We start from the raw sequence: 45,502 nt of genomic DNA, 5'->3' as shown, positions 1-45,502 counted from the left end.
ATCGTGCGCACCGGGCCGGGGTAGCGCTGCAGCACCTCGGCGGCGTTCATGGTGGGTGTCGCGCCTGGGCTCACGCTCAGTCCTTGGGCGTCCAGCCCGCGGGCAGCGGCCCGGTGTAGCGCAGCTCGCGCGTGGCCTGGTAGGACAGCGCGAAGCCGATCGGCTGCGCCAGTTCTTCGACCAGGTGGCCGATCAGCCCGGCGGTGCGCGCGAGGATGGGCACGCCCTTCAGCGCCTCGAGCGGGAAGCCGACGTCCAGCAGCACCGCGGGAATCGCCGCCGAGACGTTCAGCCGCAGCTCGCGGCCGGTGATGCCCGGCAGCACCCGCTCGACGGCCTCGGCGATGGCGACGAAGCGCCCCGGCGTGCCGGCCTCGGCGGCCACCTCGAACAGCCGCGCCACGCGTGGATCACGCGCCTTGTGCAGCGGGTGGCCGTAGCCGGGAATCGCCTGGCCGGCGGCGCGCAGTTCGCGCACCCCCTCTTCGGCTGCCACATCAAGCGCGAGTTCACGCTCGCTCGCCAGCGCATCGATGCGCGCGAACAGCCGCCCTGCCGTCTCCGACGCGCCGAGGATCACCGAGCCGCAGCCCAGGATGCCGGCGGCCACCGCACCCTGCAGTGCGTCCGGCGCAGCGGCCAGGGTCATGCGGCTGGCCTGCACGCTGGGCACCAGGCCATGCTCGGCGATGGCCACCAGCGTGGCATCGAGCACGCGGCTGGCCATCGCGCTCGGCCGCTGGCCGGTGACGAGCAGGAAGAAGTAGTCGACGAAGCCCAGCTTGCCGATCAGGTCGCGGCAGAGGTCTTCGCCGCGCACGACGATGGTCTCGTCGTCCGATGTGCAGATGGCCGATGCGGGCACCGTTGTCTTGCCGATCTTCATGGCGTCAAGCCCTCAGGCCGCCCTGGCGAGGTGGAAGTCATAACGCGCGGTGTGGTAGGCACGGTCCATCACGCGCCCGTCCGGCGCGGTGCCCGGCGGGTGCTTCTCCCAGGGCACGACCAGGCTGTTGCGAACGCCGAACACGACGTCGGAATCGAGGAACGGGCTGTCCGACGGAAACAGGTGCGTGGTCACCGGCACGTAGCACTCGGCGTAGACCATCGCGTGGATGTGCCCGGGCCGGTTCGGGTGCCGGCCCATCTTGTTGATCATGTCGCCGACCGGGCCGTCCATCGGGATCGGGTAGTAGGTCGGCTTGATCGACCAGAAGCGGTAGCGGCCCTGGTCGTCGGTGTGGAAGCGTGCGCGCAGCCGCATGCCCACCTCGCCTCCCCTCTGCATGTCGTACACCCCCTCGCCGTCACCGGACCAGACGTCGAGGCAGGCGTTCGCGATCGCTTGGCCATGCGTGTCGCTGACGGTGCCGCTGTAGTAGGCCGGCTCGCCGGGCAGGCCTTGGCCGATGTCGCTGCCCGCCGACAGCACCGGCGAGCCTTCCCAGTAGAACGGGCCTTGCACCGTGGCCTCGGTCGGCATCTCGCGCAAGGCCGGGTCGGCCAGCGCCTGCTTCGATCGCCGTGCCTGCTCGAGCCCGACGACCAGCATCGACACGCCCAGCGTGTCCGACAGCAGGATGCATTCCTGCCGCTGCGCGCTGCAGGTCTGGCCGACGCGCGTGATGAACTGGATGGCGGCCATCCATTCTTCGGGCTTCAGGTCCACCTCCTTCACCAGCGCATGCAGATGGCGCACGACGGCGGACATGATCTCCTTGTAGCGCGCGTCGGCGTTGCCTTCGAATGTGCGCAGCACGGCGGCAGTGAGCTCATCGATCTGGGGTTCGGTGGACGGGGCCATGGTGAGTTCGCTCAGTTCGGATTGAACAGGTCCTGCGGGATGCCGGCGGCGCTGAAGATGTAGTCGCGGGAGGCTTCGAGCTGCTGGCGCAGGCTCGTGAGATCGGCGTCGAGCAGGCGGCCCTTCCACTTGCGCACCTTGCCGGCGACGATCACCGTCTCGACGTTGCCGCGGTCCATCAGCGATACCACCGCGCCGGGCACGTGGTTCAACGGCGCCACGTTGATCGCCTGCGCGTCGAGGATCAGGATGTCGGCTTCCTTGCCCGGCGTCAGCGAGCCGACCTTGCCGTCCAGCCGCAGGTGCTTGGCGCCGTTCATCGTGGCGTAGCGCAGCACGTCGCGCGTGTTCAGCAGCCGTGGTGTGCCGGCCGGCGGCGTCGGCCACCAGTTGTCGCTGGCGAAGCCGGGGTCCAGGATCATCTGGTTCACGACCATGCGCTGCATCGTCATCATCGAGCGCATTTGCGTGAAGAAATCGGCCGTCATGGTGCACTCGACATCGGTGCTCAGCGACGGCTCGATCCCCAGGCTCTGCATCTTCAGGATGGGCGGCGTACCGTGGCGCATGTTCATCTCGATCGGCACCGCCAGCGAGATGCCGGCGCCGACGTCCTTCACGCGCTGCCAGGCCAGGTCGGACATGCCGGTGAAGTGCACGAACAGGTTGTCCGGGCCGATGCCGATGTCCTTGTTGACGCCGCCCTTGCCTTGCGCCAGCAAGTCCATGATGGGCCGGATGCCGAACGGCGACAGGATGTGCGCCACCACCTGCAGGCCGAGCTGGCGGCCCAGCGTCCAGGCCTGGGTGTAGGTCGGTGCGCCGAGGTAGACCTCGCCGCCCATGGTCATGCTCACCAGCTGGTCGGACGAGGAGAACCATTTCTGCTTCAGCCGCGTCGCGTCCTGCGGGTAGGCGTAGGCCGGGCCCGGTGTGCCGCCGGCGCCTTCGAAATAGCCCAGCGCCGCGCGGCGGCCGGTGTCGAACAGCGCCTGCGCCACCGCGTCCGAATGCTCGGGCGTGTGGTGGATCTGCGAGATGTCGTGCACCGTCGTCACGCCATGGTCGAGCTGGCTCAGGCCCCCGAACAACTCGTTGATGTAGACGTCCTGCGGCCGGTACACCGGCGCGAAGCGCGACAGGATGTACTCGAAGTAGGTCTGGTTGCCGCTGGGCGTGTTCGAGCCGTCGTTGATCAGGATGCCGTCGGCCAGCCAGGCGCGCAGCGCGGTCTCGAACTGGTGGTGGTGGGTGTCGATGAAGCCCGGCATCACGATGCGCCCGCGCGCGTCGATCACCGGGATGCCGGGCGCCGCGAGGCCGGGCCCGACGGCGAGGATCTTCTTGCCTTCGACCAGCACGTCGGCGCTGACGAAGTCGCCGACCGTCGGGTCCATCGACATCACCGCGCCGCCCTTGATCAGGTAGCGCACGCCGCGGCGGCCGCTGCCCTCGGGCGCGCGTGGCTCGGCGGCGGCCAGCGCCGGGCGCGGCGCGAACAGCGCCAGCCCGCCGGCGCCGGCCATCGTCGCCGCGGCGGCAGTGGCCTTCAGGAAACCGCGCCGGGCATTCCAATGCGGTTGCGGGCGGCCTTCATCGCAGAGTCTGCACATGTCCGTTGTCTCCTGGATCGTCGTGGTGGTGTCCCGCCGCGGTGGACCCGGCGGGTGGGGCTGCGCCTTCGCGCACTTGAAGGTCACCGCCGGCACCGATGGCCGCGGCCGGGAAGCCGGCCTTCTGCGGCCACAGATTGGCGAAGACGTGGACCGCGACGCTGGCGTACAGGCCGGCGCGCGTGAACGGCTCGCCGGCGAGCCAGGCGTGAGCGGCGTCGCGGCTGTCGAAGTCGATCGCCAGCAGGCTGCCGATCATCGTCACGCCGTCGTCGCGGGTCAGCGGGCCGGCAAACGCGATGCGGTCGCCCACCTGCGCGAGATAGGCCTTGTGTGCGCTCCGCACGCTCTGGCGCAAGGCGGCGCCGTCGGGCCGGTCCATCAACATGAAGGCATAGATCACGTCAGCAGCTCCAGGTGCATGGCGAGACTCCCGGAATAACGGTAGATCGCTCCGCAGCCAGCATCGAAGACTTCGTTCCGAGCGGGAATGGGCACTCAGCCGTAGCGGCGGCGCAGCAGCTTCGCTGCATCGACCATCGCGGCCAGCTTGCCCGCAGCAGTGGCGCGCGGGATGTACTTCATGCCGCAGTCCGGCGCCAGGATCACGTTCTCCGGCGCGATGTAGGGCAGCGCACGCTCGATGCGCGCGACGATGGTGGCGACCGATTCGACCTGCGGGTCCGACAGGTCCAGGCAGCCGACCATCACCTTCTTGCCGGCCAGCGGCACGAGTGCGCTGCAATCCAGCTGCGACTGCGCGGTCTCGATCGAGACCTGCCGGCAGCTGCACTGCGCCAGCTCGGGCAGGAAGGAATAACCGCTGGGACGCTCGTGGATGATGGCCGCGTAGCCGAAGCAGATGTGCACCGCCGTCGTGCCGCTGATGCCTTCGAGCGCGCGGTTCAGCGCCGCCAGGCCATAGCGGCGCGCTTTCTCGGGCCGCGCCTGCATGTAGGGCTCGTCGATTTGCACCACGTCGGCGCCGGCGGCGAAGAGGTCGCGGATCTCGGCGTTGACGGCGGCGGCGTAGTCCATCGCCGCTTCTTCCTCGCTGTCATAGAAATCGTTCTGCGCCTGCTGCAGCATCGTGAACGGTCCCGGCACGGTGATCTTCACCTGGCGCTGGGTGTGCGCGCGCAGGAACTTCAGGTCGTCGACCTCCACCGCATGGCGGCGGCTGATGCGGCCGACGATGCGCGGCACCGGGTTCGGGTGGCCAGAACGATCCAGCGCGCTGCCGGGCTTGTCGAGGTCGACGCCGTCCAGCGCGGTGGCGAAGCGGTTCGAATAACTCTCGCGCCGGATCTCGCCGTCGCTGACGATGTCCAGCCCCGCCTCTTCCTGCGCGCGGATGGCGATCAGCGTTGCGTCGTCCTGCGCCTGCTCCAGGTACTGCGGCGGAATGCGCCACAGTTCGCGGGCGCGCACCCGCGGCGGAAAGCGGCCGGCGAGCTTTTCGCGGTCGATCAGCCAGTCGGGCTGCGGGAAGCTGCCGACGATGGTGGTGGGGAACAGCATGGCGGATCCTCCTGCTCAGGACATCAACTGCCGAGATAGGCGCGGCGGATCTCGTCGCGCTGCATCAGCGCGTCGGGCGTGCCCTCGGCGACCATGCGGCCTTGTTCGAGCACGTAGGCGCGGTGGGCCACGCGCAGCGCCATCGCGACGTTCTGCTCGACCAGCAGCACCGCCGTGCCCTCGGCGTTGACGCGCTGGATGGCCGAGAACATCTCGCTGACGATCAGCGGCGACAGGCCGAGCGAGGGCTCGTCCAGCAGCAGCAGCCGCGGGCAGGCCATCAGCGCGCGGCCGATGGCCAGCATCTGCTGCTGGCCGCCGGACAGCTCCGCCGCGGCCTGGCCGAGCTTGGCCTGCAGCGCCGGGAACAGCGCGAGCACCGAGGCCATCGACTTCGCACGATAGGCTTTCGCCGCCGGCAGCAGGCTGCCGATCTCCAGGTTCTCGCGCACGCTCATGCCGCCGAACAGCCGCCGGCCCTCGGGCACGATCGCGATGCCGGCCTCGCAGAAGCGGTGCGGCGGCAGCGCGGTGATGTCGCGGCCTTCGAAATCGATGCGGCCGCCGCGGCTGCGCAGCATGCCGGCCAGCGCATGGATCAGCGTCGTCTTGCCGGCGCCGTTGGGGCCGACGACGCACAGCAGCTCCCGCGGGCGCAGCACGAAGCTCACGCCCCACAGCGCCGGCGCCGGGCCGTAGGCCACCTGCAGGTCGTGCACCTCAAGCATGGTTGCGCTCCGGGGGCTCGGCAGCGGGTGGCTGCGGCGTGGGCGGCTGCGGCGTGCCGAGGTAGGCCAGCATCACCTCGGGCCGCTGCATCACCTCGGCGGCCGGGCCGACGGCCAGCAGCTCGCCGTGGTCGAAGACGATCACACGGTCGGTCAGCGCCATCACCGCGCGCATCACGTGCTCGACGAAGATCACCGTCGCGCCCTGGTCGCGAATGCGCCGCACCAGCGCCACCGCATCGTCGATCTCGCTGGGCGTCAGGCCGCACAGCACTTCGTCCAGCATCACCAGCCGCGGCCGCGAGGCCAGCGCGCGGGCAAGTTCGAGGAACTTGCGCTGGTGCAGGTTCAGCGCGTCCGGTTGGGCATGGGCCTTGTCCTGCAGGCCGGCAAAGGCCAGCCAGCTCATTGCCTGCGCACGCGCCGCCGCCGGCGTGGCCAGGCCGCCGCCGAACATCGCCGCCAGCGCGACGTTGTCCAGCACCGTCTGGTGCGCGAAGGGCCGCGGGATCTGGTAGGTGCGCGAGATGCCGGCCCGCGCGATACGGTGCGCGGCGCGGCCGGCCAGTTCCTGCCCTTCGAAGACCACGCTGCCGGCGCTGGGCAGGTGGTGGCCGGTGACGGCATTGATGAAGGTCGACTTGCCCGAGCCGTTGGGGCCCAGCAGGCCGAGGATCTCGCCGCGCAGCACCTCGACATCGACACCGTCCAGCGCCTTGACGCCGCGGAAGGACTTGCTCAGCCCGCGCGTGCGCAGCAGCACCTCGCCCGGCGCCGGCGGCGCGACGCTCGGGGTCGCCGGCACCGCCGGTGGCGAGACGCTCAGGGCCACCGGCACCGCCGGTGGCCGTCGGCGCGGCAGCAGGCGCTGAAGACGCGGCAGGATGCCGTCCGGCATGAACAGGATCGCGGCGATCAGGATCACGCCGACCATCGCCTTGCCGGCGACGGCATGGTTGGCCGCGGTGAAGCTGTACAGCAGCAGCGTGATCGCCACTGCGCCGATGGCAGGCCCGGCCCAGTGGCGCGTGCCGCCGAGCACGCTCATCAGCACCACCGTCAGCGGCACGGTGATGGTGAAGACCTCGCCCACCGTGACATAGGACAGGAACAGCGCGTGGATGCCGCCGGCCACGCCGGCCAGCGCGCAGGAGATGCCCAGCGCCGCCAGCTTGTAGCGGTAGGTCGGCACGCCCATCACCTCGGCCGCGTCCTCGTCGTCGTGGATGGCGAACAGGCCGGCGCCGAACTTCGTCGTCGTGATGCGCCAGGCGACCAGCAGCGTCAGCGTCGCCGCGGCCAGCGCCAGCAGGTAGAAGGTCGACGAGGGCGTCGGCCCGATGGCCGGCACCGGCACCGCGGCCAGCGAGACGCCGTTGCCGCCGTCGATCGGTGTGTTGACGATGATCGTGCCGAGCACGAAGGTCACCGCCAGCGTCAGCAGCGCGAAGACCTCGCCGCGGATGGCCTTGACGCGGAACACCACCGCGCCGAGTGCCAGGCCCAGCACGCCGGCAACGCCCGCGGCCACCGGCAGCGTCCACAGGAACGGCCACTCATAGCGCGACAGCAGCGTGCTCGTGGTGTAGATGCCCGCGCCGAAGAACGCGCCGTGGCCGAACGAGAAATAGCCGGTGTAGCCCGACAGGATGTTCCACGAGGTGGCCAGCACGATCCAGTGCAGCACCAGGTAGAGCAGCGAGTCGTAGAAGGCCGGCAGGCCGAGCCGGGGCACGAAGGACAGCGCGGCGGCCGCGGCGGCGATGGCCAGCGGTGTGCGCAGACCTTCCAAGCGGACGCCGCGGATCGGGCTCTGCCCGGCCGCTGGCGGCGCCCCCCTGGGGGGGAGCGCCGCAGGCGCTTCGGGGGGGTACAAATTCATGCCGCTCTGCCCGGACGGAACAGCAGGATCGTGATCAGCAGCGTGAACGACACCAGCGGCGCCCACGAAGGCGCGGTCACCGCCATCGTCACCGCCTCGCTGATGCCGATGACGATGCCGGCGATCAGCGGCGCCAGCGCGCGGCCCAGGCCGCCCAGCATCACCGCCGCGAAGACGACGCCGATCCAGGCGTAGATCTGCGACGGCGCGAGTGTGAAGCCCAGCGCCAGGCAGACCCCCGCCACCGAGGCCAGCGCCGAGCAGGTGCCGGCCAGCAGCAGCGCGTTGCGCCGCTGGTGGATGCCGAAGGCGGCGGCGATCGGCGCGTCTTCGGCCGAGGCGCGCAAGGCCTTGCCCAGGTCGGTGTAGCGCAGCACGGCCCAGACGCCGAACGACAGGCTCACGGCCAGCGCCAGCGTGATCAGCTCCGGCAGCGGCAGGTACAGCCCGAGCCACTTGAAGCGGTGCTCGCCGTAGGCCGACTCCAGCTTGCGGAAGTCGGCTGTCCACACCGACTGGATCAGCGCCTCGATGATGCCGGTGAGCCCGAAGCTGAGCAGCAGCGAATTGAAGGGCGTGATCGCGAAGCGGGCCAGTGCGGCCTGCAGCGCCGCGCCGATGGCGAAGAACAGCGGCACGATGATCAGCAGCGACAGCAGCGGGTCCAGGCCCATCGTCGCCATCTGGTAGCACAGGTAGGCAGCGAGGAAGGCGAATCCGAAGTGCGCCAGGTTGATCAGCCGCAGCAGCCCCCACGACAGGCTCAACCCCAGCCCAAGCAGGCCATAGAGCGCGCCGACGAAGACGCCGGACAGCACGCTTTGCGCCAGCAGCGTGGCGCTGGGCATGGTGAATCCCGACATGGCGCCGTCAGTTCGACAGCAGCTTGGTCCCGCCGGCGGTGAACTCCTTCGGCCAGACCACGGCCCAGCGGCCGTTCTGCACCTGTTTCACGCGCATCAGGTCGTCACCGTAGTTGCCGGGGCCGTCGAAGCGCAGCTTGCCCTGGATGGTGTCGACGCGGTTGGCCTTCAGCCAGGCGGCGATGGCCTTGTCGTCCAGGCTCTTCGCCGCCGCGACACCGGCGGCGAGGATCTGCCAGGCCGTGTACGAAGCACCGGCCTGCACCTCCACCGACGGGTCGGGCAGCTTGGCCGCGGTCGCGCGCTCACGGTAGAGCGTGATGAACTCGGCCGCGCCCGGCGCGTTGCTGAACGGCGGCTGCTCCTCGAAGATCGTCACCGACAGTGCGTTCTTCGCCTCCGGCAGCGAGACCAGCGGGCCCGGTGCCGGGTACAGGTAGAAATGCTGCGGCGGCTGGTACTCGATCTTCTTCATCGCGTCGAGCAGCAGGTTGCCGTCCAGGCCGATGGCGCCGACCCAGACGAAGTCGGGCTTCGCGTCCTTGATGCGGTTGGCAATCGGGCCGAAGTCGCGGTTGCCGAAGTCCCACTCGAGGAACAGCACCTCGTTCAGGCCGCGCTTCTTCAGCACCTCGCGCGCGCCGGCGGACATGAACTGGATCGACGGGAACTTGCTCGTCACCACGGCCACGGTCTTTGGCGGTTTGGGGCCGGCGGCCAGCGCCTCGAACACGGTGTTCGGCACCGTGCTCGCGGGCTCGGAGCCCAGCGACCAGGCCGGGAACTGCATGTCGTACTTGGCCAGCGACGGGATGCCCAGCGTGTGGTGCACCAGCACCTTGCCGTAGCGCTGCGCCACGCCCATCGCCGAGAGGATCGCGCCGGTGGCGTAGGGCCCCAGCAGCAGGTCGACCTTGTCGGCCGTGACCAGCTGCTCGTACAGCGTGCGCGCCAGGTCGGGCTTGCTCTGGTCGTCCTTCAGCACCCATTCGAGCGGCCGGCCGAGCCAGCCGCCGCGCTTGTTGACCTGCTCGACATAGATCTCGCCGACGATCTTGTGGATCTGCGCGGTGGCGGACAGCGGCCCGGTCAGCGCCAGCGTGCTGCCAATGCGGATGGGCGCGCCCTGCGCGCGCGCCAGCCCCCAGGAGCCGAGCCAGCTGGCCAGGCCGGCCAGGGAGAAACCGAGCGCGCTGCGGCGCTTGACCAGGCGGGTGTGCATGCCGTGTCTCCTCTGTTGTTCGTGCCCCCGGGGTGCCCGCGGGGTGATCTGCGCAGGATAGACATCGCCGGCCGTTTGAACAGTGATGAATCTCCATCGATATCATCGACGGCATCGATCATCTCGAAGGGTTTTCATGGAGCTGAGGCATCTTCGCTACTTCGTCGCCTTGGCCGAATGCCTCAGCTTCACGCGCGCCGCCGAGCGTGTGCACGTGACCCAGTCGACGCTGTCGCACCAGATCCGCCAGCTGGAAGACGAGATCGGCCAGGCGCTGTTCGAGCGCATCGGCAAGAAGGTGGTCACCACCGAGGCCGGCCAGCTCTTCCTGGCTTACGCGGCACGCGCGCTGAAGGAGGTGGACGCCGGCATCGCGATGCTGCGGCCGACGGCCGACGACCTGACCGGTCAGGTGCGTGTCGGCGCAACGCACACCTTCAACATCGGGCTGATCCCCGAATGCGTGGCGCTGTTCCTGGCCCGCCACCCGACGGTGAAGGTCTGCATCGAGGAACTGCCGGCCGACGACATCGGCGTGCAGCTGCATTCGGGCGATCTCGACCTCGGCATCGCCTACCGGCCCAGCGGGCCGACCGACCTGAGCTTCGAGCCGCTCTACAACGAGGAGATGGTGCTGGTGGTCGCCGAGACGCACCCGCTGGCCGGCCGGCGGCGCATCCGCATGGTGGAGCTGCACCAGCAGCCGCTGGTGCTGCTGCCCGCGCGCTTCACGACCCGCACGATGCTCGACGAATGCTTCGCGGCCTGCGGCGCCGAGCCCTCGGTGGTGGCGGAGATGTCGACGGTGGCGCCGATGATCGGCCTCGTCCAGCGCGTGCCGGTGGGCACCATCGTGTCCGCGAACGCCGTGCCGGCGGAACTGGCCGGCCTGCGCACCGTGCCCATCGAGAGCCCGACCCCCATCCGCACGCCAGGGCTGCTGTGGCGTGCCCAGGGCGTGAAAGCGCCGGCCTTGCAGGCATTCGCGGTCATCGTGCGCAAGACGGCGTTGCGGCTGCAGGCGCGGCAGCGGCCGGGCTGAGGGCTTCCCGCGCCGCGGCCAGCTCGGCCTGCAGCGCATCGACGCGCGACGTCACGGCGTCGAGCCGGGCTTGCAGGGCCGCGTGGCGGGCGTCCATCGCCACGACCACCGCGTGCATGAAGTCCGGCAAGGGCGTCAGCTGCACGACCCATCGCGCACCGGCACGGACGGCGGCCCAGGTGTCGGACGGCAGCGCCAGTTCGAAGCTCGGATCGCTGCTGGTGGCCAGCATCAACAGCTCGCCTGGCGAGGCCGCGTCCGAGACGAAGCGCAGGTTGCGCGTCGCCTGCAGCACATCATGCCGGCCGTCCCAGGTCCACAGCGTCCGGTGTTGCGAATCGGTCAGATGCATGCTGTCGAGCCGGGCCAGCCCGCAGCAGTCGGCGAAGTCGAAGCGCAGCCCGGCAACGCCGCCGCTGCCCAGGTCCGAGAGCACGAACGACAGCAATTGGCGCCGGCCATCGAAGCAGATCGGCAGTTCGCACGACTCACGCTCGGCAAAGTCCGCACCGGCGCCGCGCCAGAACAGCTGGCTGCTGGCCCAGCGGGCGCCGCTCGCGGCCTGCGGCGACAACGCGGCCGGCCCTGGCAGTGTCACCGTTGCGCCGCTGTCGCCGCCGGGCCGCCTCGGCAACAGATGCACCGCGCTGGTCGGCGGCGGCTGCGCGAACAGGCGCGCCGCATCACCCTCGGCCGTGCGGGCGAGAAACTCGTCGTAGCCGATCAAGCCGATGTAGTCCTCGCGCCGTTCGGCGAAATGGAAATAGTCGATGTCGTGGTCGATCGCGTAGTCGAGGTTCAGATCGATGTTCCAGACCAGGCCGACACCAAAATCCTCGTCGACGGTGATCGCCCGCTCGCGGTTGTGCGCCCTGAACACCGCAAAGGCCTTGTAGGTCTCGCCAACCCAGGCGTCGGGCTTGCGTTGCAGCGTGGTCTGCGAAAACAGGCCCGGGTTGCAATCGTGCACGACGAGGAAGCCGCCCGGCCTGAGCAGGCGAGGCAGCAACTGCAGTGCCTGGTCGACATCGGGCCGCACATGCACCGGGTCGAAGAAGATGAGGTCGAAGCGCTCGCCCTGGTAGCGCTCGAGCAGGCGGTCGAGTGGCAGGATCGCGTCGATCTCGGCGTCTTTCGCCACGTCGAGCAGGCGGCGCAGGTTGCCGGCATCCAGGTACGAGCGCTCCGGCTGGTAGGCCCTCTCCTTGTGGGCACAGACGATCTCGCCGTAGTAAGTCGCGCCGTCGAACTTGTTGTATTCGAGGTAGCGCTCGAGCCGGTGCTGGCGGATCAGCCGGTTGATGATGTCGCCCTTGGTCGGGCGGTGCGGCACCTCGGTGGCGGCGACATCGGTGTCGGTGGCCGCGGAATTCGGCGGCGACACCATCAGCCGCGGTCCAGCGCAAACAACTCGGCCGCCGGCAGCCAGCGCACGCAGTCGAATTCACGGCTGACATCGACCAGGCGCTGCATGAAGGCCCAGGCATCGTCGCCCATCGGCCGGTGATGGCTCAGGATGCCCAGCGGCGGCGGCTCGGCGGCCTCGCGGTGCTCACGCAGCACGGCCACCAGCACCTCGACCAGCGCGTCGACCGGCTGGCAGCGTATCGGTGGCTGGGGCGCCCATTGCAGGATGTCGAGGTGGCAGTCAACCGCGCGCACCGCGACATCGGTCCCCCGCGTCTGGCCGCGGTACTGGGAGATCCCGCGCAGGCCCAGTTCGGGCAGCAGCGTCAGGGCATCGCTGCGAAAGCGGTTCCATGGCGGCACGAACACCGGCACGAAACGATCGCCGAACAGGCCGGCCATGCGCTCACGCCCGCGCCGCAGGTCCTCGGCCACGGCGTCGAGTTGCCGGGCGGCGCCGAACTCGCTGGGCGCTGCGCCGTCGGCTTCGTGGTTGCGATGCTGCCAGCCATGCTGGCAGAACGACAGGCCGGTGAACGCCGCCGTGTCCGCGGCCAGCGCGTCCGCCGCCTGGCCCGGAATCACCGCCACCAGCGCCGGCAGCGCGTTGCGCGCGGCAAAGTCGGCCAGCCGGCGCAGCGCCGGCGTGTCGGCCACCAGATCATCGTCGCGCCACCACAGCGGGCAACAACGCCCTGCTGCCTGCCACTGCGCCAACTCGCGGCGCAAGGGCTCGAAGGCAGCGTCGCCCTCAGCGCCGGCGAGTGCACAGGTGCTGTCCATCGCGCTCATGCGTCGATCTGCACGACACGCGCGCCGAGGCCGGCAGTACGCAAGCAGGCGGCGATGCGCGCGGCGTCAGCGCGGTCCTTCAGGAACAGGTGCACGACCTCCTGGGTGCCGGTGCAGGGATCGGTGCCTTCGATGGCCATCGTCGTCAAACCCTTGTCCTGGCAACGGAAGTGGGCGGCCAGGTCGGCACCGTACAGATGCCAGCAGCCGTGCGGCCCGGTGGGTTCAGCATAGTCGATGCAGCGCGCGCGGGACAAGGGCGCCGAAAAGCAGGCCAGCAGCATGCCGCCCGGTGACAACACGCGCGCCAGCTCGTCGAACGCCCGCTGGTCGTCAGGCACGAACTCGATCACATGGCTGAGCGAGACGAAGTCGTAGGCGCCGCTGTCGCGGGCGATCGCCTGCACATCCAGGCTGTTCTCGCCGCCGTAGACCGAGACCTCATAGCGCGCGAAGGACGCGGCATCGACGCCGTTGTCGGGACTGAACTGCAGGCCACGCCGGCCCTCGAAAAGCGCCGGCGGCAAGGCCTGGAACAAGCCACGAATGATGCGCTGGCGCTCCAGCGCACCGCAACGGCGGCAGTGCGGCGGCGCCCCGCTGGTGGCCATTCGGCCGAGCGGCCCGGGGCCAAAATCGCTGCCGCCGCAGACGGTGCAGGACGGATGCGCCGGCAGCTGGTAGTGCCGCCGGCGTTCTTCGATCAGCCGCTGCACATAGCGCCAGCTGTGCGCCTCGCCGATGTGCGCCGGCGCTGCCAAAGTCCAGTCGGCGGCGTAGCCCAGGCGCCGCAGCAGCGGGTCGATGCCCGGACGCAGCGCCTCGACGTCGGCCGCCGTGAACCAGTGCCGCCAATCGCCGGCCGCACGGTGGCGAGCGACCCGGGCGTGCTCCGCCGGCACGTCCACTTCAGCCGGCAGGGCCAGTCCGAAGGGTCTGCCCCACGCCGGCAGGCGCCCGGCCACGATGTCTTCGTAGCGCAGCCGCAGCCAGTGCTCGCCCAGATCGGCTTCAAAGTGCGCGAAGTCTTCCAGCTTGCGCAGCGAGTCAGCGACGAAGGGCCCGATGCGCGTGTCGTCGAACAGCCGGGCGATCTCGATGAGCGGTAGCGCCGCCGGGGCCTGCTGCTTGCGCTGCAGCAGGTCGATCAGCTGCGCGCAGAAGGCCGGGTCGGCCAGCTGGGGCGGCAGACTGGCGATGGCATACAGCAAGCTACTGACCAGGCTGTCGCGAGGGTCGCGCAGCAACACGATCTTGTGATCGACGCCCAGGGCAGCGGACAGGATGTCGGCCGCGGATTCGTTGTCGAAGATCACTTTCGCGACGACCGGCCCCGCCGGGTCCCGCCGCAAGGCAGCGCTCAGCTGCGCTGCCGGCTCCTCGAAGAACAGCCGCGGACGATCGAGCGCATCGGCCAGCGCGCTGAACAGCGCCGTGCTGCCGCTGCGGGCCGTGCCGACAATGAGCCAACGCATTGCGACGGCCCGCCTTCAGCCCGGCACCGACAGCGCGGCCACCGTCGCGAGGATCGCGTCGACCCGATGGTCGAAGCTATGGTGCGCGCGGATCAGGGCTGCCAGCTGTGCGCCGCGTGCGCGGCGGCCGGCTTCGTCGTGCAGCAGCGTGCGAACCCCTTCGGCCAGCGACGCCGGTGAATCGAAGTAGGCCACCGCATCGCCGAACAGTGCGCGGCAGGCCGGCATGTCGTCGGACAGGATCGTGGCGCCGCAAGCCCCGGCGTCGAAGAGGCGGTTCGAGACGAAGCCTTCGCTGCGCATGTCGGGCCAGTGATCGTTCAGCACCACCTTGGCGCCGGCGTAGTAGCGCTGCAGCACGCGGTTCGGCACATGGCTGGCCCTCAGCCGCGACGGCGGCAGCAGGCCCTCCCACAGCGCGCCATAGACCGCGACATCGACACCGGCGTCCAGCGCGAACTGCACCGCATCGCGGCGCTGGCCGCGCGAATTGCCGACGAAGATCACCTCGCCAATGTCAGGCAGTGGATCCGAGTCCGCTGGCGCGGCCACCCCGGCGCTCGGCTCGGCGTCCGACACGGGATGGAACAGCGCCGGGTCGGTGCACTGCAGCAGCGTCGAGACCTTGTCCCCCAGGCGCGCGGCCAGGCGCTGCGCGTAGGGTTCCGAAGCGACAAAGACATGGTCGTAGCCCTGGCATTCGGCGAGGCTGACCTCGTCCGGATGGCTGATCAGCCACATCAGGTTGATCGCGGTCGGCTGCGGCTGGTACGCCGACAGCCCGCGCAGCACGATCACGACATCGTCGCCGGCACCGAGCCCGCTGTTCCAGTCCGGCAGCAAGTCGATGCGAACGAAGTGCCCGCGCCGGCGCAGCGCGCGCTGCAGCGCCAGCGCGAAGTGATAGTCGCCCCAGCTCTCGCACTCGGCGCGGGAGGGCACGCCGATCTTGATGGCAAAGCGCAGCGCACGCTCGGCAAACTCGCCGAGCACCTCCTTGAACAGCCGGGCGCGGTGGTCGTAGGTGTGGTGTTCCAGCACTTCGCGGTGCAGCTTCTGGGCCAGCGCCTCACGCTCCTGCGGCTGCGCCAGGTAGTACAGCACCAGTTGCCGCAAGGCCTCGCCGTCGCTGAAGGTGGGCAGTTCACCGCCGAACAGCTCGTCGCCGCCGCCGACGCAATTGGTCAGCACCAGCTTGCCGCAACCCAGCGCGTCGAACACCCGCGAGTTCAATGAGTTCCAGTCGCGCGTGACAGGATGCGAATCGTCGAGCACGATCTTCGCCGACGAATAGATCTCCGGCAATTGGGTGTAGGGCACCGCGCCGCGCCAATGCGGCCGCCATTCGGGAACCTGGTCCCAGCGATGGCCATAAATCGCGAAGTCGATGGCCTCGGCGTCGAGCCAGGTCACCGCATCCCGCGGTGAACTCCAATTGCTGCCGGTGAAGGCCAGGTCGCTGGCCTGGTTGGCCACCGGCGGCTTCGGCGAGAAACGCCGCGCGTTGGTGGCGATCGGCAGCAGCGTGGCACTGCGGCCGGTGCGTTCGGCGATGTAGGCCATGCCCTTGCGCGACGAACAGAAGATCAGCTGGTAGGCGCCGAAGTACGGCGAAGCGACCCATTGGTCGACGCGGTTGCGAACCCAGGCGACGGTCACCAGGCCGGGATTGGCGTCGCTGATCTTCTGCACCTGGTAGTCGTAGCACATCACCACGGCAACATCGGCGCCGCTCAGCGCGTAGGTGCGCATCGTCGCGAACATCACCTCCCAGCCATGCAGCCGGCGCAGCGATTCGGCGAGCTCGACGGCGGTGAAGAAGTCGCCGGCCGCGGTCGACAAGTGCGCTTCGGTGACGACGAACACCACGCGCAAGGGCGTGCTGCGCCAGAAGGTCTCGCCGCGCACCAGCGAGGCCAGCACGGTGCGCGGCAAGTGCCGGCCAAAGCGCCGGATGAACAGCTTGCGATTGGCCAGATGCTGCTGCGTGGTCTGGCGCCGCCCGCGCTCAGGCGCCGGCAGCTTGGCTTCGCGCGTGGCGCTGCGGTTGTGCAAGGCCACCGCGCTGGTATCGGTGATGACCTTCTTGCCCAGCTTCAGTTGCAGGCCCAGGCACAGGTCGACGTCTTCCATGCCGTAGACGTAGCCCTCGTGAAAGCCGCCGAGCTGGCGAAAGTCGGTTGCGCGGCAAATGAACAGCGCGCCGGTGCTGGCCGGCAGATGGTAGGCGGCGGCGAGCTCGGCTTCGCTGCGCTCGCCGATCTCCATCGGTGTGTAGTAGCGGATGTCGGTGCCCGGCAGCTTGCCGCTGGTGTCGAATTCGACGCCCTGGTGGTGCGTGATGTAGCCCCAGCGGCCCGGCCCGGTCTTCAGCGGCTCCAGCAGCTTCAGGCCGACGCCGCCCACCGTCGGATCATCCAGATGCGGCAGCATCACCGAGAAACAGTCATGCAGCATCACCAGGTCGTTGTTGGCGAGGGCCAGATAACGACCGCGCGCGAGACCGGCCGCCAGGTTGTTCGATGCCGAGAATGAATGGTTGGCGCCGCGTTCGATGATGCGCAGGTCCAGCGTGTCGGCCGCGGCGCGGGCCAGCGCCAGGCTCTCGTCGGTCGACCCATGATCGACCAGGATGACTTCGAAACTGTGCCGCCAACGCACCCGCTGCAAGGACTCGAGGAACTGCTGCAGCAGCGACGCGCCGTTCCAGTTCAACACGATCAGCGACAGCAAGGGCGCGGCGGTGTCGGTGTCCGCGCGGTCCGGCGCGTCGCTGCCGCGCTGGGGCGCCGCTGAACGCCAGACGCGAGCCGGCGGCGCGTAGGCAAAGTCGCGGGCCTCGGCCGCCGCAGGCAGTTGCCCGAAGTGGTCGACCAGCGGAAACAGCACCGGCGCCGCGCTGCCGTTGAGTTGGAAATCAGTGCCCGTCACATGCACCCGGATGTTGCGCGGCTGCCCGTTCATCAGTCGCAGCGGGAACTTGAACAGAAAGATCTGATGGCCGTCGCGCTGATCCGAGCGCACGCGCGCGGCAAAGCGATTGGCGCTGATCAGGCCGACGCATTCGTCATCGACAAAAACCGACAGGCTCACCGGCCGATCCGGGTTCTTGCGATCGAATGCCCAGCCGTGCACCTGGCTGTTCGACAAGCCTTCGACACGGCCTTCGTAGCGTGCGGCCGGCGCAATGCGCTGCAGGTCGGCGCGCGTCAGCGTGATCGACTGCGGCACCGCTTTCGTGCGGCTGGCCTCGCGACCATTCACCAGCACGCGAATGGCATGGGCATGGCCGTCGTAAAGGGATTCCGGAAATGAAATCTGGTATCCGTGCGCACCAGTGATCTCGAAGGACTTGTTGACGTCGCTGCGCGCAATGTTCGCGCATACCCTCAAAAGCGCCTGATGACCATCCCACAGTTCAACCATCAGTGATTCGCCGGCTTTCGCGACATCGAAGGCCCAGCCGGCCACGCCGTCGGTGTCGATGCGGTCGATCTTGCCGCGTGCCATCGACAGTAGCCCGGCCCGAGCGCTGCTCAAGGCCTCGTCGGACGGATCGGCGAAGTCCGGCTCGACCCGCTCCCCGTGTTCGTCAGGCGCTGTGTGCGGCGTCTGCGCACTCGCTGGGTCGGCGCTGGATTCAGCGCCGGTTTCAGCTGCCACGACGGTGTCTGCGCCCGCCTGCGTGCCGTGTTCCATGCTCACTCCCTGTGCGTCCGCCGCCGATCCGGTTGGGTCGGCAAGAGGACATCATGGCAGCCCGAATCTGGCGGCCCCGGCATTCTTATAGCATCCAATGCACACATAATTCCAGCCACGTCGTGTTAGCGTTAGCGCCAGTCCTCGCACCTCACGGAGAACGCCGAGCATGCTGTTTCGCAGTCTGCAGAAAGTCGACGACGACGCGTTGTTCGTGCATGTTCATGTGCCGAGAACAGGTGGCACCTCGTTGCGCTTGTTGCTGAGCAAAACCTTCGGCAGCGAGCGTTGCCTGATGAACTACGCGGGTGAGATCGACCAGTGCACGACGCAGCAACTGTCGCGCATCTGCTGCGTTAGCGGCCATGTCGAATACGGCATGCACCGCCACTTTGCGCGGGCGCCGCTGTACCTGACGGTGCTGCGCCATCCGATCGATCGCTACCGCTCGACCTACGCCACCTTCCTCGGCAACCCGAAGAGCCCGTACCACGAGGCGGCCTGCCGCCTCGACATCAATGCCTTCCTGCGCGAAGCGCTGGACAGCGACGTGCCGGGCCTGCGGCGGCAGCTGCACAACCTGCAATGCCGGCTGGTCTGCGGCGAACCCAGCTTTGGCCGCGCGCGCGAGTTCATCGACGAGCGCTACTTCCTCGCCGCGCCGTTTCCGCGGCTGGCCGACATGGTGCACCTGCTGTGGTCCAGCCTCGGTTGCCCCGAGAGCCTGTTGCCGCGCGTGCACGACACCGAAGCGCTGGCCGACGAGCAGGCCGAGCGCATGCAGCTGAGCCCGGACTCGATCGATCTGCTGATGCAGTCCGAAGCCGAGGATGCGCTGCTGTACAGCCATGTGCAGAAGAGCTTTGCCGCACTGGTGCATGCCTGCCGGCCGGCGAGCAGGCCGCTGTCGAGGGCGCTGCCATCGCCGCCTGCCGCGACGATGCCGCCACCCGAGCTGCGCTTCATGGCCGAAAGCGACGACGTCTTCTTCACCCAGGCCGACGGGCTGGCCGGCAAGGTCCTCGGCCTCGTCGAGGCAGCGCGCGGCAGCCTGCCACGGCGGCTGCTCGACATCGGCTGCGGCTACGGCCGGCTGGCCTACGGCTTGCGCAGAGCCGCGTATGATGGCCGTTATGAAGGCTTCGACATCCTGCAGCGCCACATCGGCTGGCTGAACGAGCACTTCGCCGCCGGTGCCGACGACGCGCAGCGCTACCGCTTCGACCATGTCGACCATCACAACGAGCGCTACAACCCGGCGGGTGGTCCCTTCGACGAGGCGGCCCTGCCCTACGCCGCCGCGTCGTTCGACACCCTGGTCAGCCTGTCCGTCTTCACGCACATGGACGAGCACGATCTGGTCCGCTACCTCGGCGCCCTCTCGCGGCTGCTGGCAACCGGCGGCACCTGGGTCACGACCTTCTTCTGCCTGCCCAGCGGTTTCACGCTGCAGGACGTACCCGGCGATGCAGCCCTGGCGCCGACCGCGCAGGTGTCCGAGCATGCCTTCGTGCACAGCGCCAGCGATCCGCTGCACGTGATCGCCTACACCGAAGACTTCCTGCTGCGGCAGTTCGCCCGCCACGGCCTTGAAGTGATAGACCAGCGCAAGGGCAGCTGGCTGACACGGCGCGATGCCCTCGAAGGGCAGGACTGGTTCGTGCTTCGCAAACGTGAGGCCTGGAGCGCCCGCGAGATCCGGCTCGCGCAGCGACCGTCAGTGCGCTGCAACATCTGCGGCTCGACCGAGTTCGGCCTCGGACCGAACGACAGAACCTCGGTGAATGGCCAGCTGCCGCGTTGCCTGCAGTGCGGCTCGCTCGAACGCCATCGCATCGCGCGCCGCGTGTTCCAGGCCTTGCCGCACGACTTCATCAACTGGCGCAGGGCCTTGCAGTTCAGCCCCGACGGCGGCCTGGACGGCGGCTGGTTTCGCAGCTGGGAGTTGTCGGTCTTCGAGGGCGCCAACAGCCTGGACATCCAGGCCATCGATCGACCGGACGCCAGCTACGACTTCCTGTCGCTGAGCCATGTGCTCGAAAGCGTTCCCGACGATCGCATCGGCTTCGACGAGCTGTGCCGCATCCTGTCGCCGGCCGGCCTGCTGCATGTCACGTTCGGCGCGCCGCTGCAGCGCGACAAGACGCTCGACCTCGACGCGCCGCAGCACGCCTGGAAGGCGCACCACCTCTATGGCCGCGACCTGACCGAGCGCTTCGGCTGCGCACGCAAGGGGCTGGGTGTCGTCGTCGTCGAAGCCGCCGATCCCTGCACCGGCGTCAACGAGCCGATCCACCTGTTCATGAAGGACCCGGCAGACGTTGCACGGGTGCACGACTGGCTGCGCCACAGCGGCGAGCCCTTCCTCCTCAGCTGAGCGACAGACCATGGAACGCATCGACGCGATCGTGCTGCAGCCCGTCGACATGTCGACGCCGCCACCGCCCAAGCCCCAGCGCCGCTGGTGGCACACGCCCGGCCCGACTTTCATCGTCACGGTGCTGCTGCCGACGCTGGTGGCCAGCGTGTACTACGGGCTGATCGCGACCGACCTGTACATCTCGGAGTCCCGCTTCGTCGTGCGCAACCCGCAACGCAGCGCGCCCAGCGGGTTGGGCGCGCTGTTGCAAGGCACGGTGTTCTCACGCTCGCAGGACGACACCTACTCGGTGCACGACTTCATCCGCTCGCGCGACGCGCTGCGTGAACTGGACCAGAAGCTGCAGGTGCGCCGGGCCTACAGCCACGAGGGCATCGACCGGTTCCAGCGCTTTCCGAGCCTGGACTTCGACGCCAGCTTCGAAGCCCTGCACCGCTACTACCAGCGCCGCGCGGTGATCGAATACGACAGCGTGTCGTCGATCTCGGTGCTGCGCGTCGCCGCGTTCAGCGCCCGCGACGCCCACGACATCAACGACCTGCTGCTGCAGATGGGCGAGCGCCTGGTCAACAACCTGAACATCCGCAGCCGCGAAGACCTGATCAAGGTCGCGCAGCAGGAAGTCGCGCAGGCGCAGGCGCAGGACGCCAAGGCGGCGCTGGCGCTGTCGGCCTTCCGCACGCAGCACAAGCTGCTCGACCCCGAGCGCCAGGGCGCGCTGCAGCTGCAGGGCATCGGCAAGCTGCAGGACGAGTTGCTGCAGGCCCAGACGCAGCTGGCCCAGGTGCAGCGCATTGCGCCGGACAACCCGCAGGTGCCCATCGTCGCCAACCGCGTGCGGCTGCTGCAGGACGCCATGGCCGAACAAACCGCCAAGCTCGTCGGCCGCGATGCATCGCTGAGCGCGCGAGCGCCCGACTACGACCGCCTGGTGCTCGAAAAAGGCTTCGCCGATCGCCAGCTGGCCAGCGCGCTCGCGGCGCTGGAGACGGCTCGCAACGAAGCGCAGCGCAAGCAGCTCTACCTCGAACGCCTGGTGCAGCCCAACCTGCCCGACGTCGCCATCGAGCCGCGGCGCCTGCGCTCGGTGCTGGTGGTGCTGGTGGTGGGCCTGGTGCTGTGGGGTGTCGCGAGCATGGTGCTGGCCGGCGTCCGGGAGCATGTCGATTGAGCCTGGCCGCATCACCACCACCGCCCACGCTGTGGCGCTCGCTGTGCATCCAGGGGCGCGTCATCCGCGCGCTGTTGCTGCGCGAGACCATCACCCGTTTCGGCCGGCGCAACCTCGGCGTGCTGTGGCTGCTGGTCGAGCCGATGCTGTTCACGCTGGGCATCTCGGCGTTGTGGGTCGCCGCCGGCTTTCAACAGCATGCGAACCTGTCGATCGCCGCCTTTGCGCTGACCGGCTATTCGTCCGTGCTGATGTGGCGCAACACCGTCAGCCAGTGCACCGATGCGCTGCACGCCAACATCAACCTGCTGTTCCACCGCAATGTCACGGTGCTGGACGTGCTGCTCGCCCGCATCGCGCTGGAAGCCTGCGGCGCCACCGGCTCGTTCATCGTGCTGGGCGTGATTTGGGTCGGCCTGGGCGCGGCGCCGCCGCCGGCCGATGCGCTGCGCCTGATCGGCGGCTGGTTGATGCTGGCCTGGTTCGGCGCCGCGCTGGCGCTGCTGGTGGGCGCGGCGACCAGCTACAGCGACATCGTCAGCCGCTTGTGGAAGCCGATCGCTTATCTGCTGTTTCCGCTGTCCGGCGCGGCCTTCATGGTCGACTGGCTGGCACCGGCGGCGCAGGAGATGGCCTTGTTGCTGCCGATGGTCCACGGCGTCGAGATGTTGCGCGCCGGCTATTTCGGCGACGCGGTGCAGACGCACTACGACCCGGTGTACCTGGCCGAAGCCAACCTGCTGCTGCTGTTCTTCGGTTTGGTCTTGCTGCGCAATGCCTCGCGCCGCCTGGAGGCCAAGTGATAACGGTCGACCACGTCTCCAAGGTCTACCGCACGCGCCAGGGCCTGCGCACGGTGCTCGACGATGTCAGCCTGCGCCTCGCTCCCGGCCGCAACGTGGGCATTCTCGGCCGCAACGGCGCCGGCAAGTCCACGCTGATCCGGCTGCTCAGCGGCGCCGAGGCGCCGACCTCCGGGCGCATCCGCCGCGGCATGAGCGTGTCGTGGCCACTGGCCTTTGGCGGTGCGTTCCAGCCCAACCTGACCGGGCTGGACAATCTGAAGTTCGTCTGCCGCGTCTATGGCGTCGACCACCGGCCGCTGCTGCCCTTCGTCGAGGATTTCACCGAGCTGGGCAGCTACCTGCGGGAGCCGGTCGGGCACTATTCCACCGGCATGGTTACGCGCCTGGCGTTTGCGCTGTCGATGGCGATCGAATTCGACTGCTTCCTGATCGACGAGGCGATGGTCGTCGGCGATGCGCGCTTCCACGAACGCTGCCATGTCGAGCTGTTCCACAAGCGGCGCGACCGCGCGTTCATCCTGGTCACCCACGATGCCCCGGTGATCAAGCTGTATTGCGAATCGGCCTGCGTATTGCACCGGGGCAAACTTTTGCAATTCCCTTCGGTGGACGCTGCTTTTGATTTCTATCAATCGGCACCGGCCTGATGCCGTGAAAACTACGATGCCTGACTTCGAAAGAGCCGGCGCGCCGTGAAGATCCTGCTCGAGATGCGGCCGGCGCTCGAAGGCCATGCCGGCATTCCCCAAGAGACGCGACTGACGTTCCAGGGCTTGAACTCGCTGCCCGGCGTTTCAGTCGACGGCCTGATCCAGTCCGGCGGCCGCGTGCTGGCCAGCGGCCTGCCGGCGCGGCGCCTGGGCCGCTCACTGAACGGTCACCCGAGCGGCCACACACTGCCGCGCGACGTGCAGCTGAACCGGCTGGCGCAGGTGGTGATCTCCTTGCGCGAAAGGCCGGGCGGGCTGCTGCCGCGGCGGCTGGCCGATGCGCTGGCCGCCGCCCGCAGCGGGCTGTCGCTGGTGGCCGGCCAGCTCTTCGGCAGAACGCAGGAACTGACGCACTTCGATACCTCGCATTACCGCGATTTCATCTGGCAATCGATGTTCGCGAAAACGCTGCATCCGCGCCACTTCGATGCCGTCGCCGGTGCGTCTTACCGCGTTGCTGCCGTGCCCTGGGGCGCCATGCACCGCTTCGGCATGTTGACGCGTGCTTTGTCGGGAAGGGCCCGCTACCCCCACCTTGACACGCGCGGCTATGACGTCATGATTGCCGAGACACCCTACCCTGGCCGGATGACACGCGGTACCGCGCTGGTGGTTCGTTATCACGATGCCATCCCTCTGCTGATGCCGCACACGATCTCCGATCGAGCCTATCACCAGGCCTCGCACTACCAGGCGCTGCGCAGCAATGTGCTGCAGGGCGCCTACTTCTCCTGCGTTTCCGATGCCACGCGCGCCGATCTGCTGTCGATCTTTCCGCAGGCCGCGGCGCGCGTGGTGACCATTCCGAATGCCGTGTCGGAGGCCTATTTCCCGGAGGAATCGCCGCGCGAGCGGGTGCCCGACATCCTGGCCCTGCATCGCCACGCCACGATGCTGCGCCGCGCCGACGCGGGCTATGCCCACGACGCCGAGCGCAACCGCTACGACGACTCCGATCCCTCGTTCGACTATCTGCTGATGGTGTCGACGCTGGAGCCGCGCAAGAACCACCTGAGGCTGCTCTCGGCCTGGGAACGGCTGCGTTCGAACCCTCGCCACCGGCGGCTGCGGCTGGTGCTGGTCGGCATGCTCGGCTGGGATCACAAGCCCATCGTGCAGCGCTGCCGGCCCTGGATGGGCAGCGGCGAGGTGATGCTGCTCGAGGATGTGCCCGCCGACGAACTGCGCCTGCTCTACCGGCATGCCGCGGTCACCGTCTGCCCCAGCTTGTACGAAGGCTTCGACTTTTCGGGCATCGAAGCCATGCGCTCGGGCGGCATCGTCGCCGCATCCGACATTGCCGCGCATCGCGGCGTCTTCGCCGACGCGGCCGCGTACTTCAACCCCTACTCGGTCGAAGCGCTGGCCGCCGCGCTGGAACGCCTGCTGGGCGAATCACGCGAAGGCGTGCGGCGCGAACTGATCGAGGCCGGCGCGCGCAATGCGCTGCGATTCCTGCCGGAGCGCATTCTTCCGCAGTGGCACGATTTTCTGCGCAGCGTGACCAGCGCCTGATCGCACAGGGAGACCGACGACATGCACGACACACGACAGGTACTGGCACTCGAGGGACTCGACTTCGTCGAGGCGGCCTATGCCTACGCGCTCGGACGCGCGGCCGATCCATCGGGCCTGCGCAACTACCTGCACAGCCTGCACAGCGGTGCGCCCAAGGAACGCATCCTGGGCGAACTGCAGGCCAGCGAGGAAGGCCGTGCGTATGCCGCGCGGCGCGGCTTGCCGGTGCGAGCCGGTGCGCCGGCGCCGGTTCGCGCCGAACGGCGCACGGCGCCGCCCGCGGTCACGCTGGACGCGCTGCTGGCCTTGAAGGACGCGGACTTCATCGACCAGGCCTACCAGCTGCTGCTCGGCCGCGAAGCCGATGGCGAGGGCAGCACGAACTACCTGGCCGAACTGCGCCAGGGCACGCCGCGCGTGGTGGTGCTGGCCCGGCTGCGCGATTCGGCCGAGGGCAAGGCCCGGCAGGCGCGCCTCGAAGGGCTCGACCAGGCGGTGGCCGCCGCCGAATCCGGCATGCAGGGCATCGGCAGCGCCGTGCGTGCGCTGTCGCGGCGCCTGCGTCCGGCACCGGCGCCGGCCCAGGCGCAGGCGGCCAAAGTGCAGGCGCCGGCCAGAGTGCAGCGGCCGCTTGACGCAGCCCAGGCGGCAAGTCACGGGGTGCAGGCGGCAGCACCCGCTGCAGCGCTCAATGGGACGGTGGGCACGGCGGGGTCGGCGGCGTCCGTGGGGACGGTGGGACCGATCAGTGCGGCCGACCCTGTCATGGCGCTCGATGGGCCCAGGCCGGCACCGGCCAGGGCCGCCCGGCCTCCCGCGGTGTCTACCGCGGGAACCGGCCTGACCCCCTCGCTGCGGCTGGAGCGTTTCACCGGCTCGTTCGCCGAAGGCTATGGCATAGCCGGCGGCTCCTGTGCTTTGAGTTTCGGCGGCCGCATCCTCGGCCAGCTGGCCTTCGACCAGTCGCGGCCCGAGTTGCAGGCGGTCCACGACCTGCCGACCGACCAGCTGGGATTCAGGGTGCAGCTCGGCGGGCTGCTGCACTTTGCGGCCTTGTCGCCGAGCTTCGCGGGCTTCGAGTTGAGCCCGACCGGCGACGGCGGCGCCAGCCTCGGCATCGCGCTGAACGCCCACTTGGCCCAGGGCCACACGTTTTCGCCGCTGAAGGCCTTTGCGCGCCTGCCGCCAGAGCGCACGATCGGGCAGCTGAAAGGCCTGTCCTTCGCCGCTGGCAACGAACTGCGCCTGCTGTTCGAGGCCACGCCGCCGCGCGAAGACGCATCGGCGATCCTGCTCGACGTCTACCAGTCGCGGACCGAAGGCAGACTCGAACGCCTGGCGCGCTTTGCGATCGAGCCGATGGCGCAATTGTCGAACCTGACGCTGCGCCTGCTGTCGCGCCATGCGCCCGTGCTGCTGGTGGCCAGCGATGCACAGCGCAGGCTGCTGCTCACCGACTGCATCCCGCTGCCCGAACTGCATGCCGAGGCCCACCGCGCGCTGCTGGACTACCACAGCCTGCTCGCCGGCGGCCAGGCCAGTTTTGACGTGGCGGCCAAGATCGCACGCGCACACCTCGACGCCGAGCTGAGCGAACGGCTCGAAACGCCGACCCCCAGCGATGCACCGCAGCGCGGCAGCACCGCGCTGCTCGTCTATTCACGCGACAGCCATGATTTCGCCGTCGACGAGACGCTGGAGGCCGCACTCGCGGTGTGCCCGCGGGCCGGCGTGCTGACCTGCGATGGCAGCGTCCGCCTGGCCGGCGGCGAGCAGCAGACATTGCTGGACTTCGCCGCCGCCAAAGGCACGCGCCATCTGCTGCTGGTCGAGCGGCGCTGCCTGCTGCGGCCCGATTTCTGGGCCGTCGTGCACAACCAGCGGCAACGCTGTGGCGCCGCGACGCAGCTGCTGCACTGGCATTCGATCTGGCTCGACGGCGTGGCCCGGCCCTACGTCGCGAAGACCGGCCTGCTGCTCGACCCCGCGCTCGGCGACCATGCCCTGCTGCCGCTGCATGCGGCGATCGTCGCGGCGCCCTTGCTGCTGAAGACGCTGAAGGCTGATCCGGCGCCGTGGCGCTCCGGCGCCCTCGAGCTCGAACATGTATTCGCATCGCTGGTACACCATGCGGTGAACTGCCTGCCGGTGGTGCTCGATGCGATCGAGCTGCCCTGGACGCCGGCAGCCGAGGAGCGCCTGGGCGCCGCCCATGTCGCGGTGCCGCTGCCGCCGCGGCTGCCGGCCCGGTCGCCGCGGCCGGGCCGTCCGGACCCGGCGTTGTCGGCCATCGTCAACTTCCGCAACGGCGCGGACGAGACCCTGCGCTGCCTCGAGTCGCTGAAAGCGCAAGCCTGGCACGGCGCGCTCGAAGTGGTGCTGGTCGACAACGCATCGACGCCGCAAGACGGCCTGCTGATCAGCCGTCGGGCGCAGGAGCTGTTCGGCGCAACATCGGTTCAGGTCATCGACTACCCACACCGTTTCAACCACAGCGCGCAGTGCAACCTCGCCGTGAGGGCGGCCCGCCACCCGCTGCTGCTGATGCTGAGCAACGACGCACTGCTGCTGTCGCCCGATGCGCTGGCGCTGGCCGCCGACGTCGCGGCCATCCGCTGGGTGGCCACGGTGGGTTTTCGCATCGTCGGCTCTGCGGACGCCAAGGGCAAGCTGCAGTCGCTCGGGCTGGCGCCTTCACCGCGCCAGTGGCTGCTGCAGGGCGGCTCGCCGCTGTCGGCCTACAAGCCGCCGGCCGCGATGCTGGACCGGACCCAGCAGACCCATGGCAATACCTTCGCAGCGGCGATGCTGCGGCGCGAGGTCTACGACGAACTGGGCGGTCTGGACGCGCAGGCCTTCCCGACCAACTACAACGATGTCGACTTCTGCTGCCGTGCGCTGCAGCAGGGCTACCGGCACGTCAGCATCGGCGCCGCGGTGGTCGAGCATGTCGGCCGCGGCTCGCGCGAGATGGATCTGGATCTGCCGATCGACCAGCGCATCCTCGAGCGCTGCCCACCGCTGGCGCAGCTGGCCAGCATCGGCGTCGTGGCGCTGTGACATGGCCGCGCCGCGCATGATCAACAGCTTCGCACCGCGGCCGGCCTCGGGCCGTGAGCCGGCACGGATCTACTGGGTCGTCACCGATCCCTCGCCCAGCCATGCGGGCCTGCGCATCCGCGTGCAACCCAGCGTCGCCGCCTTGGTGCGCCGCGGCGTGCCGGCCGAGGTGATCTCGCAGGCCGATCTGGCGCAGCGCCTGGACGAGGTCGCCGCCAACGCCCGCGCCGTGGTGCTGGCCAAGCCGAACGACAGCGTCAGCCAGCTGCTGCTGCAAGCGCTGTTGGCACGGCAGGTGCCGGTGGCCGTCGATGTGTTCGACAACTACCTCGGCTGGTCACCCGGCACCGAAGCACGGCAACTGCACTGGCACTGGCTGCGCAGCCTGCGCGACGCGTCGCTGGTGATCGCCGGCACGCCTTACCTCGAAGGGGTGATTCGCACGCTGCGCGACGGCCCCACCGTGCTGCTGCCGGACCCGCTGCCGGTGCCGCTGCTCGATGAGGCCCAAAGCCAGGCGGTGCGCGAGAAATGGCCACTCGGCGGCAGGCTCGAACTGCTGTGGTTCGGCCTCGCGGCCAACCCGTTCTTCCATGCCGGGCTCGAGTCCCTGCATGAATCGCTGCCTCGGCTGGTCGCGCTGCGCGAGCGGCTCGACACCGCTTGCGAACTGCAGTTGACGATCTGCAGCAACCGCGGGCCGGCGGTCGAGGCGGTGCTGGCCGCGCTGCGGCGCCACGGCCTCGCCGGGCGATTCATCGACTGGTCGGAAACCGTCTGTGCGGATCTGCTGGCCCGAAGCCATGGGGTGCTGTTGCCGAGCAACCTGTCGGGCTTCAGCGTCAGCAAGGGCCACAACCGCTGCAGCGATGCGCTGCTGCGCGACACCCTGGTGCTGGCCAGCCCGAACGGGCCCTACCCGGCGCTTGATGGCGGCGCCGTGCTGCATTCGGTCGATGCGCTGGCCGCGACGATCCGCGCCGTGCAGGCCGGCGAAGCCGACGTGCATGCCTTGGCGCAGCGCAGCCTGGCCGGGCTGTCAGCAGCGATCGGCCACGAAGCCGCGACAGACCGCTTGCTAGCCGCCTTGGCAGCCTGCACGCCGGCCAGCCGCGCGGCAGACGGACCCGGGCCGCAGCGCATGCCCGGTGGCCCGCCGCAGCGCCCGCCGCGCAGCGCCCCGGCACGGTGTGCGGAGCCGGCCGCACCGCGGGTGCTGATCGCCCTGCGTGCACGGCCTGAGGCGGTGCAACTGGCGCAGTCGCTGGGCTGGTTGTCGCTAGGTTTCGCTGATAACGGGCCCCACGCCGCCCACGACTTCACGATCGCCCTGCCGCCCCGCCATGAGCACGGCGTGCTGGCGATGCTGGCGCTCAGCCCTGCCGGCTGGGCCGCGACGCTGGCCGCGATGGAGCGCAGCCTCGCCTTCGACGGGGTCGAGACCGACGTGGCCCTGACCGGCCAGGCAGACGGCTGGCAGGTTCACTTCGACAAGGCCAGCCGCACCGCCACGCTGCTCGCCGAGCCGGATGCCGCACTGCGCGAGGCCCTGGCCACGCTGCCGCTGCTGCCGTCCCCGCTGACGCACGCGGCTGAGCGCTGGTGCGGCACGCTGATCGCGCTCGGCATCGGCTGGCTGCGCCGGCTCGGCTTCGACCGCTTCGACCTGGCCGACGACGAAGGCGGTGGCTGGCCGGCCTTCTCCGAGCACGGTGATCCGGCACTGGCCCTCCGCGAGGCGCGGCTGCGGGCCTTGTGGGCGCGCTACCGCGGCCGCGAGCACCTGTGGGGCGATGTGACCGAACCCATGGCGCGCATCGACAACCCACACGCCGGGGCGGTGGCGCCATGAGTGCAGACGCCGTGCTCCTGACCGATCGTGCGCACAGCGCCGCCGAGCCGCGCCGGACCCGCCACGCAACGCTGGCGGCGCTGCGCGCCGCGCTGGCCCGCCATCCCGTCTGGTTCGCGCTGCCCGAGCGCGGCGCCGAAGGCCTGCGCGGCCTGCTGGGCCTGCCCCTGGCCGAGCGCATCGAGATCCACCAGCACCAGCAGGCCGCCTGCCTCAGCGTCGACGGGCTGGCGCCGGCAGACCTGCCGCTGCTGCGCCAGGCCACCCGGCACGCGTGGCTTGCGCACGCCGATGCGCTGCCCGATGCCTTCGACAACACGCATCTGGTCGACGCCGTCGCCGCTGCGGGCTTCAAGCCCTTCCTGTCGCACAGCGCCGCTCACCAGGGCAGCCCTCACCGGCAAGCCGGGACTGCCGCGTGCGGCGCGCTGGAGTTCCTGCTCAGCACGCCGGCGCGGCTGGACGCCTATCCGCTGCTTGGCAGCGCCGCGCCGGCTTACCGCGGCGGCAGCACCGGCTCACCGGTGCAAGCGGTGTTCGTGCTCGATCTGGTGCAGGACTTCGAGATCATCAAGGGGCAGATGGCGCGCGCCGCGCAGCCCGGGGCGCCGATGCAGGCCTGCGTCGCCGTCACCGAACGCATGCTGCGCTCGCACCTGTGGCCCCTCGTCGAGCAGTTCCTGCAGGTGCACGAGCTGCCGTGGTTCACGCCCTTGAGCCCGGCCGACGTTGCCGCGGCGCTCGGCAGCGGCAAGTCGCTGCTGATCACCGCCGCCGAGTCGAGCGCCCCCGGCCATTCGTTCTCGCACCTGGCCTGCCGCAGCGCGCCGCCGCGCGCGCTGCGCGTCACGTTCCAGCATGGCTACGAATGCATCGGGCTGCGCCACCACCGCGCCCACGACCTGCAGTTCCCGGAAGGCGTGCGCTTTGCATCCGACCTGGTGTTCACCTGGCGCACGCCCGACGACTTGCCGAACCTGCACCCGGCCGACCGCGGCAAGTGCATCGCTGTCGGCGTGACGAAGGCGATTGCCGAACGCGCAGCGCGGCTGCAGGAGCTGGCCTGGCACGACGCTGCTGCCGACATGCCGCTGCCGGGTGCCGGATCTGGTGCTGGTGCCGGCGCTGGTGCCGGCGTTGGTGCCCGCAGCGGTGCCGACGGCGAGCCGGCGCTGATCGTCGCCGAGAACCTGCATTCCGTGCGCTTCGCATCGCCGCAACGCTACCAGCGTTTTCTCGATTTCATCGCCGACACGCATGCCGCGATCGATTGGCCGATCGTCGTGCGCTCGCATCCGGGCAAGCGCACGCTGGAACGCCGGCAAGACGGGTCGGCCTACCGCTTCCTCCACGGGCAGCTGGGCGCCGAGCATCTGCAAGCCGGCCTCGGGCTGGTGAGCCCGCCGTCGACCATCGTGCTCGATGCCGCGATGTGCACCGCGCCCGCCGTGCTGTGGAGCGACGCCGCCGGCCTGGGCGACGTCGAGAACTACCGCGGCCTGCCGGTGGTGACCGATGCGGCCGACCTCGACCCGGCGTTCTTCAATGACAGCGCCGGCGCCGGCATCGCGGCCCACGCCTGGGCGGTGGCCAACACCACGGCGCTGAACGGCTCGGCGATGGCATGGCAACGCCTGTGCCAACTCGTCGCCTGAGCGTCCCGCCATGTTTGCCAGCAAGACTGCTGCTGCCACGCTGACCAGGGAGTGATTGCCGTGATCAACATCTTCATCGGATACGACCCGCGCGAAGCCGTGATCTACCACGCCTGCGCCAACAGCCTGGTCCGCCAGTCCAGCGTGCCGCTGGCGCTGACGCCGCTGGCGCTGAAGAACCTGCACTTCTACCGCGAGGCGCACACCGACGGCAGCAACCCCTTCATCTACAGCCGCTTTCTGGTGCCGCACCTGATGGGCTACCAGGGCTGGGCGCTGTTCATCGACGGCGACATGCTGCTGCGCGACGACGTCGCGAAGCTGTGGGCGCTGCGCGACGACAGCAAGGCGGTGATGTGCGTGCACCACGACTACCAGACCCGCGCGGCCGGCAAGTACCTCGGCTCGCGCAATGCCAGCTACCCGCGCAAGAACTGGTCCAGCGTCGTGCTGTGGAACTGCGCCCATCCGGCCAACCGGGCGGTGACGCCGGGCTTCGTGATGGAGGCCAGTGGCGCGCAGCTGCACCGCTTCACCTGGCTGGCCGATGGCGAGATCGGCGAGCTGCCGATCGAATGGAACTGGCTGCCCGACGAGTTCGGCGCCAACGACCAGGCCCGGCTGGTGCATTTCACGCTCGGTGCGCCCTGCTTCCATGAATACGCCGCCGTGCCGATGGCCGCCGAATGGCACCGCGAGAAACTGCTGATGAACCATTGCGAGCAGGTGGTCATCGAGGGTCCGTTCTGAACGGGGATCGCCGATGCTGCTGACCACCCGTGAACGTTTCGCCGGTGTGCTGGAAGCGCCGCTGGCCGCCGCACCGCCCTGCCGCGGCGAACGCCTGGTGGTGCAGGGCTGGGCGCTGTGCGAGCGGCCGATCGAACGCATCGATGCGGTGTGCGACTCGCGGTCGCCGGCTCTGCTGCGCCATGGCATGCCGCGGCCCGATGTCGCGGCCGCCTATGGCCACGCCACGGCCGCCGATGCCGGCCGCGACACGGCGCGTCAGGCCGGCTTTGCCAATCTGCACCAGGCCGGCTTCACTGGTGTGCTCAACCTGGCCGGCCTGGCGCCGGGCGAGCATCGTCTCGAGGTCCGGGTGCACGGCGCGGACGGGATGCTGCACTGCTGGCAGCGCAGCATCCATATCGCCGACCCCGTGGCCGCGTACCAGACCTGGCGGCAGCAAGTGCTCGCCCAAGCGCTGGCCGTTTGCGGCGACCCGGGCAGCGACGAGCCGGTGGCCACCTGGCTGGTCGAGCGCAGCGACGACAGCCGCGACGATGAGCTCGCCGCCACCCTGGCCTCGCTGCACGACGAATCGCATCGCGCCCGCTTCGCCGCCATCGTCGTGCACACGGGTCAGCCGCTGCCTCCGATCGCCACGGCCTTCGCCGGCCGCTTGCGTGCCGGCGACCGGTTGGTGCCCGGCGCCGCGACGCTGGTCGCTGCGCTGATGCGGCAGCAACCCGCGCTGGACCTGATCTATGCAGACCACGACCGTTGGCGCGCCGATGGCGCCGCACACGAGCCGGTGCTCAAGCCCGGCTGGTCCTCCCTGCTGGCCGAGCATGAGCAGGTCGAGCAAGGGCCCTGGCTGCTGCGGCTGGATTGCCTGGGTACCGGCCGGGACCACCCGCCCGGTGCCGGCCTGCCGCCAACCGGGCAGCCGCCGATCAGCGTCTGGCCGCGGCTGGCCCAGGCCGCCCGCCATGCCCGGCAGGTGGCGCAGATCCCGCTGCCGCTGCTGTCGATCAGCCGGCCGATTGCGCCAACGGCGCCGATAGCACCGCTAGCGCCCAAGACCGCCGTGCAGGCTAACGCCACGCAAGCGCGTCCGGCCGTCTCGGTGATCGTGCCCACCTGCCTTGCCGATCCGGCCCTGCTGGCGCGCTGCCTCGATGGGCTGCGCGAGCACACGACGGGCGGTGCAGCACTGGACATCGTCGTCGTGCTGAACAACCTGGCCGGCGTCGGCATGGCGCAGGCCAGGGCCTTGCTGGCACGCTGGTCGCCGGTGATCGTCGAGCACGAGGGCAGCTTCAACTGGTCGACGCTGAACAATCTCGGCGCGCGCGCCGCCTCGGGCGATTGGCTGCTGTTCCTCAACGACGATGTCGAACCGGTCGAGTCGGGCTGGCTGGACGCCATGCTGAGGCTGGCGGCACGCCCCGGCGTCGGTGCGGTGGGCGCGGTGCTGCGCTATCCCGACGGCAGCCTGCAGCATGCCGGCGTCACCATCGACGCCGCGCCACTGGCCGCCTGCCGCCACCGCTTTCGCGGCTGCAGCGGCAGCGAGCCTCGCGTCGCGCGCTGGCTGGCCAGCGACCGCATGCAAACGGCGGTCACCGGTGCCTGCCTGCTCAGCGCCCGCGACGTGTTCGAACGCATCGGCGGCTTCGACCCGGCGCTGCCGATCGCCTGCAATGACATCGATTACTGCCTTCGCCTGCGCCAGGCCGGCCTCGGCAGCGCCGTCGCCGCTGCCGCCGTGCTGCTGCACCACGAGGGCCGCAGCCGCGGGGGCCTGGACGAATCGGCCGACCAGCGGCTGTTCCAGGCGCGCTGGTCGCCGCGGCTGCCGCGCATCGATGCGTTCAGCCACCCGGCCCTGGCCGACGCCGGCGAAGACTGGACCCTAGCGTTCGACAGCCCCCCTGCCTACGAAGCCAGAATCTCGATGACCGTGGAACCCGACGAGCTCCGCCCGCACGACACCGACCAGCACTGGCGGCAATGGGGCGAGCGTGATCCGTACTACGCGGTGATCACCCACGAGATGTTCCGCCGCGACAAACTCGATCCCGCGGCGCTGCGCCTGTTCTTCAAATCCGGCCGCGCGCATGCCAAGCATGTGCTGGCGGTGTGCAAGCGCCATTTCGATCCGGCCTTCGTGCCGAGCCGGGTGCTCGATTTCGGCTGCGGCGTCGGCCGGCTGCTGGTCGGCTTCGCGGAATGGGCCGACGAGATCGTCGGCGTCGACATCTCGCAAGCCATGCTCGACGAAGCGCGCAAGAACTGCGACGCGCGCGGCCTGCAGAACATCGTGCTGCTGCGCTCGGACGACCAGCTCTCGCAGGTGCAGGGCCAGTTCGACCTGGTGCACTCGACGATCGTGCTGCAGCACATCGACCCGCGCCGCGGTTGCGAACTCTTCGGCCGGCTGGTCGAGCGCGTCAAGCCCGGCGGCCTGGGCTCGCTGCACCTGACCTATGCCAAGGCCTACTGGCCCGAGCACAAGGGCCAGGCGCCGGCCACGGCGCCGGCGGGCCCGGCATCCGCCGCTGTGCATGCGGCCGCCAACGCCGATCGAGCGGTGAAGGCCGAAGCCGCAGGCATCCCGCCCCCTGTGGCCGCGGCCTCGCGCTGGCGCTGGCGTTGGCCCTTCCTGACGAAGAGAGCGGCCGCGGCAAGCGCGGCGGCACCGGCGCCTGCGGCCGCCAGGGCGGCTGGGCCTGCCGCGGCAACGGCCATGTCGTCTCTGGCAGCATCGCCCCTCGCCGCATCGTCCGCCGCGCCGCGGCCGGTGCACGCCGACCCGGAAGCCGACCCGGAGATCCAGATGAACATCTACCCGCTCAACGAGGTGTTCTACCTGGCGCAGACCGCCGGCATCCGCGAGATGCATGTCGAGTTCTCCGATCATGGCGGCGAGCTGGGTGTGGTGCTGTTCTTCCGCCGCCCCCCGGCCTGAGCCTGCGCACGATCATGGTGTCGCCGAACTCGGGCTCCGACTGCGGTTCGCGCCTGCTGCACCGCCACCGGAAGAGTTGGGCCACCCAGGCCATTCTGGAAGCTGCCCTGCGCTGCCGGCCGCTGGGCGCGCCGCTGGCCGCGCTGTTGCTGTGCTGCACCGCCGCGGCCACCGGACCCGCGGCGGCAGCCGAGCCGACAGCCTGCCCCGCGCCCGCGCTGGCCCATCTGCAGCGCGACAACGCGGCGGCGGCCGCGTACTTCACGGCCCAGATCGGCGATGCGGCGGCGGCCGGCAAAGCGGTCGACCGCGCGCCGCCGGACGCGGTACTCGCCGAGCGCCACGGCGCCCGCGGCAACGGCGTCGCCGACGACACGCCGGCCTTGCAGGCTGCGCTGGCCCAGGGCCGGCCGGTCTGGCTGGCGTCCGGCAAGGTCTACCGCATCACCCGACGGCTCGATCTCGGCGACGGCGCCGGCCTGCTGTCCGACGGCACCGCGACGCTGCTGCTCGCCGCCGGCGCCGAGGGCTTCGCCAACACCACCGCCTTGCGCAGCGACGACGCGCTCTACGGGCCGCGCGGCACCGGCCTGCGGGTGTCGGGCCGCCAGGTGGTGTTGCAGGACTTCTTCATCGTCAAGGACTACGAAGACGAGCGCTACGTGATCGGCATCGACGTGCGTGCCGCCTCGCAAGTGCAGCTGCGGCGGCTGAAGCTGCGCGGCTTCTCGCTGGCGCCCGGCATCGTCACGGTGCGCAGCTCGAACGACGTCGAGATCCGGGGGCTGCTGATCCACGACGCCTGCACCGCCTCGACCCGCGTGCCGCCGGACCTGCCCTCGTTCCAGATCACCGGCATCTCGATCGACGACACCCGTGTCGGCGGCCTGGGTTCGCGCCGCCTGACGCTGGCCGGCAACGTGATCGCCAACCTGCGCATGCTGCCGCTGACGCCCCGCGGCGACCAGAGCGACGGCATCAACTTCGCCGCGATCGGCACCGGGCAGGACTCGCTCATCAGCGGCAACCGCATCAGCGGTGTCGACGAGGGGCTGGACCTGTGGGGCGACGGCATCACCGTGCTGGGCAACCGCGTCGCCGCGCACAGCCTGGCGCTGAAGCTGATCCACGGCGCGCAGCAGATCGTCGTGCGCAACAACGAGCTGCAACCCGGCCCGGGTGGCCGCGGCGTCGGCATCTTCAGTGCGCGACCGGCCGAAGCGCAGCGCCAGGTGCACGATGTGTTGATCGAACACAACCGCATCGGCGCCGGGCCCGTGCGCCGCGTGGCGGTGCATGTCGACGACAGCGGCGAATTCCCGCCGCTGCGCGTCAGCCTGCGCCACAACCGCTTCGACACGCCGGACTGCAAGCACGCGGCGCTGCGCTGCGCCGCGCCGGCCTGCGCCGCGGCCGACAACACGCAACAAACCCAATCGGGCGCGGCATGCGGCCGGCCTTGACGCCAGGCAGGCAGCGCGCATGCACCGAGACACCGTGACTGCCGCCCCTGCCGCCCCTGCCGCCGTGCCGAGGACGCTGATCATCGGCGATAGCCATGTCGTGGCGATCCAGCGCGCGCTGCAGGAAGAAGCGGCCACCGCGCCCGAGACGAGTGCACTGCGCCGCACCAAGGACAAGAACGGCGTCACGATCGGCGACATCGCGTACGAGGCCTTTCTCGAGCGCGCCACCGGCCTGGCGCCGGGCGAGCTGGTGGTCTCGGCGCTCGGCGGCCAGCAGCACAGCCTGATCGGCCTGGTGCAGCACCCGCAGGCCTTCGACTTCCATTGCGCCGAACGGCCCGACCTGCCGGCGCTGGCCGGCCACGAGATCATCCCGTACGCGGCGATGCATGCGCTGATGACGGCGCGCGTGCTCGCGCACGAGGGCCAGTTGCTGCCGCAGTTGCCGCGCCGCACGCGGGCCACCGTGCTGCACCTGGCGCCGCCGCCGCCCAAGGAAGACGCCGAGTACATCCTGCAGCGACCCGACTCGGCGCTGGTGCGCCAAGGCATCACGATCCGTGGCGTGACGCCGGCATCGATCCGCCTGAAGCTGTGGACGCTGCAGGTTCGGGTGCTGCGCGAGCTGTGCCCGCTGTGGGGCGTCACGCTGCTGCCGGTGCCGGCCGACTGCCAGACCGCCGGCGGCTTCCTGCGGCCCGCGTTGTACGGAGCCGATGCGACCCATGCGAATTCACTGTTCGGCCGCCGCCTGCTGGCCCTGATCCGGCAGGCGGCCCAGGAGCTCAACCATGCATCCCCCGCCTGCGCACCCCTACCGTGAGCTGCCCGACAAGGCCTTCTGGAAGCGCGCGGTCGCGCTGCCGGCGAAGTCCGAGGTCGACCCGGTCGGCGAATTCCGCCTGCGGCTCGACCGCACGATGCGCGTGGCCACGGCCGGCAGCTGCTTCGCACAGCACCTGTCGCGTCATTTGCGCGCCAGCGGCTACCACCACTACGTCGCCGAGCCGGGCCATCCGCTGATTCCGGCAGCGCGCCGCACCGAGCAGGGTTATGGGCTGTACTCGGCGCGCTACGGCAACGTCTACACCGCGCGCCAATTGCTGCAGACCTTCGAGCGGGCGTTCGGCAGCTTTGCGCCAGCGGAGCCGGCGTGGACGACTACCGGCGGCGCCATCGTCGATCCGTTCCGGCCCACGGTGCAGCCGGGGGGCTTCATCGATGCCGCCGAGATGCTGGCCGACCGACGCCAGCACCTGGCCCATGTGCGCCGCATGTTCGAGACGCTGGACGTCTTCATCTTCACGCTCGGCCTGACGGAGTGCTGGCGCTCCACCGAAGACGGTGCGGTGTTCCCGATCTGTCCCGGCGTCGAAGGCGGCAGCTTCAGCGCGGAACGCCACGCGTTCCACAACCAGCCGGTCGACGAAGTGATCACCGACCTGAGCCGGCTGACCGAAGCGCTGCTGGCGGTCAACCCCCGGGCGCAACTGGTGCTGACGGTCTCGCCCGTGCCCCTGGTCGCCACCGCCACGCCGGGTGCCCATGTGCTGTCGGCGACGAGCTATTCGAAGGCCGTGCTGCGCGTGGCCGCCGACACGATCGTGCAGCGCTTCCCGGCGGCCAGCTACTTTCCGTCTTACGAGATCATCACCGGCCCTCACAGCCGCGGCAGCTACTTCGACGCCGACCTGCGCAGCGTGCGCGAAGAAGGCGTCGCGCACGTGATGCGCCTGTTCCTCGCCCACGCGAGTGGCACCGGGCCGGACGCCGCAGCGCCGGCGCCAGGCGACGCGCAGGCGCAGGCCCATGCGGAATTCGATGCGACGAGCGCAGCGCTGGTCGAGGTCGAGTGCGACGAAACCGCGCTGGATCGATAGGCAGGCCACCGAGGCGGTAGCGCAGGGCCGGCGTCATCCGGCAGGCGCCGCCGCGCAATCGCCATCACGCAATCGCCATCACGCAAACGACACGTCACCGACATGGCGCCGCAGCAGCGCCGCCGAATGCCGCCAGCGGAATGACGCAACCCGCGCGGCGCCGGCTCGGCGCAAGCTGTCGCGCAGGCCGGCATCGTCGTGCACGCGCTGCAGCGCGGCGGTCAAGGCGTCGATGGCCTGCGGCTCGACATACAGCGCCGCGTCGCCGCAGACCTCGGGAATCGCCGCGGCGCGCGCCGCAATCACCGGACAGCCGCAGGCCATCGCCTCCAGCGGCGGCAGGCCGAAGCCTTCGTAGACCGAGGGGAAGACCAGGGCCAGGGCATGCTGGTACAGCGCCTTCAGCGAGCGGTCGTCCTGGTAGCCGATGCGCAGCACGCCGGCCGTAGCGCAGGCGGCCGGCGCGCGGGCGAAGACCTGCGGGTTGTCGCCGCCGCACAGCACCAGCTGCAGCCCGCGCGCCGCCGGCAGGCGGGTGAAGGCGGCGATCAGGCCGTCGATGTTCTTGTTCGGGTTCGCACTGGCCACGGCCAGCAGGTAGCGCCCTTCGCTCAGCCCGAGATGGGGCAGCACCGCCGCATCGGCCGGCACATCGTCGAGATGATCGCCGCCGTTGGGCAGCAGGCCGATGCGATCCGGCGCCAGCGCCAGCGCCGCCGCGAGGCGAGCTTGCGAAAAGGCCGAAACGGTCAGCAAGGCGCTGCCGTTGCGCGCCAGCCGGCGGTGCAGGTGCCGGTACCAGGCAGCGAAGCAAGGCGTGTAGGCCTCGGGGCGGTCGAACACCGCCGCGTCGTGGATCAGCGTCAGCTGCCTGCCGCGCGGCCACCAGGGCGCCGAGCCCGCCAGGTTGACCAGCAGCGCGCCGCGCGCGGCCTGCGGCAGCGCCCACTGCTCCCACAGATGCAAGGGCATGCCGGGCCAGCCGATCTCACGCTGGTTGATATATCGCAAAGGAAGCGGCCTCGTGCCAGCCGGCCGCAGCAGCAGCCAATCGGCCACGGCCGGGCCCTCATGGCGGTCCAGCGCTTCGATGAAGGCCCGGGCCGCGCGCTGAACGCCGGTGATCTGCTGCGCCGCGAACTTGCCGTTCAGGCAGACGGCCGGCATCAACGAACCAGGTTCAGCACCGGGAAGGTCAGCGAGAACACCAGGTTCAGGAACTTCTGCACCTCCGACAGCGGCGCATTGCTGACGTACAGCACGTCCTTGTCCCGCACCGCGAAGCCCTGCATCACGAAGAAGCTGGCCGGGTTGCGCAGATCGAGCCGATAGACCACCGGCACCAGGCCTTCGGCAGTCATGAACTCCGGCCGGCGCGGCCATTCGAGCGCGTTCTGCGGCTCGTAGCGGAAGATGAACACGCCCTGCGCATCGGACCGGGTATCGAGCAGACCGCCGGCACGGGCCAGCGCCTGCGCCAGCGTGATGCCCTGGGCCTCGAACGGGATTTCCTCGTTCTTGCCGGTCGCGCCAAGCGCGGTGAAGCTCGAGGGCTGCGAAATCGCGGTGATCACGTCGCCGGCGGACAGCCGCACGTTCTGCTGCGGGTCGCGGATCACGCGGTCCAGCGGCAGGCTCAGGTGCTCGCTGCCGCGGGTCAGTTGCAGCATGGTCTTGTTGACTGGCTGGCGCGCGCCGCCGGCGGCGGCCAGTGCGTCGAGCAGGCGTTCGCCGCTGGGTGTCAGCGGCAGGCGCAGGTTGGTCACCACCTCGCCGACCACCGTGACCACCGACGAGGCATTGCGCACCACGCGCACCACCGCTTCGGGCTGGTGCGCCCGGCCACGCAGCCGCGCGACGATGTCGGCCTGGATTGCGCGCGCCGAACGGCCCGCAGCCGGCACGCGGCCGGCGAAGGGCACGGTGATGAAACCCTGCGCGTCGACCACCTGCTCGGGCAACACGGTGGCGCGCGAGGTCGCTGCCGCGCCCAGCGGCACTTCAAGCAGCCCGGTGCCGCTGAACAGCATCGCCGGCGGCGCTTCCCAGATGCTGACCTCCACGCCATCGCCGGCGCCGACAATGAATTCGGCCGCGCCCACCGCCGGCGGCAGCTCGGAGAACAGGCGCTGGCGCCGGTTCTGCGCCAGTTCGCGCGAGACCCGCGCGTCGATGTCGACCACCTGCACCGCCGCCGCGCCGGGCGCGCGGGCAGCGTCCAGCGCGGCCTCGGTCGACGGCCCGCTGGTCGGAATCTGCGCGCAGGCGGCCAGCATCACACAGGCGCCCGCCATCGCGACGCACTTCATGCGGGCCGATCTCGCTCGGCCGCCGGCACGGCATTGGGACGCTTGGCCTTGCGCGCCTGGGTCACGCGCAGGCGTTCGTAGAGCGCCGCGGTGCGGCGGGTCATCAGCGAGGCATTGAACTCGCACAGAAACCGCTGCCGCGCGGCCTGGCCCAGGCGCTCGCGCAGCGCCGCGTCGCCGAGCAGGCGCTTCAGCGCCTGCACCAGCGCACCGGGCTGGCCCACCGGCATGTTGAAGCCGGTGCAGCCATCCACATTGACCCACGGGACGCCGGAGCCTTCGATGTCGGTCGCGACCACCGGTCGGCCGTGGGCCATCGCTTCAACCATCGCCACCCCGTAGGCCTCGGCGCGCACGGTCGAGGTCATGCAATAGATGTCACAGGCGTCGAAGTATGCCGGCAGGTCGTCGTCACTGACATGGCCCAGCAGGCACACCTTGCTCTCAATGCCGCGCCGGTCCACTTCCTGCTGGTAATGCTGCAGCAATTCTCCGTCGCCGCCGATGACCACCACGCAGTCGTCCGGCAACTGCGTCGCCGCGTCGATCAGCACGTCGTAACCCTTGTAGTAGGCCATGCGGCCGAGTGAAAAGATGATGCGCCGGCCCGCAAAGCGATGCCGGATGGCGGCGGTTTTCGCGGCCAGGTGGCCGTGCCGGTGACCATGGTCGCTGACGCCGATCGGTATCACCTCGACCTTGTGACGCCAGGCCTGCAGCGGCTGTGACGTGCGCGCGTAGGGCTCGCTGGTCGTGACGATGGCATCCGCGCGCTGCAGCAACCAATGCTGCAGCGGCTCGTACAGCTTCATCGTGCGGCGCTGGCGGATCACATCGCTGTGCCAATGCACCACCAGGGGCACTGCCGGCCGCGTCATCCAGACGGCCAATGCCGCCATCGGGTCGGGCATGTGGATGTGCACGAGGTCGTAGCGTTCGTGCAGGCGCGCGAGTTCAAGCACCATCGCCGGTGCCATCGAGGTCGACAGCAAACGGCCAAAGGAGCCGGCCCGCACCACTTCGTAGCCGCCGGGAAACCACTCATGCATCGAAACCGGACGCTGGTTCGAGCACAACACGTCCGAACGCAAACCGGCTTGCGTCAAGCCTTCGGCGAGTTCCCAGATCACGGTTTCGATGCCGCCCCGGACCGGGGGATAGAACTTGCCAAGCTGCAGAACTCTCAAACCCATCCCTTTCGAGGACTTGGCGCCTTGGATCGAATCAAGGGGGTCAGGCACACCCCGCAGCGCACGGTGCTGCGCAGGCATGTCCCGGCCGCCTGGTGGGTCGGCCCCGTCAAGCGGCGGGCCGATGGCCCCCGCATCGCTGCGGGCAGGCGTCAGCCGCCACTGCCGGTGGTCGTCACCGGAAGGGGCGTGTCGTTGCTCGCATTGGCGGCCAGACTGGTCAGCGTGGCGGTCGTCGCGGCGCCGCTCCCGGCCACCACTTGGGAACTGATCAGAATCTCGAGCGCCACGTCTTGCGGATCGGTCGGTGACGGCGTGAACGGCGTGGTCAGGAAGCTCGCGTCGTTCAGCGCGAGCGTGCCGCCACCGGCGGCGACCAGGGACTTCATGGCCGGCAGGAAGTCGGTCGTGACGCGCGCGCTCACCGCTGTCGTCGACGACAGGAACGACTGAGCGCTGGCGTTCGCAAACCAGCTCTCGACCGTGGGGAAGGTCCCCCCGCCGGACACCGGCACCTGACTCAGGTAGGTGGCCAGCATGTCGGTCAGCGGCGAGATGTTGGCTGTCAGCGAGGTACCCGAACCGATGGCCATGGAACGCAGCGTGACGCCGCCGGTGGTGGCGCTCAGCAGGCACGGCCCGGTGCCGTCGACCACGGTCACGGTGTAGGACCCTTGGGCGTTGGTGGTGGCCGTGCCGGTGCCTGACTTGCAGGTGACCGTGACGGCGGCACCGCTGATGGCGTCCCCCTTGGCGACGGTGCCGGTCACGGTGATGTCCGGCGGATCGTCGTCATCGCCAAAACACGCGGCCAGGCTCAGTGCCGCCGCGACGGCGACGAGTGAATGCCCGTGCCTACGGGCGAGTTGGATCATGCGCATGTCAGTGTCCTTTCCATTCCAGGTCATGGGGAATCTGCGTACAGGCGAAAGGCCTGACGCATGCGGGAGAACTGCGAGGCAAGGTAATCGGGACCGATGCGGCCGGCGTTCAACGCCTGGACCTCCAGGTCCCAGCTCAGTTGCAGGTCACGCACGTGGCGCGGCTCGACCAGGTTGCGCGAGGTACTGTCATCGAGCAGCCGCGTGCGGATGCCGCGGGTGTAGGACGGGCTGCCCGAGAACTGGATCCGGCCTTGCACCGGCGCCGCGCGCGGCGTCAGCGGCACCGAGAATTCGACCCCGGCAAAGCGCCGTTCGCCGCCGCGGCGGTAGAACAGGTGGGCACCGATGTCGCCGAACCAGCGGCTGAACACCAGGCTCGGGCCCTGGCTGCCATCGTTGTAGCGCTGCGCACCGAGCTCGAGCCAGGTCGATGCCATCGGCACCCAGCGGTAGGACAAGGCCAGGGCCTCGTCTGCACCACGCGGCATGTCGTTCCTGCGTTCCAGTTGGCGGCCGCGCAGGCGCAGCACATCGTCGCGGCCCGGCACGAACACCACCGCCTGGCTTTCCACGCCGAACGCACGGTGTTCGAATCGGCCCACCGCGGCGCCGATCAGCGCATGCGGGCCCAGCCACAGCGACTGGTGCAGCGCCAGCGTCTGCAGACCGTTGTCCTGGCGCAGATCGGCGACCACGCCGATCTCGCCCCGGTCGACGTTGTCGGAGCTTGCGACACGCTGCTGCACCGCGGCGACCAGGTGCGCGCCGCGCCACAGCGGCACGCTGGCCAGCACGCGCAGCGCCAGCGAGTAGTCGAACGCCGCCTGCTCGGTGCCGAGCATGTAGTTGATCTCGGGCGACAGCTGCAGCTGCGCCCAGGCGCCGGCGCTCGGCTCGTCCTGAACCCAATCGATGGCCATGCCCGCGAGCCCATCGCCGCGCTGGAAGCCCGTCGTCGCCCGCACCGCGGCGACAGCGCCGCCCTCGACGAAGCCACGCCATGCCGCGGCATCAGCGCGCACCGTCAGCACCGGCTGATCGGCCTTCAAGGCCTGCACCACGAGCTGCGTGATCGATTCGGGCGCGGCCCGCGCAGCCAGGCCGAGCACGATGCCGAGCGCATCGACCTCGTTGTGCGCAAAGCGCCGGTTCTGGTACGAAACGACCCAGGCGCCGTCGGGCAGCCTGCCGACCCGCACACGCTCGAAACCCAGCGCGACCAGACTATCCTTCAAGCGGCTCATCGCCGCGGCCGGCGAGGCCAGGGCCTGCACCGGCACGGTCGCCAGCGGTGCCGGCGCCGGCGGGGAGGTCTCGGCCAGGCGTCGCTCGCTATCGCCGATAGGCAACACCACGCCAAAGGTCCACGCCGTCGCGCCGGGCGCGTGGCCGGCCCCGCCACCGCTGCGTGACAACGCGGCCTGCAAGCGCATGTCGCCGATCGTCGCCAGCGGTGGCGATGTCCAGCGCACGCCCGCCACGCCTTGACGGCCGTCGTACTCGGCCATCGCGGTCCAGTCACCCAGCTTCGGATCGCTGGCCAGGCGGTACTGCACGCCGCCGAACACGCCGTCCAATGCCGCCCGCCGACCGGGCACGAAACTCTCCGCACGGCTGGCGCCATAGCCCAAGCTGAAATCCAGCGGCCCCAGCGCATGGGTGCCGACAACGTAGGCGGTGCGAAAACGCCTGCCGCCGCCGCCCAGATCCTGCAGCCCGAGCGCGAAGCGCGGCCCCTGGGCGCCGAGGGCAAACGAATACTTCGCATTGAGCGACAGATCGCTGATGCCGTCGGCCGCATTGCCGCCGACGAAGCCTGGAGCGCGTGTTGCGTATTCGGCAAAGCGACCGACCAGGTCCACGCCGGGCCACAGCCCGAAACCCAGCACGTACGAACGGGGGCGCGGGTGCTCGCCGAACTGAGGCTCTCGCGCGTTACTTGCGGCAAGTGCGAAGTTGCCTTCGCCGATCGATCGTGCGCTGGGAATCGCCAGGCCACCCCAGCTGCCTTGCGCGTTCAAGCCATCGGCCCGCGCTTGCCAGGCTGCCAGCAAACCGACCAGCAGCACGCAGCGAGGAGAAGCCGCGACTTGACAACTTGTCACACTGCGCTGGCGCATCAATCGGCCTCCCCCTGGAGAGCTTCGGACCTGTTGGTGGCGGCAAGTGTAGACCGCACATGCTGCGCGTTGGCAAGCGAATTCGTATCCGGCGGCGGCTGATCTGTATCACACCACTTTCGGTGTTGGCATTTGTGCCGACAGGATCGCCGTGGTGCATATTTCCAGGGCTTTCAGGGCCGTGAACCCGGTATCAGGGTGCCGGCATCTATCACGCAAAGTACGCGTTGAGATGGCGTGGCACGCCTGATTCACCCATTAGCGCAGCTTGCTTCACCCATTAGCGCAAAGTGAGCGCGTGCGCAAGACCATGAAAACGTAGCTGTGGCCATCACGCAGCGCGCGATCCGAGCGCACGTACCGCAACGTCCCTGACGGGTCCGGTCAGACCCGGCCCAGCGGCAGCCGATCGGGCGCGACTGGCAGGTCCTGCGCTGCACGCTGGCCGCGTCTGCGTACACCCGGCGCGCCGCCAATCACGGTCGCCGTTCAGGCACGCAAGTCAGAACCAAAGCCAGATGCGACGCAGCCACTGCGGCGCGCAACGGGGCTTGGTTTCATACACGTGACGCAACGGGTACTTCATGCGGACCTCCTGGCGAGGACTGTATATTAATAAGGGGTATCCTCTTAGCTCCAGAACCACCGGAACTACTGGATGGGCATCCAGCATATCGCAGGTCCCGAGGCGGGTAAAGACTATCCCCGGAACTGGAACGAATTTCTGGATTGGTTCCGCAGTGAGGACACCTGCTT

General features: G+C 69.7%; 32 protein-coding genes. 14 read left to right on the top strand and 18 right to left on the bottom strand.

The genetic code is table 11. The annotated features are described in order from the left end of the window. Positions 1 to 76: 76 nt before the first annotated feature. From VLK61_RS22865 to VLK61_RS22825, 9 genes are all read right to left on the bottom strand, one after another. Positions 77 to 886 (bottom strand): citryl-CoA lyase, encoded by an 810-nt coding sequence (locus VLK61_RS22865; protein WP_325424296.1) that lies wholly within the window; start codon positions 884 to 886, stop codon positions 77 to 79. A gap of 12 nt (positions 887 to 898) precedes the next feature. Continuing rightward, a complete protein-coding gene (locus tag VLK61_RS22860; RefSeq protein ID WP_325424294.1) occupies positions 899 to 1,804 on the bottom strand; it encodes a dioxygenase in 906 nt (301 codons plus the stop codon). Between the two features lie 11 nt (positions 1,805 to 1,815). Next, complete coding sequence (locus VLK61_RS22855) at positions 1,816 to 3,417, bottom strand: amidohydrolase family protein (protein WP_325424292.1); 1,602 nt, start codon at positions 3,415 to 3,417, stop codon at positions 1,816 to 1,818. Continuing rightward, positions 3,398 to 3,820 (bottom strand): YciI family protein, encoded by a 423-nt coding sequence (locus VLK61_RS22850; RefSeq protein ID WP_325424290.1) that lies wholly within the window; start codon positions 3,818 to 3,820, stop codon positions 3,398 to 3,400. The genes VLK61_RS22855 and VLK61_RS22850 overlap by 20 nt, the downstream gene beginning before the upstream one ends. 95 nt (positions 3,821 to 3,915) lie before the next feature. Continuing rightward, positions 3,916 to 4,938, bottom strand: a complete 1,023-nt coding sequence (locus VLK61_RS22845) for a uroporphyrinogen decarboxylase family protein (RefSeq protein WP_325424288.1) — start codon at positions 4,936 to 4,938, stop codon at positions 3,916 to 3,918. Between the two features lie 23 nt (positions 4,939 to 4,961). Further along, positions 4,962 to 5,666 carry an ABC transporter ATP-binding protein gene (locus VLK61_RS22840; RefSeq protein ID WP_325424286.1) on the bottom strand — a complete coding sequence of 235 codons (705 nt, stop codon included), beginning with the start codon at positions 5,664 to 5,666 and terminating at the stop codon, positions 4,962 to 4,964. Beyond that, positions 5,659 to 7,458: a branched-chain amino acid ABC transporter ATP-binding protein/permease gene (locus VLK61_RS22835; RefSeq protein WP_325424284.1), complete on the bottom strand. Its 1,800-nt coding sequence runs from the start codon at positions 7,456 to 7,458 to the stop codon at positions 5,659 to 5,661. The genes VLK61_RS22840 and VLK61_RS22835 overlap by 8 nt, the downstream gene beginning before the upstream one ends. Before the next feature lie 86 nt (positions 7,459 to 7,544). Then, on the bottom strand, positions 7,545 to 8,411 hold the full coding sequence (locus tag VLK61_RS22830; protein WP_325424282.1) for a branched-chain amino acid ABC transporter permease: 867 nt from the start codon (positions 8,409 to 8,411) through the stop codon (positions 7,545 to 7,547). A 7-nt stretch (positions 8,412 to 8,418) separates the two neighbouring features. After that, positions 8,419 to 9,633 carry an amino acid ABC transporter substrate-binding protein gene (locus tag VLK61_RS22825; protein ID WP_325424280.1) on the bottom strand — a complete coding sequence of 405 codons (1,215 nt, stop codon included), beginning with the start codon at positions 9,631 to 9,633 and terminating at the stop codon, positions 8,419 to 8,421. A 136-nt stretch (positions 9,634 to 9,769) separates the two neighbouring features. Between VLK61_RS22825 and VLK61_RS22820 the strand changes: the two genes are divergently transcribed. Beyond that, the gene (locus tag VLK61_RS22820; RefSeq protein ID WP_325424278.1) at positions 9,770 to 10,675 is read left to right on the top strand and encodes a LysR substrate-binding domain-containing protein; all 906 of its coding nucleotides are present in this window, start codon (positions 9,770 to 9,772) and stop codon (positions 10,673 to 10,675) included. Here VLK61_RS22820 and VLK61_RS22815 read toward each other — a convergent pair. From VLK61_RS22815 to VLK61_RS22800, 4 genes are read right to left on the bottom strand one after another with little or no spacing between them, the layout of a single operon-like run. Further along, positions 10,623 to 12,062 (bottom strand): class I SAM-dependent methyltransferase, encoded by a 1,440-nt coding sequence (locus VLK61_RS22815; protein ID WP_325424276.1) that lies wholly within the window; start codon positions 12,060 to 12,062, stop codon positions 10,623 to 10,625. The two genes, VLK61_RS22820 and VLK61_RS22815, sit on opposite strands and share 53 nt — an antisense overlap. Then, positions 12,062 to 12,874 (bottom strand): hypothetical protein, encoded by an 813-nt coding sequence (locus tag VLK61_RS22810; protein ID WP_325424274.1) that lies wholly within the window; start codon positions 12,872 to 12,874, stop codon positions 12,062 to 12,064. Before VLK61_RS22810 ends, VLK61_RS22815 begins: the two co-directional genes overlap by 1 nt. Continuing rightward, the gene (locus tag VLK61_RS22805) at positions 12,871 to 14,349 is read right to left on the bottom strand and encodes a methyltransferase domain-containing protein (RefSeq protein WP_325424273.1); all 1,479 of its coding nucleotides are present in this window, start codon (positions 14,347 to 14,349) and stop codon (positions 12,871 to 12,873) included. The genes VLK61_RS22810 and VLK61_RS22805 overlap by 4 nt, the downstream gene beginning before the upstream one ends. Positions 14,350 to 14,364: 15 nt before the next feature. Beyond that, entirely contained in the window at positions 14,365 to 18,048 is a 3,684-nt protein-coding gene (locus VLK61_RS22800) for a glycosyltransferase family protein (RefSeq protein WP_325424271.1), read from the bottom strand. A 169-nt stretch (positions 18,049 to 18,217) separates the two neighbouring features. Between VLK61_RS22800 and VLK61_RS22795 the strand changes: the two genes are divergently transcribed. The 13 genes from VLK61_RS22795 to VLK61_RS22735 are packed head-to-tail and all read left to right on the top strand — an operon-like array spanning position 18,218 to position 38,243. Further along, the gene (locus tag VLK61_RS22795) at positions 18,218 to 20,425 is read left to right on the top strand and encodes a class I SAM-dependent methyltransferase (protein ID WP_325424269.1); all 2,208 of its coding nucleotides are present in this window, start codon (positions 18,218 to 18,220) and stop codon (positions 20,423 to 20,425) included. A gap of 10 nt (positions 20,426 to 20,435) precedes the next feature. After that, positions 20,436 to 21,599, top strand: coding sequence for a hypothetical protein (locus VLK61_RS22790; RefSeq protein ID WP_325424268.1), 1,164 nt, complete (start codon positions 20,436 to 20,438; stop codon positions 21,597 to 21,599). Beyond that, on the top strand, positions 21,596 to 22,402 hold the full coding sequence (locus tag VLK61_RS22785; protein WP_325424267.1) for an ABC transporter permease: 807 nt from the start codon (positions 21,596 to 21,598) through the stop codon (positions 22,400 to 22,402). Before VLK61_RS22790 ends, VLK61_RS22785 begins: the two co-directional genes overlap by 4 nt. Continuing rightward, entirely contained in the window at positions 22,399 to 23,052 is a 654-nt protein-coding gene (locus tag VLK61_RS22780; RefSeq protein ID WP_325424265.1) for an ABC transporter ATP-binding protein, read from the top strand. The genes VLK61_RS22785 and VLK61_RS22780 overlap by 4 nt, the downstream gene beginning before the upstream one ends. A 45-nt stretch (positions 23,053 to 23,097) precedes the next feature. Continuing rightward, a complete protein-coding gene (locus tag VLK61_RS22775; protein ID WP_325424263.1) occupies positions 23,098 to 24,630 on the top strand; it encodes a glycosyltransferase family 4 protein in 1,533 nt (510 codons plus the stop codon). Positions 24,631 to 24,651: 21 nt separating this feature from the next. Continuing rightward, positions 24,652 to 27,693: a DUF4214 domain-containing protein gene (locus VLK61_RS22770; protein ID WP_325424261.1), complete on the top strand. Its 3,042-nt coding sequence runs from the start codon at positions 24,652 to 24,654 to the stop codon at positions 27,691 to 27,693. Between the two features lies 1 nt (position 27,694). Further along, the gene (locus VLK61_RS22765; protein WP_325424259.1) at positions 27,695 to 29,545 is read left to right on the top strand and encodes a hypothetical protein; all 1,851 of its coding nucleotides are present in this window, start codon (positions 27,695 to 27,697) and stop codon (positions 29,543 to 29,545) included. Continuing rightward, positions 29,542 to 31,200: a hypothetical protein gene (locus VLK61_RS22760; protein ID WP_325424257.1), complete on the top strand. Its 1,659-nt coding sequence runs from the start codon at positions 29,542 to 29,544 to the stop codon at positions 31,198 to 31,200. The genes VLK61_RS22765 and VLK61_RS22760 overlap by 4 nt, the downstream gene beginning before the upstream one ends. A gap of 60 nt (positions 31,201 to 31,260) precedes the next feature. Next, complete coding sequence (locus VLK61_RS22755; protein WP_325424255.1) at positions 31,261 to 31,950, top strand: glycosyltransferase; 690 nt, start codon at positions 31,261 to 31,263, stop codon at positions 31,948 to 31,950. A gap of 13 nt (positions 31,951 to 31,963) precedes the next feature. Then, complete coding sequence (locus tag VLK61_RS22750; protein ID WP_325424253.1) at positions 31,964 to 34,897, top strand: methyltransferase domain-containing protein; 2,934 nt, start codon at positions 31,964 to 31,966, stop codon at positions 34,895 to 34,897. Positions 34,898 to 34,911: 14 nt separating this feature from the next. Beyond that, positions 34,912 to 36,360, top strand: coding sequence for a hypothetical protein (locus tag VLK61_RS22745; protein WP_325424251.1), 1,449 nt, complete (start codon positions 34,912 to 34,914; stop codon positions 36,358 to 36,360). Between the two features lie 34 nt (positions 36,361 to 36,394). Next, the gene (locus VLK61_RS22740; RefSeq protein WP_325424249.1) at positions 36,395 to 37,186 is read left to right on the top strand and encodes a hypothetical protein; all 792 of its coding nucleotides are present in this window, start codon (positions 36,395 to 36,397) and stop codon (positions 37,184 to 37,186) included. Continuing rightward, positions 37,155 to 38,243 carry a GSCFA domain-containing protein gene (locus VLK61_RS22735; protein WP_325424247.1) on the top strand — a complete coding sequence of 363 codons (1,089 nt, stop codon included), beginning with the start codon at positions 37,155 to 37,157 and terminating at the stop codon, positions 38,241 to 38,243. The genes VLK61_RS22740 and VLK61_RS22735 overlap by 32 nt, the downstream gene beginning before the upstream one ends. A 78-nt stretch (positions 38,244 to 38,321) precedes the next feature. Here VLK61_RS22735 and VLK61_RS22730 read toward each other — a convergent pair whose 3' ends face one another. The 5 genes from VLK61_RS22730 to VLK61_RS22710 form a co-directional block, all read right to left on the bottom strand. Next, positions 38,322 to 39,410: a glycosyltransferase family 4 protein gene (locus VLK61_RS22730; RefSeq protein WP_325424245.1), complete on the bottom strand. Its 1,089-nt coding sequence runs from the start codon at positions 39,408 to 39,410 to the stop codon at positions 38,322 to 38,324. Beyond that, positions 39,410 to 40,537 carry a polysaccharide biosynthesis/export family protein gene (locus tag VLK61_RS22725; protein WP_325424243.1) on the bottom strand — a complete coding sequence of 376 codons (1,128 nt, stop codon included), beginning with the start codon at positions 40,535 to 40,537 and terminating at the stop codon, positions 39,410 to 39,412. Before VLK61_RS22725 ends, VLK61_RS22730 begins: the two co-directional genes overlap by 1 nt. Before the next feature lie 11 nt (positions 40,538 to 40,548). Next, complete coding sequence (locus VLK61_RS22720) at positions 40,549 to 41,739, bottom strand: glycosyltransferase (RefSeq protein WP_325424241.1); 1,191 nt, start codon at positions 41,737 to 41,739, stop codon at positions 40,549 to 40,551. A gap of 155 nt (positions 41,740 to 41,894) precedes the next feature. After that, the gene (locus VLK61_RS22715; RefSeq protein ID WP_325424239.1) at positions 41,895 to 42,623 is read right to left on the bottom strand and encodes a hypothetical protein; all 729 of its coding nucleotides are present in this window, start codon (positions 42,621 to 42,623) and stop codon (positions 41,895 to 41,897) included. A gap of 23 nt (positions 42,624 to 42,646) precedes the next feature. Then, on the bottom strand, positions 42,647 to 44,695 hold the full coding sequence (locus VLK61_RS22710) for a YjbH domain-containing protein (protein ID WP_325424237.1): 2,049 nt from the start codon (positions 44,693 to 44,695) through the stop codon (positions 42,647 to 42,649). Between the last annotated feature and the right edge of the window lie 807 nt (positions 44,696 to 45,502).

Origin of the sequence: Aquabacterium sp., from assembly GCF_035476535.1 — a bacterium.
In the GTDB taxonomy this organism is placed as follows: domain Bacteria; phylum Pseudomonadota; class Gammaproteobacteria; order Burkholderiales; family Burkholderiaceae_C; genus Pseudaquabacterium.
This window is presented reverse-complemented; position numbering and strand designations above follow the sequence as displayed.

Bases quoted from the DNA above. Each gene is read 5' to 3' on its own strand.
- VLK61_RS22860 (WP_325424294.1), bottom strand. From the start codon at position 1,804: ATGGCCCCGTCCACCGAACCCCAGATCGATGAGCTCACTGCCGCCGTG.
- VLK61_RS22805 (WP_325424273.1), bottom strand. From the start codon at position 14,349: ATGCGTTGGCTCATTGTCGGCACGGCCCGCAGCGGCAGCACGGCGCTG.
- VLK61_RS22765 (WP_325424259.1), top strand. From the start codon at position 27,695: ATGGCCGCGCCGCGCATGATCAACAGCTTCGCACCGCGGCCGGCCTCG.
- VLK61_RS22745 (WP_325424251.1), top strand. From the start codon at position 34,912: ATGGTGTCGCCGAACTCGGGCTCCGACTGCGGTTCGCGCCTGCTGCAC.
- VLK61_RS22750 (WP_325424253.1), top strand. From the start codon at position 31,964: ATGCTGCTGACCACCCGTGAACGTTTCGCCGGTGTGCTGGAAGCGCCG.
- VLK61_RS22770 (WP_325424261.1), top strand. From the start codon at position 24,652: ATGCACGACACACGACAGGTACTGGCACTCGAGGGACTCGACTTCGTC.
- VLK61_RS22845 (WP_325424288.1), bottom strand. From the start codon at position 4,938: ATGCTGTTCCCCACCACCATCGTCGGCAGCTTCCCGCAGCCCGACTGG.
- VLK61_RS22815 (WP_325424276.1), bottom strand. From the start codon at position 12,062: ATGGTGTCGCCGCCGAATTCCGCGGCCACCGACACCGATGTCGCCGCC.
- VLK61_RS22715 (WP_325424239.1), bottom strand. From the start codon at position 42,623: ATGCGCATGATCCAACTCGCCCGTAGGCACGGGCATTCACTCGTCGCC.
- VLK61_RS22760 (WP_325424257.1), top strand. From the start codon at position 29,542: ATGAGTGCAGACGCCGTGCTCCTGACCGATCGTGCGCACAGCGCCGCC.
- VLK61_RS22855 (WP_325424292.1), bottom strand. From the start codon at position 3,417: ATGTGCAGACTCTGCGATGAAGGCCGCCCGCAACCGCATTGGAATGCC.
- VLK61_RS22840 (WP_325424286.1), bottom strand. From the start codon at position 5,666: ATGCTTGAGGTGCACGACCTGCAGGTGGCCTACGGCCCGGCGCCGGCG.
- VLK61_RS22830 (WP_325424282.1), bottom strand. From the start codon at position 8,411: ATGTCGGGATTCACCATGCCCAGCGCCACGCTGCTGGCGCAAAGCGTG.
- VLK61_RS22730 (WP_325424245.1), bottom strand. From the start codon at position 39,410: ATGCCGGCCGTCTGCCTGAACGGCAAGTTCGCGGCGCAGCAGATCACC.
- VLK61_RS22735 (WP_325424247.1), top strand. From the start codon at position 37,155: ATGCATCCCCCGCCTGCGCACCCCTACCGTGAGCTGCCCGACAAGGCC.
- VLK61_RS22790 (WP_325424268.1), top strand. From the start codon at position 20,436: ATGGAACGCATCGACGCGATCGTGCTGCAGCCCGTCGACATGTCGACG.
- VLK61_RS22725 (WP_325424243.1), bottom strand. From the start codon at position 40,537: ATGGCGGGCGCCTGTGTGATGCTGGCCGCCTGCGCGCAGATTCCGACC.
- VLK61_RS22810 (WP_325424274.1), bottom strand. From the start codon at position 12,874: ATGAGCGCGATGGACAGCACCTGTGCACTCGCCGGCGCTGAGGGCGAC.
- VLK61_RS22825 (WP_325424280.1), bottom strand. From the start codon at position 9,633: ATGCACACCCGCCTGGTCAAGCGCCGCAGCGCGCTCGGTTTCTCCCTG.
- VLK61_RS22865 (WP_325424296.1), bottom strand. From the start codon at position 886: ATGAAGATCGGCAAGACAACGGTGCCCGCATCGGCCATCTGCACATCG.
- VLK61_RS22795 (WP_325424269.1), top strand. From the start codon at position 18,218: ATGCTGTTTCGCAGTCTGCAGAAAGTCGACGACGACGCGTTGTTCGTG.
- VLK61_RS22800 (WP_325424271.1), bottom strand. From the start codon at position 18,048: ATGGAACACGGCACGCAGGCGGGCGCAGACACCGTCGTGGCAGCTGAA.
- VLK61_RS22820 (WP_325424278.1), top strand. From the start codon at position 9,770: ATGGAGCTGAGGCATCTTCGCTACTTCGTCGCCTTGGCCGAATGCCTC.